The sequence below is a fragment of the Curtobacterium sp. BH-2-1-1 genome, assembly GCF_001806325.1.
Lineage (GTDB): Bacteria > Actinomycetota > Actinomycetes > Actinomycetales > Microbacteriaceae > Curtobacterium.
In genome coordinates, this window is sequence record NZ_CP017580.1 from 1478716 (window position 1) to 1534004 (window position 55289).

The following is a 55289-nucleotide window of genomic DNA, read 5'->3' on the forward strand; positions in this document are numbered from 1 at the left end:
GCACGCGTACGACATCGGCGCTCCGGCGAACCGGCGGAAGCTCGACGTCGCCGACCGCCTGGGGCACCTCGCGGACGAGTCCGGGCTCACCCTGCTCGAGCTCGCGGTGGGGTTCGCGCTGACCCACCCGGACGTGTCGAGCGTGGTGATCGGTCCGCGGACGGTCTCGCACGTGGACGCGTACGCGCAGGCGGCCGAGGTGGTGCTCGACGACGAGGTGCTCGACGCGATCGACCGGATCGTGCCGCCGGGGACGCACGTGCTGGAACGCGACACGGGGGTGGAGCTGCCAGGGCTCAGCCGGGAGCGGCTCCGCGGACGCGTCCTCACCCACTGACGCGAGGACCCCGTCAGCGGGACGCGATCAGCGGTACGCGACGACGCTGATTGCGGCGTGCGCGACCATGACCGGCAGCGCCAGTGCGTGCGGGAGCCGGGCGGCCGTGCGCTCGAGCCGGCCGAGCACGCCGTCGAGGGCGAGCGGGTGGCGGGTGGCGCCGGTCGCGTCGGCGGTGCCGGTGGTCCGTGCGGGAGCGATCGGACGGGCGGTCGTGGTGCGGGCGGTGCGGGGCTGCAGGATCGTGGTCATGGTCGGACCTCCGGGTCGGGAGCCGCCCCTCGCGGCTCGTGGTACACAACATATTGGACATCAGTTTGCATGTCAACTGTTATGTCAGGCGATCTCGACGAGCCCCGCGCCGTAGGATCTCGACCATGGTGGAGATCCCGCGTCCGAGCCCGACCGACCTCCTCACGATCGGCGAGGTCGTCGCCCGGACCGGGGTCGCGGCGTCGGCCCTGCACTTCTACGAGCGCAAGGGCCTCATCCACCCCGAGCGCACCGCCGGCGGCACCCGCCTCTACCCACGACACGTCGAGCGGCGCATCGCGATCATCCAGGTCGCCAAGCGCCTCGGGATCCCGCTGAGCGAGGTCGCCGAGCAGTTCGAGACGCTGCCCTCCGACCGCATGCCGTCGCTGCGGGACTGGAACCGCCTGAACGAGCGGTGGCGGGCACGACTCCGCGCCCGGCAGCTCGAACTGGAGCGCCTGCAGGAGGAGATGACGCAGTGCATCGGCTGCGGCTGCGTGTCGTTGAACGCCTGCCTCGTGATGAACCCGGGCGACGAGCTCGGTGCCGAGGGGCACGGAGCCCGGCGGTTGCTGCCGATCGCGGACGAGGTGCCGGACCGGACCGTCTGACGGCCTGGAGGGACGGTGCGGGCCCGACCCGCGCCTCCAGGCCGTCGACCGGTCGCGTCGCGGTCAGCGCGTCGCGTCGCGCAGGTGGTCGTCGATGCGCGTGAGCGTCGCGAACGTCGTCGCCACACCCTCGTCGTCGCCCGCGAGCGCCTGCCGGAGCATGCCGGCCCAGTGCGCGTGCAGCCGCTCGATGCTGCCCACGGCGAGCTCGGTCGAGTACAGCTGCACGGTCCGGGCGTCGTCCGGGTCGGGCCGACGCTCGACCATCCCCTTCGCCACGAGCGACCCGACCGCGACGCTGAGGTTGCTGCGCTTGAGGGCCGTCGCCTCGGCCACCGCGCTCGGCGTCGACCCGGGGTTCCGGTCGATCCAGCGCATCACGAGGGCCTCGGTGCCGGTGAGCGGCACGATGTCGAGCGACCTCGCACCGTGCGGGTCGATCTCGCGCGAGATCCGGAGCACGACGTCGGCGAGCTCGGCGAGGAGGTCGTCGGACGGCGCGGATCCCATGCCGTCACCCTACCGACGTCGCGCATCAGTTATGCTTTCATAATCATGACCACGGACACCGGCTCCATCCGCGCGCACGCCGCGACACCCACGACCCGGCAGCAGGGCATCACCACCGGCCTGCTGCTCGTGCTCGGCCTGCTGAGCGCCGTCGCGCCCTTCGCGACCGACCTCTACCTGCCGGCCTTCCCGCAGATGACCACCGAACTGCAGGCGTCGGCGACGACCGTGCAGCTCACCCTCACCGCGTTCCTCGTCGGCGTGACCGCGGGACAGCTCGTCTTCGGACCGCTGTCCGACCGGTTCGGCCGGGTGCCGCCGCTCCTCGCCGGCGCCGCACTGTGCGTGCTCGCGAGCGCCGCGGCCGTGCTCGCACCGAACGTCGGCGTGCTCGTCGTCGCCCGCCTGCTGCAGGGCCTCGGCGGCGCGGCCGGCATGGTGATCGGTCGCGCGGTGATCTCCGACCTCGCGACGGGCAAGCCGGCGGCGCGGGCGTTCTCGCTCATGATGATCGTCGGCGGGGTCGCCCCGGTGGTCGCGCCCCTGCTCGGTGGGCTCCTCACCGGGCCGATCGGCTGGCGCGGGCTCCTCACCATCGTGCTCGGCCTGTCGGTCCTCATGCTCGTGGCGGTGCTCGCCGTGGTCCGCGAGACGCACCTGCGTTCGCGCCGCGATGCCCTGCGTGCCGAGCGACGGGCGTCCGGCGCGACGGGCTCGCCGCTGCGGGCACTCCGCTCCCGGACGTTCGTCGGGTACACCGCGGTGTTCGGCTTCGCGTTCGCCGTGATGATGGCGTACATCTCCGCGTCACCGTTCCTGTACCAGGACATGCTCGGGCTCGGCACGGTGGGCTACGGTCTCGCGTTCGGCTGCAACGCCCTCGCACTGATGGGCGTGAGCATCCTCTCGGCGAAGCTCACGGCGACGCGCTCGGTCACCGGGGTGCTCGCGCTCGGCATCGTCCTCGTGCTGGCCTCGACCGTCGCGTTCGCGCTGCTCGTCGTCACGTCGGCACCGGTGTTCTGGCTCGCCGTCCCGCTGTTCACCGCCGTGGGGTCGCTCGGCCTCGTGCTCGGCAACGCGACCGCACTCGCACTCGGGGCGGTGCCGCAGGCTGCCGGGAGCGCCTCGGCGGTGCTGGGCGCCCTGCAGTTCGGGCTCGCGGCGCTCGTGTCGCCGCTCGTGAGCATCGGCGGCGAGGGCACGGCGGCGCCGCTCGCGGTCGTGATGCTCGCGGCCGCGGTGGTCGCCGTGGTGGCGCTGCTGGCCGCGCGCGGTCGGCGCGGCGTCAGCGCGTGACCTCGCGCTGCGCCGCACGGCCCCGGGGCCGCAGGAACGGGATCTTCGGCATGAGCCAGTCGACCCACACCACCCGCACGCCCGGCGCGACGGCGAGCGCCCACAGGATCGACGCGGCGGCGTCCGTCGGGTAGTGCACGGCGTCGATCGACACCGCGAAGAACACGACGACGATCGCCACGACCCCGAGCCCCAGCGCGAGGCGGTGCCACCGGGTGTCGCGGAGCAGCCAGATGAGCGCGATGACGAACGCGGTGATGTAGACCGTGTGCCCGCTCGGGTAGCCGGGGTCCGGCTGCACCGGGAACGGGTGCGGCAGCACGGCGACGTCCGGACGGGCCCGGTGCACGATCTCCTTGACGACGGCGGACGGCACCCACGTGATCGCGATCGTGCCCCCGAACGCCAGCGCCGGGCGGAGGTCGCGGGTCCGCCACCAGATCACCGCGACGACCACGACCGTGATCCCGATCGCCGGGGCGGGACTGATGACGTGGTAGACCGCCGTCGTGAACGCCCCGAGGGCGCCGGTGTGCAGCCCGTTGAGCGCCTTCGAGAGCCCGAGGTCGACCGTGCCGAGGGTGAACCCGACGATCGTGATGAGGACGACGGCGACGACGGCGATCGCCACCGACGCGAGCGGGTAGCGGCTCCGGTCGAGGATCCCGTACTCGTCGGACGCTCGTCGGCGGGGGCGGAGATCGTGGTCGGACATCCGCCCATCGTCGCAGGTGCGGCGTCCGGGCGGCCCCGAGTTCGGTGTCGGACGATCAGAGGTCGCTCAGTGAACGGCGGGGATCAGCCGCCAGGACTAGACACGAAGGCATGACAACCGTTGCCGAGAACATCGTCGCCACCCTCCGTCAGAACGACGTCGAACGGGTCTACGGTCTCCCCGGGGACTCCCTCAACGGCTTCACCGACGCGCTGCGCAAGGACGGCACGATCCGGTGGGAGCACGTCCGCCACGAGGAGGCGGCCGCGTTCGCCGCCTCCGCCGAGGCCGAGCTGACCGGGAACCTCGCCGTGTGTGCGGGCAGCTGCGGTCCCGGCAACCTGCACCTGATCAACGGCCTCTACGACGCGAACCGCTCCCGCGTGCCGGTCCTCGCGATCGCTGCGCACATCCCCACGGCGGAGATCGGTTCCGGCTACTTCCAGGAGACCCACCCGCAGGAGCTCTTCCGCGAGTGCTCGGTCTACGTCGAGTACGTCGCCGACCCGTCCCAGATGCCGCGCCTGCTCGAGATCGCGATGCGCGCCGCGGTCGAGAAGCGCGGCGTCGCCGTGCTCGTCATCCCGGGCGACGTGCTCCTCGCCGAGGCCGTCGCGCCCCGCGTCACGACCATCGAGCGCGCCGAGCCGCGGATCATCCCCGCACAGGCCGAGCTGGAGCGCACCGCGGAGCTGCTCAACGGCGCCGACAAGGTCACCATCCTCGCCGGCGCCGGCGTCGCGGGCGCCCACGACGAGGTCATCGCCCTCGCCGAACGCCTGCAGGCCCCGATCGTGCACGCCCTGCGCGGCAAGGAGCACATCGAGTGGGACAACCCCTACGACGTCGGCATGACCGGGCTCCTCGGCTTCGCCTCCGGGTACCGCGCGATGGAGGACGCCGACGTGGTCCTCATGCTCGGCACCGACTTCCCCTACCAGCAGTTCTTCCCCGCGAAGGCGAAGCACGTGCAGGTCGACATCCGCGGCGAACAGCTCGGCAAGCGGCACCCGGTGGACATCGGCCTGGTCGGCACCGTCAAGGACACGGCGCTCGCCCTCATCCCGCTGCTCACCGGGTCGCACCCCACGAAGCACCTCGAGGACGCACGCAAGCACTACGCGAAGACCCGCGCGAAGCTCGACGACCTGGCCGTGCCGGCCGGCAAGCACAAGCCGTTGCACCCGCAGTACGTCGCACGTGCGCTCGACCGGCTCGCCGACCAGGACGCCGTGTTCATCCCCGACGTCGGCTCCCCCGTCGTGTGGGCGTCGCGGTACCTCACCATGAACGGCGACCGGCGGCTGATCGGGTCGTTCGTGCACGGCACGATGGCGAACGCGGTGCCGCAGGCGATCGGTGCGCAGGCGGCGTTCCCCGACCGGCAGGTCATCGCCATGGCCGGCGACGGCGGCCTCGCGATGCTGCTCGGCGAGCTCATCACGATCGTGCAGAACAAGCTGCCCGTGAAGATCGTCGTGTTCGACAACTCGTCCCTGAACTTCGTCGAGCTCGAGATGAAGGCGGCCGGGTTCGTCACCTACGGCACCGAGTTGCAGAACCCCGACTTCGCGAAGGTCGCCGAGGCGATCGGCATCGCGGGCTTCCGCGTCGACGAGTCCGACCAGCTCGAGGACGCGCTCGCCGCCGCCCTCGCGCACGACGGCCCTGCGCTCGTGTCGGTCAAGGCCGACCGTCAGGAGCTCTCGATGCCGCCGGCGGTGACCCTCGAGCAGGCGAAGGGCTTCACGCTCTACGCGATCCGCACCGTGCTGTCCGGTCGCGGCGACGAGCTGCTCGACCTCGCGTCGACGAACTTCCGCCAGTTCATCTGACCGACGACGGCGGCGCGGGTCAGGACTCCGCGCCGCCCTCGGCGACGATGTCCGGCGCCGGGTCGAGCGAGGCGCGGACCACGACGTCGAGCGCGGTGACGATCCGGTCGAGGTCGAGCGAGGGGCCGTCCCCGGCGATGTCCGGGGTGGCCGGGACGTGCACGAAGCCGGCTCGGAAGCCCTCGCGATCGGCGAACGACATGAGCTCGTAGAACACCTGGTTGCAGGTGAACGTCCCCGCCGTGTTGGACACCGCAGCGGGGACACCGGCTGCCCGGACGTCCCGGACGATCCGCTTGATCGGCAGTCCGCTGAACGCTGCCGGGGCGCCGAACGGATCGATCGGCTCGTCCACCGGCTGCGCGCCCGCGTTGTCCGGGATCCGGGCGTCCATGACGTTGATCGCGACGCGCTCCGGTGTCACCGCGGCCCGTCCGGCAGCGAGCCCGGTCGCGATGGCGACGGCGGGACGGTGCTTCGCGATCGCCGCCGCGAGCCGCGACCGCTCCTCGGCGAAGACCACCGGCAGCTGCTCGACGACGAGCGTCGCCGGTCCGTCCCACGTGGCCGCGAGCCGCTGCGCGGCTTCCCACGAGGGGTTCACGGCGTCGCCGCCGAACGGTTCGAAGGCGGTCAGCAGGACGGTCGGTTCGGTCGCGTCAGCCACGTCCTCATCGTAGGGACCTGCGGGCCGGGAGGCGCGGTGCGGGCCCGACCCGCGCCTCCCGTTCGTCGGATGGTCACCATCCGAGCGGCGCGCCGTCCTCCAGGAGGACACCCGTCGGACCGTCGGGGCCCGCGGCGGCCGCCGCGGCGACCGTCGCCGCACTGACCTCGACCGGACGGCCGTGCGGGTTCGGCACACCCCCGAACTCGGTCGCGGTGTACCCGGGCTCGACCGCGACGAAGTGGACCTCCGGCACGGCACGGGCGTACTGCACGGTGAGCATCGACACCGCCGCCTTGCTCGCGCCGTAGACGATCGCCTGGTACTGCGACGCCGGCTTCTCCGGGTCGTGGTTGGCCGCGAACGAACCGAGCGCGCTCGAGATGTTCACGACGATCGGGGCGGCCGAGGACCGCAGCAGCGGCAGCGCGGCCTCGGTCGTGCGGACGACGCTCACGGCGTTCGTGTCGAACACCTCGAGCGCCTCCGGTCCGTCCAGCCCGAGCTTGCCGATGCCGGCGTTGTTCACCAGCACGTCGAGCCCGCCGGCGGCACCGATGGTCGCGAACGCCGCGGCGACCGAGGCGTCGTCCGTGACGTCGAGCTGCACGGCACGGACCGCGTTCGGTCCCGTGCTGATCTCGTGGGCCACCGCGTGGCCGGTGTCGAGGTCGCGGGCGCCGATCCACACGGTGTGGCCGGCGGCGGCGAGCTGGCGGGCGGTCTCCTTGCCGAGGCCGCGTGTGGCCCCGGTGACGAATGTCGTTGTCATGGCCCCAGCGTCGCTCCGGCGAGCGCCCTCGGGGAGCCGTCCCGCTGTCGTAGGACTGCTGGACCCAGGACAGCGGGCTCGACGGGTCGCAGACTGGAGCCGTGGAACACACCGAGTTCGGCCGCACCCTCCGTCGGCTGCGCGACCACGTCGCGCCGGACACGGTCGGTGTCGTCGCGGGGAGCCGTCGGCGCGCGGCCGGCCTCCGTCGCGAGGAGCTCGCCGCCCTCGCCGGGATCTCGGCCGACTACCTCACCCGGCTCGAGCAGGGGCGGGCGACCTCGCCGTCCGCGCAGGTGGTCGAGGCGCTGGCCCGCTCGCTCCGGGTCGCGGACGCGGAGCGCGAGCTGCTGTTCCGGCTCGCCGGGCACGCCGCCCCGGGCGCCGACGTCGTGCCCTCGCGCATCCCGCCGAGCGTGCAGCGGCTGCTCGACCGGCTGTCGGACACCCCGGTCGCGGTGCTCGACGCCGCTGGCACGATCCTCACCGCGAACGGGCCGTACGACGCGCTGATGGGGCCGGTCGGTGCGCTCCGTGGGCACGAGCGGAACACCGCGTGGCGCCACCTCGTCGGTCCGGGCAGCCGGGCGGTGCACTCGGACGCCGAGCAGCGGGCGTTCGAGGCCTCGGTCGTCGCCGAGCTCCGGCTCACGGTCGCCCGGTACCCGCTCGACCGCGGGCTGCGGCAGCTCGTGCGGGACCTCCGTGCCGCGAGCGAGCGGTTCGTCGAGCTGTGGGACGCCGGCGACACCGCACCGCCACGGAGCTCCGGCCGACGGAAGGTCGTGGAGCACCCGGCGGTGGGCCGGATCGCCCTCGACTGCGACACCCTGCGGATCGCGACCGATGACCTGACGGTGCTCGCGTACACCGCGGAGCCGGGCAGTGCCGATGCCGAGCGGCTGGCGCTGGCGGTCGTGCTCGGGACGCAGTCGCTCGTCGGGTGACCGACCCGTCCGGGAGTACCGGCGATCGGTAGGGTGGCGCCATGAAGACGACCGTCCTGGCTGCCGTCCGCCTCGCGCTCGCGGCCGCGTCCGTCGCCGGGGTCGTCACCCAGGTCGTGCTGAGCGTGCGGGTGGACTTCAGCCTCGTGAGCGTCTTCAGCTACTTCACGATCCTCGGCAACCTCTACGCCAGCACCGTGTTCGTGATCGGCGCCGTCCGGCTCCTGCGGGGTGTCCCGTCGTCGCGCGGGTGGGAGGTCGCGCGCGGCGCCGCGGTCGTCTACCTGGCGTTCGTCGGCATCGTGTTCAACACGCTGCTGGCCGGTGCCGACCTCGGCGAGCTCCTGCCGTGGGTGAACGTCGTGCACCACATGATCATCCCGGCCGCCGTCGTGGTCGACTGGTTCGTGGACCGTCCACGCCACCGGCAGCCGTTCACCATGGTCTGGGCGGCGGCGATCGTGCCCGCGGTCTACACCGCGTACACGCTCATCCGCGGCGTGCTCGTCGGGTTCTACCCCTACCCGTTCTTCAACCCGGCCCGCGTCGGCGGGTACGGCGGCGTCGCGCTGTACTGCGCGGCGCTGCTCGTCGGCTTCCTCGTGATCGCCGTGCTCGTGCGCGCATCGGGCAACGCCATGGTCCGGCGGACGGCGGTCGTCGGGTCGCGCTGATCGGCACGCCCGACGACCACCCCGACGTCAGTCCTCGACGTCGAAGACCACGACGCGTTCGCTCGCGCCCTGGATGTACGCGGCGACGGGCTGGTGCTCCTCGTGCGGCAGGTACCCGGCGAGCGCCGCGCGGTCCCGGAACCGGACGACGAGCATCCAGTCGAAACCGCCCTCGAGCCCCTCGGTGCTGATGCTCTCGCCTGACCGCACGGACTCGACGCCGTCGATCCGCGGCAGGTGCTCGCGCACGATGGCGTCGGCCTGCGCCGACCGGTCGGCTGCCTCGCCGTCCCAGGCGACGAGGACCACGTGTGTCGTTCCGCTCATCGTGTCCTCCTAGAAGGCCGGGGTGCCGCCGGCGACGGTGATCGTCGACCCCGACTGGTAGCTGGACTCGGGGCTGACGAGGTGCACGTACGCGGCAGCGAGTTCGGCGGGCTGACCGGGGCGGCCGAACGGCGACTGCTCACCGAAGTGCGCCACGGTCTCGGCGTCGTCGGACCCCGGCTGGAGGGGCGTCCACACCGGTCCCGGAGCGACCGAGTTCACGCGGATGCCCTTCGGCGCGAGCTGCTGGGCGACGGCCTCGGTGAAGAGCTTGATCGCGCCCTTGGACACCGCGTAGTCGATCTTGTCCGGCGACGGCGTGCTCGCCTGGATCGACCCGGTGGTGACGATCGTGGATCCCGGCTCGAGGTGCGGCACGGCGGCCTTCGTCAGCCAGAAGAGCGAGTAGATGTTCGTCTTGAAGGTCGAGTCGAAGTGCTCGGTCGTGAGCGTGAGGATGTCGTCGTTGCTGTCCATCCGCCCGGCGACCATGACGAGGGTGTCGAGGCCACCGAACTCGTCGACGGCCTTCTGGACGAGGTCGGTGCAGTACTGCTCGTCGGAGATGTCGCCGGGGAAGAGCACCGCACGACGCCCTTCGCCCTCGAGCAGGTCGCGCACCTGTTCGGCGTCCTCCTGCTCGTCGGGCAGGTAGGAGAGGACGAGGTCGGCGCCCTCGCGGGAGAGTGCGATGGCGGCGGCGCGGCCGATGCCCGAGTCGGCGCCGGTGACGATGCCCCGGAAGCCCTTCAGGCGACCGAGCCCGACGTAGCTCTCCTCGCCGTGGTCGGGCTTCGGGTCCATCTTCCACGCGGCCCCGGGGAGCGACTGCTCCTGCTCCGGGTACGGCGGGGCGGGGTAGAGGGTCTTCGGATCGCACTTGTCGTACTGGCTCATGCGCTCCAAGATGCCCGGCGTCCCCTCCGCGACGGCTCAGGCCCCAGGCACGGCCAGCGCGCGGATGTGTGGGTCGGGAAGTACCTGCAAACCGACCGGGCACATGCTCCGAATGCACTGTGGGCGTCATGAGCGCCCGGACCGGCGCACCGGCGCTCCGGCCCTCGTTGAGAGAGAGGTCGCATCATGACCAGCAACGCAGCAACGAACCGCATCGGGCGCGGATCCACCTGGACGCAGAAGGGCGCCCTGGTCTTCGGGGTCGTCTTCCTCATCGTCGGCATCGCCGGGTTCATCCCCGGTCTCACGATGGACATGGGCACGATGTCGGTGGCCGGCCACGGCTCGATGGCACTCCTGCTCGGCACGTTCCAGGTGTCCGTGCTCCACAACATCGTCCACCTGCTGTTCGGCGTCGTCGGGCTCCTCGCGGCCCGCAGCGCTCGCGGCGCCCGGCTCTACCTGCTCGTCGGCGGAATCGTCTACGCGGTCCTGTTCGTCTACGGCCTGTTCACCGCCGGCATGGCCGACCCGGCGAACTTCGTGCCGCTCAACAGCGCCGACAACGTGCTGCACCTGGTGCTCGCCGTCGCGATGATCGTGCTCGGGCTGCTGCTCCCCCGCGTCGGGGTCCGTCGGGTCTGACCCGACCGTCGGCGGTCCTCCCGCGGACAGCACCCACGACCGGAGCCGGTCTGGGCCACACGATCAGGTGGTCCAGGCCGGCTCCTCGTCGTTCCGGGAAGCGGTCGCCTCAGCGCGCGGGCGCACTCCCGAGCACCAGGTCCCGCACCTGCGCAGCGGCACCGAGCGCCACGGCGTCGGACCCCAGCGACGACAGGGCCAACCGGATCGGCGCCCCGCTCACCGGGGGCTCGAGGGCGATGGCAGCACTGATGGCCGGCTCGAGCAGGTCCCACGACCGCGCGATCCCCCCGCCGATGACGATGGTCGTCACGTCGAGGATCCCCGCCGTCAGCAGGGCAGCACGCGCCAGCCCCCAGCCGGCGGTCTCGAACACCGCGGCGGCGTCGGGGTCCCCTGCGCGTGCGGCGTCGGCGACCTCGCGGACGGTGACCCGGCGACCGGTCCGTTCGGCGTAGCGGTCGGCGATGCCGCGCGCCCCGGCGATGGTCTCGAGGTGGCCGACCTGCCCGCAGGTACACACCGCGTCACCGAAGCCCGGGACGTGGCCGATCTCGCCCGCCGCGCCGCGGGGCCCGGCGAACAGCGAGCCGCCGAGCACGAGCGCACCGCCGACCCCGGTCCCGAGCGTCATGCCGAGCACGTCCGGCTCCCCCGCCACGGCACCGGCGGCGACCTCGCCGAGCAGGAACGCGTTCACGTCGTTGTCGAGCGTCGCCGGAACGCCGAGGGCCGACGTGACCGCGTCCGTCACGCCGTAACCAGCCCAGCCGGTGAACGAGTTGCCCGTCACGAGCACCGTCCCCGTGCTCGCGTCGACGACGCCGGCAGCGCCCACCCCGACACCGGTCACGGAGGCGCGGTGCCGGTCGAGCAGGTCCGTCACGGCACCGAGGGCGGCCGTCACGATCGCGGCGCCACCCGCGTGGGCGGGCGTCGGCAGGTCGATGCGGTCGATCACCTCGAGCGCCGGGGTCGCGAGGACCACCTTCGTGTTCGTCCCGCCGACGTCGACGCCGGCGACGACCTCGCTCACGCGGTCACCGCCCCGAGGGTGGCGAGTCGCTCGACCCGGCGTTGCCGCTGCACCACCGGGTCGGGGACGGGCACGGCGGCGAGCAGCCGTCGGGTGTAGTCGGTGGTCGGGTGCATGAGGGTGGCACCCGTCGTGCCCTGCTCCTCGACGACGCCCTGGCGCATCACGACGACCCGCTCGGCGAACTGCTGCACGACAGCGAGGTCGTGCGAGACGAACAGGCACGCGAACCCGAGGTCGTCCTGCAGCTCGCGGAGGACCTCGAGCACCGTCTCCTGCACGCTGACGTCGAGCGCACTGGTCGGTTCGTCAGCGACGAGCAACCGCGGCGAGAGCACGAGCGCCCGGGCGAGGGACACGCGCTGCCGCTGCCCGCCCGAGAGCTCCCGGGGTGCACGCGACGCCAGGGTCCGGGGCAGCCGGACGGCGTCGAGGACCTCGTCGATGCGCTTCCGACGGTCGGCGGAGGACATGCCGCGACGGTGCACGGCGAGCGGTTCGGCGATGCACTCGGCGACGGACATCCGGGCGTCGAGCGACGCCACCGGGTCCTGCAGCACCACGCCGATGCCCGACCGGAGCGCTCGGCGGTCGCGACCACGCGCCGTGCGCAGGTCGGAGCCGAACAGGTGCACGCTGCCCGACGTCGGCTTGACGAGGCCGAGCGCGACCCGGGCCGCGGTGGACTTGCCGGAACCGGACTCCCCGACCAGGCCGACGGTCTCGCCGGCGTGCACGGCGATGTCGATGCCCTGCAGCGCGTGGACGGCGCGCGCCCCGCGCCCGAACGTCACCGAGACGTCCCGCAGGTCGACCACCGGGGCAGTGCCGCGCCTCCCGTCCGAACCGTCCGCGACGGACGCACCGGACGCGACGGCGACGCCGGACGCACCGGACGCACCCGACGCGACGGCCGCGCCGGACGTGACGGCCACGCCGGACGCACCGGACGCGACGGCCGCACCGGCCTCGGCCACGGCCAGCCGCGGCACCGCCGCGAGCAACCGCTTCGTGTACTCGTGCTGCGGCCGGAGCAGGACGTCCTCGACGGAGCCCGTCTCGACGATCGACCCCTGCAACATGACCGCGACCCGGTCCGCGAAGTCCGCGACGACGCCCATGTTGTGGGTGACGAGCAGGACTCCCGTGCCGGTGTCCGCCGCCAGGCGACGCAGCAGCTCGAGGATCTCCGCCTGCACGGTGACGTCGAGGGCCGTCGTCGGCTCGTCGGCGATGAGGAGCTTCGGCGAGTTCGCGATCGCCATCGCGATGACCACGCGCTGCCGCTGGCCGCCGGACAGCTGGAACGGGAACGCCCTGGCACGCTGCGCGGGCGAGGGGATGCCGACCCGGTCGAGCAGGTCGACGGCCCGTGCCGCGGCGTCCGCTGCCGAGACGTCGCCGTGGTTCCGGATGACCTCAGCGATCTGCGCCCCGACGCGGGTGAGGGGGTCGAGGGCGGTCGCGGGCTCCTGGAAGACCATCGAGACGGTGCTGCCGCGGAGCGACCGCAGGGCGGGCTCGGCGGCGCCGACGATCTCGTGGCCGTCGACGACCGCGCTGCCGGTGGCGGTGGCGTTGCCGGACAGCAGCCCCATCGCGGCGAGGGCGACGGTGGACTTGCCGGAACCGGACTCCCCGACGAGCGCGAGCGTCTCACCGGGTTCGACGTGCAGGGAGACCCCGCGGACGGCGTCGACCGTGCCGGACTCCGTGCTGAAGGAGACCCCGAGGTCGGTGGTGGTCAGGATGGACATCAACGGCCCCTCACGTCGAAGGCGTCCCGGAGCCCGTCGCCCACGGCGTTGAACGCGCAGACGACCAGGATCACGGCGAGACCCGGTGGCACGATGAGCCACCACCGCCCCGAGTAGGCGGCGGTGAGTCCTGCCGAGAGCATGCCACCCCAGTCCGTCGCGGGTGCCTGCACGCCCAGCCCGAGGTACGAGACGTAGGCGACGAGGAGGATCGCGTCGGCGACCTGGAACGTGGCGGCGACGACGATCGTGGACACCGAGTTCGGCAGCAGGTGGCGGCCGATCGCGCGGGCGTGCGACCCGCCGATCGCGCGGAGGGTCAGCACGTAGTCGCGGTTCTTCAGCGTCAGCGTCTCGGCGCGGATGAGCCGGGAGGGCACGAGCCACGACACGAAGCCGAGGATCACGATGAGTCCCCACACACCGGGCGTCGTGATCGCCGAGATGACGAGCAGGATGAAGAGCGCCGGGATCGCGATGCCGGCGTCGACCACGCGCATCATGACCGCGTCGACCCAGCCGCCGACGTACCCGGCGATCGAGCCCCAGAGGGTGCCGACGACGGTGGCGAGGACGCCGGCGGCGATGCCCACCATGAGCGACACCTTGCCGCCGAACATCAGCCGGCCGAGCACGTCGTGCCCGACGGCGTCGGTGCCGAGCAGGTGCGCGGCGCCGGGGGCGAGGTTCGCCTGGGAGAGCTGGGTGTGCGTCTGGTCCGTCGGGTACAGGAACGGGCCGACGAAGCAGAACAGCACGATGACGACGATGACGACGAGGCCGATCACCGCGAGGGTGTTGTGGCGGAATCGGCGGACGGCGAGGCGCCAGCCGGTGGCGGCGACGGGCCGCACGAGCGACGCCGCTCCGGGGGCTTCGGGTGCCAGCTGTGCGGTCATGCGCGGCCTGCCTTCACTCGGGGGTCGATCAAGGACTGCGCGACGTCGGCGAGCAGCGTGCCCACCACGGTCGCGATCGAGATGACGAGGACGCAGCCGAGCAGCGTGGGGTAGTCCGAGGTCTGCGCGGCGTTCCAGAAGAGGAGCCCCATGCCGGGGTAGTTGAACAGCTGCTCCGTGACGAGCGCCCCGCCGAACAGCACCGGCAGGTAGTACCCGAGCATCGCCACCACCGGGGTGAGCGAGTTCCGGAACACGTGCCGGCGCAGGATCACCGCGGTCGAGGCACCGCCGGCGCGGGCGGTGCGGACGTAGTCCTCCTGCAGGTTCTCGAGCGTCGAGGCCCGCATGTACCGGCTGAAGACGGCGATCATGGCGAGGGCACCGGTGACGACGGGGAGCACGAGCCCGGCCGGGTCCTGGAAGACCTCGGCGAGGGTGTTCCCGCTCGGTGCCTGGGACGGCAGCCAGGGCAGCTGCTGGCTGAAGACGATGATGAGGACGAGCCCGAGGAAGAACGCGGGCGTCGAGTAGAAGACGAACGCCAGGGCGGTGGCCGCGTAGTCGACCGCGCCGTTGCGACGGACCGCTTGCCACATGCCGACCGGGATCGCGAGCACGATGCCGAGCACCGCGGACATCCCGGTGAGGACGAGGGTCTTCGGCAGCCGCTCCGTGATGAGCTGCGAGACCGGCTCGTTGAGCGTGTACGACGTGCCGAGGTCGCCGGTGAGGAGGCGGCCGAGGAACCGGAGGTACTGCACGGGCAGCGGCTGGTCGAGCCCCTGCGCCGTGTTGAACGCGGCGATCTGCGCGGGCGTCGCCGAGACGCCGAGCACGCCGCGGGCGGGCCCGCCCGGCAGGGCGTGCAGCAGGCAGAACACGACGATCGTGACGATGAGGATCACCGCGAGCGCCTGCAGGACGCGCCTGGTGAGGTAGAGAGCTGTGGTCATGCGGCTTCCGTCGTCTGGGTTGGTGCGGTGGGCCCCGGGAGGCGCGGTGCGGGTCGGACCCGCACCGCGCCTCCAGGGGGTGTCAGGTGGTTACTTCGACCACTTCCACTGGGCCGGGTGGAAGTTGGCGAGCGAGTCCTGGTCGAACCCGGTCAGCCCCTGCTTGACGACCGAGATCTGGTAGTCCGGGCTCGGCAGCCAGATCACCGGAAGGTCCTTCGCGACCGCGGCGCTGTAGTCCTGCACGGCGGTGGCGTCGGGCGACGTGGTCGTCGCGTCGATGAGCTTGTCCACGTCGGCGTTGGAGTACGACCCGAAGTTCGCCGAACCGCCGGTCTGGAAGAGCGACTCACCGGTCGGGTAGGCCGGGAAGTACCAGCTGCCCGCGGTGCCGAAGAAGGAGAGGTCCCAGTCGCAGCTGGCCTCGTCGCTCGTGCAGGTCGGGGTCTGCGACAGGACGCTCGACACCGGCGCGGTCTTGATCGTGAAGCCGATGCCGGTCTTCGCGAGCGAGGACTGGATCGCGCTCATCATGTTGTCGGTGACGGTCGAGCCGGACTGCGAGAGCACGTTCATGGTGAACTTCGTGCCCTGCTTCACGCCCTCGCCGCACTGGCTGTCGGACGTACCGGGGTCGGTGCAGACCATCGTGCCGCCCTGCTCCGCCCACCCGTGGGACTCGAGCAGCGCCTTGGCCTTCTTCGTGCTGAACGGGTACGGGTTGTCCTTCTGCGTGCTCGACACGTAGTCGGATTCCTGCGCCTGCGGGATCGGCCCGTAGGTCGAGGTGGCGGTGCCGTTGAAGACGACCTTGGACAGCGAGGTCTGGTCGATCGACATCTGCACGGCCTGGCGGGCGTACAGCTGCTTGAAGACGGCGCCCATGTCCGGGTTGTTGAAGTTGTACGGCATGTACGTGATCGCCCAGCCGGTCCAGGGCTGCACGTCGTAGCCCTTCGACGTGAAGGACGACTTCTGGTCCATGTCGGTGGCGTTGATGTAGCCGTAGTCGACCTCGCCCGAGCGGACCGCGTTCACCTCGGCGTCCGTCGTGGTGAACGGCAGCAGGTTGACCGTCGTGATCGAGGGCTTCTCGCCGCCGTCGTACTTCGTGTTCGCCGTCAGGGTGACCTTGCCCGCCGTGGTGAACGTCTTCACGCCGTAGGGCCCGGAGATCGTCTTCCACAGGTCGTCGCTGGCGTAGTCGGAGATCTTGCCGGCGGTGGTGTTGAGGTACTTCCACACCTGCTTCGCACCGGACGCGGTCTCGTCGGCGTCGGAGACCTTCGCGCTCGCACTCGTCTTGTCCCAGGCGTGCTGCGGCAGCGGGATGATGTGGCTCAGCTGGTTGGCGAGCATCCAGTCCGGGTTGTACGCCTTGTCGAACGTGATCGTGAAGTGCGTGTCGTCGTCGGCCGTGAAGGAGGTCCAGTTGTCCGGCGCCTTGCCCTTCGAGTAGGAGCCCCACTCGTCCTTGTTCGCCTTGATCAGGTTGAACCAGAACTCGACGTCCCGGCTCGTGATCGGCTTGCCGTCGGACCAGTGCCGGTCGCCGAGGGTGACCGTGACGCTCTTCGAGTCGCTCGCGAACGTCGCGTCCGTCGCGACCGAACCGGCCTTGTTCCACGCGATCTTGCCGGTGGAGCCGTCGTAGGCGACGAGCGGCTCGTACAGCGACTGCGCGATCGAGCCGTTGTTCGTGTTGAGGTGCGCGGCGGTGCCGATCGGGAGGATCCAGTTCGGCGTGAAGTTGGCCGGCAGTGCGTAGTCGATCGTGTCGGAGCTGCTGCCGGACGAGGCGTTGCCGCCCCCGGAGCAGCCGGCGAGCAGCGCGCTCACGGCGATCGCGGCTCCGGTGAGGAGCGCCCAGCGACGGGGCTTGGTCATGTGTGTCTCCTGGTGCGTGGGAGGTTCGGGGTGTGGAGCACGCGTGCCGAGCGGCACGGGGACAGTCAATGTCCAAAGCCGTTGGAAAAACAAACATCTCCATGTAAATAGTTGGTTTCTGCCGTTCGGGCGAAAGGGTGGACCGGTCGATCTGCCGGTTAGGCTCGCGGCAGTCGGTGGTCACCCGCCGTGTTCCGCCCGGATTGGAGAAAGTCGTGCCGGACCTCAGCGCCCGCGTCCTGGAGCTCGTCGCGTCCGGGCAGGCCTCCAGTCGGACGGAGATCGCCGCGCTGCTCGGCGCCGCCCCCTCGACCGTGTCCCACGTGGTCGCGCAGCTCCTGTCGCACGGGCTGCTCGCCGAGGAGGGCACCGACGTCTCGACCGGCGGCCGTCCCCGCAAGGTGCTCCGCATCGGCGGCGTCGACGAGTACGCGGTCGCCGCGGACGTCGGCGGCGGGCACGCGCGCATCGGCATCGTCCTGCCAGGAGGCGCGCTCGAGTCCGTCGCGAACGTCCCGTTCGCGCTCTCCGACGGCCCGACCGCGGGACTCCAGCGGCTGGCGGCCCTGCTCGAGCGGCTCGCCGACGAGCGCGGTCGCGACGGGCTGCGGGGCGTCGGCCTCAGTCTGCCGGGGCCGGTCGACGTCGAGGCCGGCGTGGTCGACCTGCCGAGCCGGATGCCGGGGTGGAACGGGTTCCCGGTGGCGTCGTGGCTGACCGAGCGGTTCGGGTTGCCGGCGGTCGTCGACAACGACGCGAACTGCATGGCGGCGGGCGAGCAGACCGTGCAGGACCCGGGCCGGCGGCAGACCATCACGATCAAGGCCGGCTCGGCGATCGGGGCCGGGATCGTCATCGACGGACGGCTGTACCGCGGGGCGACGGGCTCGGCCGGGGACATCACCCACGTCCGGATCGACGCCGCCGGGGACACCCCGTGCTCGTGCGGGAACACCGGGTGCCTCGAGACCGTCGCGTCCGGAGCCGCTCTGGTGCGGATCCTGTCGGACGCCGGGGTCGACGTCTCCTCGACCGCCGACGTCGTCCGCCTGGCCTCGGACGCCCACCCCGAGGCGACCCGGGCCGTGCGGCTCGCGGGCCGGTACCTCGGCGAGGTGCTCGCCGCGAACGTCAACTTCTTCAACCCGGACGCCGTGTACCTCGGCGGCATCCTCTCCACCCTCGACCCGTTCATCGCCGCCGTGCGGAGCCAGCTGTACGAGAGCTGCCACCCGCTCATGACGCAGCACCTCGTCATCGAGCCGGTCTCGCTCGGCGCGGACGCGGGGCTCGTCGGGGCGGGTCAGTTCGCCCTGCAGCGAGGTCTCGCCGCGTCGCTCGAGGAACTGTCCGCGCCCATCCCCCAGTCCACCACCAGGAACAGGAACGTCCGTGTCTGAGCCCGTGTCCACCGCACCCGCCACCCACCGCCCGGTCATCGCGATCGCCGGTCTCGCCATCGAGACCTCGACGTTCACGCCAACGCGCACCCACGCACCGGCGTTCCACCCGGACCGCGGAGACGAGGTCGTGGCCCGCTACGACTTCCTCGGGCCGCTGTCGGCGCACGCCGACTTCCGCGGGGCGCTCATCGGGCACGCGCTGCCGGGCGGGATCGTGGACCGTGACTCGTACGAGTCGCTCGCGGCGGAGATCGTCTCGCGGCTGGCGGCGATCGTCGAGGCCGAGCACGTCGACGGGCTCTGGTACGACATCCACGGCGCGATGGTGGTCGAGGGCCTGGACGACGCCGAGGCCGACCTGCTCGGCCGCATCCGTACGGTGATCGGTCCCGATGTCATCGTGTCGGCGTCGATGGACCTGCACGGCAACGTCACGGCGGAGCTCGCGCACCAGGTGGACCTCGTCACCTGCTACCGGATGGCCCCGCACGAGGACGCCCTCGAGACGAAGGAGCGCGCCGTCCGGAACCTGGTCGACGTGCTCACCACCCGACCGGTCGGGCAGCAGCGCCCGGTGAAGGCCTGGGCGCCGATCCCCGTGCTCCTGCCCGGCGAGCAGACCTCGACGCGCATCGAGCCCGCGGCGTCGCTGTACGCGCAGGTGCCGCTCGTCGAACAGACCGAGGGCGTGCTCGACGCGGCGATCTGGGTCGGTTACGCCTGGGCGGACCAGCCCCGCGACCGCGCGGTCACCGTGGTCACGGGCTGGGACGCCGACGCCGTCGCCGCGGGTGCCGAACGACTCGCGCGGGCCTTCTGGGACGTGCGTGAGGACTTCGTGTTCGTCGCACCGACCGGCACGTTCGACGAGTGCCTCGCCGTTGCGCTCGCGCCGGGCGCCGCGAGGCCGTTCTTCGTGTCCGACTCTGGCGACAACCCGACCGCCGGTGGCTCGGGCGACATGACGTGGGGGCTCACGCAGGTGCTGGCGAACCCGGCCTTCGCGGAGCCCGACGGCCCGACGGTGATCTACGCGAGCGTTCCCGGCCCCGCGGCCGTCGCGGCGGCGGTGGAGGCCGGCGTCGGTGCGACGGTCACCGTGACGGCGGGGGCATCGGTCGACGCCGTCCACGCCGGGCCGATCACGATGACCGGCCGCGTGCACGCGATCAAGCACGGCGACCGCGACGCCGAGACCGAGGTGGTGCTGCAGGTCGGCGGTGTGTTCGCGATCCTGACGAAGCTCCGCAAGCCGTACCACCACGAGCACGACTTCACCGACCTCGACCTCGCCCCGCGGGACGCCGACGTGGTGATCGTGAAGATCGGGTACCTCGAGCCGGAGCTCTTCGACATGGCTGCCGACTGGATGCTCGCGCTGACGCCGGGCGGGGTCGACCAGGACCTCGAGCGGCTCGGACACCACAGGATCGTCCGGCCGATGTTCCCCTACGATCGAGTGTTCCCGTCGGCGCCGGACCTCGGCGCCCGGATCATCCCGCCGTCGAACGAACCGCTCGGAGCCATCGCGTGACCACCGCCGCCCCCGTCGCCCTCGAGATCGCCGTCACCTCACCCGCCGGCGCGATCGTCGCACGGGACGGCGGCGCCGACCGTGTCGAGCTCTGTGTCGGGCTCGAGCTCGGTGGTCTCACGCCGTCCCAGGCGCTCGTCGAGACGACCCACGAGACCGGCATCCCCGCGCACGCCCTCGTCCGCTGCCGTCCCGGCGGCTTCGTGCACACCCCCGACGAGGTCGAGCTCATGGTGCGCGAGGTCCGCACGGTCCTGCGCTCCGGGGCAGCGGGCGTCGTGGTCGGTGCCCTGCGTCCGGACGGCACGCTCGACGAGGACGCCCTCCGGCGCTTCGTCGACGCCGCACGCTCGGTCAGTGCCACCGCCGAGGTCACCCTGCACCGGGCCATCGACCACGCGGCCGACCCCGTCGCCGCCGCGGCCACCCTCGCCGACCTCGGGTTCACCCGGGTGCTGACCTCGGGTGCCGCGCCCACCGCGGTGGCCGGTGCCGCGACCATCACGCGCATGGTCGACGCCGCCGGGCCCGTGCAGGTCATGGCGGGCGCCGGTGTCACCCCGGCCGACGTCCCCGCCCTGGTCGCGACGGGGGCCGCCGCCGTGCACCTCTCGGCGAAGCGACCCGCCGCCGACAGCGCCCACGCTGGTGTGCCGATGGGCGGCGCGGACGACGGTTCGGCGCACTTCGTCACCGACGCCGAGGTGGTCGCCGCCGCGCGCCGGGCCCTCGACGCCTGACCCGACCCGTCACGCGGGAATGGACCGCGCGGGCGCGTGCTTGACGCCCGCATGACCTCGTCAGCAACGCGCCGTGGGTGGCTCAGCGTCGCATCCGTCGCACTCGGATCGTTCGTCCTCGTCCTGTCCGAGTTCCTCCCGATCGGCCTGCTGCCGGCCATCGCCGCCGACCTCGACGTCGGTGTCGGCACCGCGGGGCTCATGGTCGTCGCGACCGGCCTCGTCGGAGCGGTCGCCGCGCCGGTCGTCACCGTGTGGACGTCCGCGCTCGACCGCCGGGTCGTCCTGGTCGGCCTGACGGTACTGCTCGTCGTCGCGGACGCACTCGCTGCGGTGGCACCCTCGTTCTGGGTGCTGCTCGTGGCCCGGATGCTCCTCGGCGTCGGCATCGGCGGCTTCTGGGCGATCGGCGCCGGGATCGCCGGACGCCTCGTGCGCCCCGAGTCCGTGATCCGCGCCACGTCCCTCATCACCGCCGGCGTCTCGGTCGCGACCGTCGTCAGCCTGCCCCTCGGCGCACTCGTGTCGTCCCTCGCCACGTGGCGGCTGGCGTTCGTGATCGGCGGCGTGCTCGGGCTCGTCGCGCTCGGCCTGCAGCTCGCGATGCTCCCGCGGATCCCCGCCCAGCAGCGCGTCCGGTTCGGCACGCTCGGGTCGCTGCTCGGTGTGCGCAGGGCCCGGGTCGGCCTGATCGGTGCCGCGTTCCTCTTCACCGCGCAGTTCGCCGCCTACACCTACATCGCGCCGTACCTGCAGGACCTCGTCGGGGTCGGCGCGGACACCGTGACGATCGCGCTGCTGGTCTTCGGCATCGCGGGCATCGTGGGGAACTTCGTCGCCGGGTTCACGCTCGGCCGGAGCGTCCTCGGCACGATCGGCTCCGCGAAGTTCGTCCTCGCCGGCGCGGTCGTCCTGCTCCCGCTGCTCGCACACTCGGTCGTCGGGGTGTTCGTCCTGCTGGTCGTGTGGGGCCTCGTGTGGGGAGCACTGCCGCTCGGCATGCAGACCTGGATGTCCACGTCGTCTCCCGCGGGGTCGGAGACCGGGCTCGCGTTGTTCGTGACGACGATCCAGCTGGCGATCGCGGCCGGGTCGGTGCTCGGCGGGGCCGCGGTGTCGTCGTTCGGGTTGGCCGTCGACTTCTGGCTCGCCGGCGGGGTCGCGGTCGTCGGGGCGATCGTGCTCGTGACGCTGGGTGCGCGCCGCTCGAGTGCCGCCCCGGCGCAGGTCACCGCTCCCGCGGTCCCCGATCCGGCAGGTGCGTCCGCTCCGGCGGAGACGACCGCGACCGGGTCCGTCGCCGTCGCCTGCCCCTGACGGTCCTGAGGGACGGCGCCGCCACGGTCAGCCGAGCCGGACGACCCGGTCCGCTCCGGCGATGACCGTCGGGTCGTGCGTGGCGTGCACGACCACGACCCCGGACGCTGCCTCGTCGGCGAGCGCGCGGACCACGAGCCGACCCGACTCGGCGTCCACCCCGGCCGTGGGTTCGTCGACGAGGAGCACCCCCGCCCGCTGCGCGAGTCCGAGCGCGACGAGGGTCCGCTGACGCTGCCCACCGGACAGCTCGTCGAGCGGCCGGTCCGACAGGGACGCGATCCCCATCCGGTCGAGCTGCTCGTCGACCACGTCGCGGTCGGCACGCACGAGCGGTCGCCACCACGGACGGCCGGACCACCGGCCCATGCGGACCGTGGCACGGACGGTGAGCGGGAGCGCGCTCGGCGGGACCGACTGGGTCACGTAGGCGACGCCGACGGAGGTGCGGCGCGTCACCGCCCCGGCATCCGGCGTCACGGCCCCGGCGAGCGCGTCGAGCAGCGTCGACTTGCCGGAGCCGTTCGGCCCCGTCAGCGCGGTGACCGCACCGGCGGGGAAGGTCGCATCGACCCCGTCGAGGACGGTCCGGTCGCCGCGTCGGACGACGAGTCCGGCGACGTCAAGGGTGGCAGCGTCGGTCGTCGTGGGCACCTGAGGACACTATCAGTATCGATAGTCATTTTCATGTAGCGTCTCCGACCGTGACCTGGCTGACCGATCCCCTCTCCGTCGACTTCATGGTCCGTGCCCTCGTGGGCGGCGGACTGGCGGCGGTGCTCTGCGCGGTCGTCGGCACGTGGGTCCTCGTCCGCGGCATGGCCTTCCTCGGCGAAGCGCTGTCGCACGGCATGCTCCCCGGCGTCGCGATCGCCTCGCTGACCGGGTTCCCCGTCGCGCTGGGCGCCGCCGCCAGCGCCGCGGTGATGGTGCTCGGGGTCGGCGCACTCCGCCGTCGGGCCCGGCTCTCGTACGACACGTCGATCGGGCTCCTGTTCGTCGGCATGCTCGCTCTCGGGGTGATCATCGTCTCCTCCTCGAGGTCCTTCGCGACCGACGTCACCGCGATCCTGTTCGGTGACGTCCTCGCCGTCACCCGTGCGGACCTCACCGGCCTGGCGATCGCCGTCGCGGTGGCGCTCGGGACCGCGGTGTTCTTCCACCGTCCGTTCACGGCAGCGGCGTTCGACGTCCGGAAGGCCGCGACCCTCGGCCTCCGCCCACGGGCCGCCGAGATCGTGCTGGTCGGGCTCGTCACGCTCGCGGTCATCGCCTCGTACCGGGCGGTGGGCACGCTGCTCGTCGTGGGACTGCTCCTCGCCCCGGCAGCCGCCGCCCGTGCGTGGACCCGGCACGTCGGCTCGACGATGGTGCTCGCCGCCGGGATCGGCATCGCGGCCGTCCTCGTCGGGCTGCTCGTCTCGTGGCACCTCGGCACCGCCGCGGGAGCGAGCATCGCCGCCGTCGCCGTCGCCGGGGTCGGCCTCTCGCGCACGGCAGCGTCGCTCAGCACCCGGGTCCGCGACCGGACCCCCGGGACAGAACCACCGACAGCAGTACCAGCACCTCGAGAGGCAGCATGACCCACTCCACCCGGCGCGCTCCCACGCGCACCCTGCTCACCACGAGCCTCGTCGTCGGACTCACCGTCGCGACGGCGGGCTGCTCGTCGGGCACGGCCCCCGGCGACGCCGGCGCGACCGCCCGGCCACACGGCTTCGTCGAGGGGGCGAGCGAATCCCGGGAACCGCAGCTGCGCCTCCTGGCCGTCTCCGGGACGGGCGAGACCGCGCTGCACGACCTGCTCAGCAGCGAGTCGACCGCGCTCGACGACGTCGACGTGCCCACGCACTCCGCCACCGACGGCCGGTTCCTCGTGACGAGCTCCGACAGCCGCACCACGATCGTGGACGGTGGTGCCTGGACGGTCGACCACGGCGACCACACCCACTACTACGCGGCGGAGCCACGGGTCGTCGGCACGATGGCGGGGGGCGGTCCGGTCGAGGTGCACTCCTCTGAGACGACCACGACGATCACCTGGCCGGAGCGGGACGAGGCGGTCGTGCTCGACCGGGCCGCGCTCGGCCAGGGGACCGTCGAGGAACGGACCCGTATCGACGCACGGGTCCTGCTCCCCGACGGAGACCGCCTCGTCGCCGCGACCGACGACGTCGTCCGGGTGCTCGACGCCGACGGCTCGCCGACCGGCACCGAGGCGGCGTGCACCGACCCGGCCGGAGGCATCGTCACCCGGGCCGGCTCGGTCGTCGGCTGTTCCGACGGCGCGGTGGTCGTGGACGACGACGGCGCGACGGCGGTGCCGTTGCCCGACGGCGCCGAACGGCCGACCTCGTTCGCCGCCCGCGCCGGACGACCGACGGTCGCGGGCCTGGCCGGTGACGCCGGCTTCTGGCTGCTCGACAGCCGCGAACACTCGTGGCGCCTGGTGCCGACCGAGCGCCCGCTCCGCGCCGTCGCCGCGGTCGACGACGCCGACGAGCACGTGGTCGGCGTCGACGACACCGGGCGGGTGGTGGTGCACACGCTCGCCACCGGAGCGATCGTCGCGACCGATCCGCTCGTCGCCGACGACGCCCCGCCCCTGCTGCAGCTCGACGCGAACCGCGCCTACCTGGCCGACCGCGGGACGGGGACCGTGCACGAGATCGACTTCGCCGACGGCGCGCGGGTCGCCCGGACCATCGACCTCGGCGTGGCCCCGGCCGCGTTCGCGGAGGTCGGACTGTGACGCGGGCACGCACACGGGCCGTCGTCGTCACGGTCCTCGCCGTCGTGGGTGTCGCGTTCGGCGCGAGCGGGTGCACCGCTGCTCCCGGGCAGGACCGGCCACTCGTCGCCGTCACCACGAACATCCTCGGCGACGTCGTCTCGGAGGTCGTCGGCGACGCGGCCGAGGTGATGGTGCTCATGCCCGCCGGAGCGGACCCGCACTCGTTCGAGGCCTCCGCGCAGGAGGCCGCGCGACTCCGCACCGCCGACCTCGTGGTGGAGAACGGGCTGGGCCTCGAGGAGGGCGTGTCCCGGCACGTCCGGGCCGCGGCCGACGACGGCGTCCCGGTCTTCACCGCCGGCGACGCGGTCGACGCACTGGAGTGGACGACCGAGGACGACAGCGGCCCGGACCCGCACATCTGGACCGACCCCGCACGGATGGTCGACGTCGTCGAGGCGCTCGACGACGACCTCCGCGACGTTGGCGTCCGGGCGACGGGCACCGCGGACTACCTCGACGCCCTGCACGCGCTCGACGGGGAGATGGAGCAGGCCTTCGGCGCGCTCAGCCCCGGGCAGCGGGCCCTCGTGACGAACCACCACGTCTTCGGGTACCTCGCCGACCGGTACGGGTTCCGGGTCGTCGGAGCCGTCATCCCGAGCGGGACGACGCTCGCCTCCCCGAGCGCGGCGGACCTGCGGGACCTCGCCGACGCGATCGCGGACGCCGGCGTGCCGACCGTGTTCGCCGATGCGTCCCAGCCCGCACGCCTGGCGCAGGTGCTGGCCGACGAGGTCGGCGTCCACGTCGAGATCCGCTCCCTCGCCACCGAGTCGCTCACGGCCGACGGACCCGCGTCCACCTACCTCGGGATGATGCGGTCGAACACCGAGGCGATCGTCGACGGACTGTCGGTTCGTAATTGAGAATGAGAATCAGTACAGTAACGATCATGACGACCAGATCACTCCGCAGCGCGGCCCTTCCCGTCGCCCTGCTCAGCGCGGCCGCCCTTGCCCTCACCGGCTGCGCCGCCGACCCCTCCCCCTCCGAGCCGACGAGCACCGCGACCGAGCGCGCCGACGGCACCCGGATCACGCTCACGTACGACGGCGGCCTCCTCGTGCTCGACCACGACCTGCGCGTCCTGACCGACGACGCGGTCGACGGGTTCACCCGCGTCAACCCGGCAGGTGACGGACGGCACGTGCTCGTCACGGTGCCGAGCGGCTTCCGGGTGCTCGACACCGCGGCTGATCCGGCCCTCACCGACGCGGTCTTCCCCGCCGACACCGGGGGCCACGCGGTCGTCCACGGCGACCGGACGGCGCTCTTCGCCGACGGCACCGGCCAGGTGACGACGTTCGACAACACCGAACTCGACGGCGCCGAACTGCCCGACACCGAGACGACCGAGTCCGAGGCCGCGCACCACGGCGTCGCGATCGTGTTGGAGGACGGCACGCTGCTCACCACCATCGGCGACGAGGAGTCCCGCAGCGGGGTCCGTGCGCTGGACGCGGACGGGAAGGAGACCGCCCGCTCCGAGGAGTGCCCGAACGTGCACGGCGAGGGCGCGGTCCAGGGCGACGTCGCGGTCTTCGGGTGCACCGACGGGGCACTCGTGTACGACGACGGCGCGTTCACGAAGCTCGACGCCCCCACCGAGTACGGCCGGACCGGCAACCTGTTCACGACCGACACGTCCTCGATCGCGCTCGGCGACTACAACGACGACCCGGACAGCGAGGGGTACCTCCTCCACCAGATCGCCCTGATCGACGCGGCATCCGGTTCCTACCGGGTCGCCGACGTGCCGGACGGCGTCGGCTACACGTTCCGGGACCTCGCCCGAGGTCCCGAGGAGGAGGCCGTCGTGCTCGGGGACGACGGCGCGCTGCACACCTTCGACACGACGTCCGGCGAGCTGCTCGACTCCTTCCCGGTGATCGACCCGTGGGAGGGACCGGCCGAGTGGCAGGACGCCCACCCGGCACTGAAGGTCGCCGGCGACGTCGCCTACGTCACCGACCCTGCCGAGCGGCGGGTCCACGCGGTCGACCTCACGACCGGCGAGACCATCGCCTCGAGCGACGTGCTGCCCGGCGTGCCCAACGAGATGGCGATCGCGTAACGACGCGGACCCGACGGACGGACAGGCGGACGGGAGGGACGGTGCCAGCTGGCACCGCGCCTCCCGTCCGTCGTCGTCTCAGCGACCGGCCGCCGCGTGGTTCGCGACCTGGGTCGCGGACAGGACGGAGCCGTAGACCGCCGCGTACCGCATCGACCCCGTGAAGGCGAAGTTCGACGGCTGCCCGGGCCACCCGGACACGGTGTCGTACCCGACCCGGAAGTACCCGGTGAAGTTCTCCGGCGTCGTGAAGGCCGCGTTCGACGCGACGAGCGCACCGTCCGCGTAGAGGCGCATCCCGGTGCTCGCGGACATCGTCGCCACCACGTGGTGCCACGCGCCGTCCGTGTACGCCTTCGGTGACGTCACCACCTGGGTCGTCCCGTTGTAGGTGCCGAAGACGAGCTGCCCCGCGGTGTTGAGGTAGACCTGGCGGTCGTGCTGCCCGGAGGCGGCGACCTGGTTGCTGCCGAACCCGACGAGCATGCCGCCGGCGACCGTCGTGCGGAACCAGACCTCCTCGCTGAAGGTGGTCGGGTTGGCGTACGACCGGGGCGTCGAGACGAAGCTCGTCGAACCGTTCAGCGCGTACGAGCTCCCGGCGTCGCGCGGGCAGGCGTTCAGGCTCGGGGTGGTCGCCGTCATCGAGCCCTGGTAGGTGCCGTTCAGGCCCTTGCCCGACCAGTCCGTGGCGGTCGTCGAACCGGAGGCCTCGCCGAGGCGGTAGGCGAAGAGGGCGGTCGAGGTGTCGGCACCGACCGCTGCGGCGCAGGTGAAGTAGGGCGCGGTCGCGGCGCTGTTGCCGGTGTTCGCGACGACGGCGCTGAAGGCGGACCGCGTCGGCGCGAACGCGTTGGCGAGGCCGACGACGGCGACGGCGAGGACCAGGACGAGGGCGACGACGCGACCGTCACGGAGGCGGCGGAGTCTCACGAGGGACGCACCGCCTCGACCCGACCGACGGCCAGGCAGAGCACGAGCGGGACGAGGCAGGCGACGACGAGGAGTGCCCACCCGACCGGCCCGAGGTCGATGTTCGAGGTGAGCTGGTAGTGGCCGTTCCTCGTGAGCTCGCGGATGACCATGTGCCCGACCTGCCCGTCGACGAGGTGGACGCTCTCGGCACCACGGGCCTCGACCCGGACCGGGAACATGCCGGAGGACACGATGGTGGCCTCGACGCCGCGGTGGGTGGCCGAGTTCGTGATGGTCGTGACGTTGACGAACGGCTTGAGGATGAAGGCCGCGTACGACAGCGTGAGTGCACCGCCGGCGATGCGGAGGCAGGTGCGGGTGACCCGGTCGGTGAACACGCTCGTGAGCGTCCAGATCACCAGCGTGCCGATGAGCAGGAGCGGCGCCGCCCGGAACAGCCACCCGAGGTTCGGGACGAGGAGCACCGGGGAACCGATGACGTTCTCCTGCGTGAGCGTCCACGGGTCGGTCGCGCCGTTGATGTCACCGCGGGTGTGCAGTCCGGCGGCGTCGACGTCGATGATGCGGTGGGTGTAGACGACGCCCGGGTTCGCCGCGGTCTCGAAGGAGACGACGTCGCCGACGCGCAGGGCGGCGACGTCCACGGGCAGGTCGAGGACGAGCGTGCCGACCGGGGCGGCCTCGCCCATCGACGGCGTCTCGACGACGAACCACCGCCCGCCGGCGGACAGGAACAGCACGGCGGCGGTGAGGAGGACGGCGGCGACCGCGGCGACCGTCCAGGCGAGGACCGTCTCGAAGCGGGTGGCGGTGTGGCCGCCGAGGAGCGGACGGTCGAGCGTACCGCTGAGCGGGATGGCGGCGGTCTGGCTCATCTGCTGCTCCGGTCGTGTGCGGCTGGTGGGGGGGCGGAGGGGGGGGACGGGGTGGGGTGATGGGTGGCGACGCTCGACCGGAGGGGGGTCGGTCGAGCGTCGCCGGTCGGGGTGACTAGGCCGTGAAGGTCCAGGTCATCGGCACGGAGGCGGCGAGGCCCTGGTAGGTGTTGCCGGCCGAGGAGTCGAGCGTGACGGCGAAGGTGAACGGCACGGAGGCGCCGGCGGCCGGTGCGGCGGGCATCGTGAACGCCGAGGCGGCCGCGCCCTTGAAGCTGGCGAGCGTGCCGCTGAACACCGTCGTCGAGCCGGAGGAGATGGCGAGGTTCATCTTCGCGCAGAGGTCGGTCGCGGTGCCGTTCACCGAACCGTTCGCCGACTGGGTGCACGTGGCGCCCGGGGTGAGCGTGAACGTCGAGGCGTTCGCGGTGCCGGTGTTCTTGATCGAGATCGCGGTCGTGACGGTGTTGCCGGGCGTCATCGTGGTGCTGCCGCCGAACTTGTTGATCGTCGAGCACGTGGCGGAGTTCGTCGAGACCGAGCCGCCGTCGGTGCTCGTGCAGGTGACGGTGCCGCCGGCGTTCTGCTCCTGCATCGTGAGCGTGCCGCTGGCTGCGGTGTTGCTGCTGTTGGTGATGCTCGCGGCGAACCCGGAGAGGGTGCCGGTGAGCGAGAGGGAGAGCAGCACGGCGGCGAAGATGCCCGCGAGGAGTGCGACGGGGGCGAATCGGATCCGCTTCAGGGCGGAGGTGCGGAGCTTGTCGGACACGGGAACCTCTTCGGTCGGGCGTTCAGGGAAGTGGAGGAGCAATCGGCTCGGGCTCGTTTGCTTCGATCATCAAGATAGTCAGTCATTCATCAAATTGACCACTCGTATACTGACCCCAGTGCGAGGGACGCCACCGCACCCGACCCGAAGCGAGGAACCCGTGACCCCTGCGCCGCCGACCGACCCGACCGACGCGGCCGACCTCATCGCGGCGTTCGACGCGGTCGTGCGCGCGAACGCGAGCCTCGTCGGACAGCTCAGCGCGCGGGCCGGCGTGCACGAGAACGCCCTACGCGCGCTGGTACTCGTGAGCGACACCGGCTACTCCACCCCCACCGAGGTGGCCGGGTACCTCGGGCTGACCTCGGGTGCCGTGACGAACATGATCGACCGCATGACGGCCGCCGACCTGCTCGAGCGCGCGCCGAACCCGAACGACCGCCGCGGTTCGCTCCTGCGGCTCCTGCCCGAGGGCGAGCGGGTCGTCCGCGAACACCGGGAGCGGTACGCGCAGGTGCTCGCCGAGGTCGACCGGACGCACGCCGGCGGCCTGCTCGCGGTGCTCACCGACCTCGCGACGGGCCTGTACGGGTCGGCCGGCGAGGCGATGCGCTGACACCGCACCCACCACACGACGGGAGGCACGGTGCCAGCTGGCACCGTGCCTCCCGTCCGTCGTGGGCGCGCGTCAGGACCCGCGCGTCATCCCTTCACCGGGATCGACTGCGCCTTCAGCGCCGCCACGGTCTTCGACTGCCCCGACTCGAGCGCGTCGAGGAGCGTGCCCTGCCCGGACGCCGCCTGCCCGAAGCCGTCCGACACGTCGGAGTAGGTCTGCGTCATCGTCGGACCCCAGGTGAAGGGCTGGATGTCCTTCGCCGCGGTCGCGAACTCCTCGTAGATCTTCTGGTTCCCGTAGAACGGCAGCCCCTCGGTCAGCGCCGGCAGCTCGGCGCCGGTCGACGAGGCGGGGTAGAGGTTGGCCTCCTTGTTCAGCGCCGCGAGTGCTTCCTTCGAGGTGTTCAGCCAGACCAGGAACTCCGACGCCTCGGCCGGGTGCTTGCTCCCCGCGAAGACGACGTTCGACGAACCGCCCCAGGCAGCGGACTTCGACTCACCCGCGGTCCACTGCGGCATCGGCGCGACGGCCCACTTGCCGGAGGTCGAGGGCGCACCGCTCGAGATGGTGTTCGCGCCCCAGACGGCCGAGACCCAGGTCCAGTCCTGCCCCTTGTCGTAGGCGCTGTTCCACTGGTCGGTGAAGCTCGGCAGGGTGTTCACGAGCTTCTTGTCGATGAGGTCCTGCCAGTAATCGGCGACCTTCTTCGACGCGCTGTCGGTCAGGTCCACCGTCCAGTCCGAACCGGAGTTCGAGAACCACTGGCCACCGGCCTGCGACACGAGCCCGGCGAACTGGTTGACGTCGCCCTTGGCGAAGTTGGTGATGTTGCCGCCGAGCGCCTTGATCTTCACGGCGTCCTGGGCGTACTCCTCCCACGTCTTCGGGACGTCGAGGCCGGCCTTCTCGAACAGGTCCTTGCGGTAGTACAGGGCCATCGGACCGGAGTCCTGCGGCACGGCGTAGACCGACTTCGACTCGCCGAACGTGACCTGGTTCCAGAGGCCGTCGGAGAAGTCCTTCTTCGCGGCGCTGATGCCGGAGCACGCGCCGATGTCCTCGAGGCCGCCCTGCACGCGGAAGGCCGGCAGGGTGTCGTACTCGACCTGACCGATGTCCGGCGCCTGCTTCGCCTTGAGCTGGTTGAAGAAGTTCTGGTACGTGCCGCTGTTGCCGTTCGCGACGATGGAGACCTTGACCTGGATGTCCGGGTGCTCCTCGTTCCAGATGTCCACGACCTTGTCCATGTTGGGCACCCAGGTCGTGAAGTCGAGGGTGACCTTGCCGCTGGACGGCTTGCAGCTCGCGGCGGCCGTGTCGGATCCGGAGCCTGCGCCGCTGCCGCCGGTGCTGCAGCCGGCGAGGGCGACGGTCGCGGCGACCGCGACGGCGGCGACGCTGAGGAACTTCGTTGTCTTCATGCTGTTTCCGTTCGGGATGTGAGTGGGGTCGGTGGTGCTGGTCAGGCGTTACTTCAGGCCGCCGGCGCCGAGGCCGGACCGCCAGAAGCGCTGCAGGGAGAGAAACGCGACGAGGAGCGGGATGATCGAGACGAACGACCCGATGAGCACCAGGGTGCGGAGGTCCGGGTACTGGTTCACGCTCGAGTTCCACGTGTAGAGGCCGAGGGTGACGGGGAACAGCGACGAGTCGCGGAGCATCACGAGCGGCAGGAAGAAGTTGTTCCAGATGGCGACGAACTGGAACAGGAAGATCGTCACGAGCGCCGGCGACATGAGCCGGACGGCCACGGTGAAGAACGTGCGGACCTCGCCGGAGCCGTCGATGCGTGCGGCCTCGATGATCTCGTCCGGCACGCTCGACGCCGCGAACAGCCGCGACAGGTACACGCCGAACGGGCTGACGATGCTCGGCAGGAAGACCGACCAGAACGTGTCCGTCAGGTCGACCTGGCTGAAGATGAGGAACAGCGGCAGGGCCAGCGCGGTCGCCGGCACGAGGACGCCGCCGAGGAACACGTTGAAGAGGGCCTCGCGTCCGCGGAACCGGTACTTCGCCAGCGCGTAGCCGCACATCGCCGACAGGACGGTGCCGATGAGTCCGGCGACACCGGCGTAGGCGATGCTGTTGAGCATCCAGCGCACGTACACGCCGTCCTGCCGGGTGAACAGCTCGCCCAGGTTCGCGACGAAGTCCTGCACCGACGAGGCACTGAACCACAGCGAGAACGTCGTGTTGAAGTTCGCGGTCGTCTTGGTCGACGAGACGAACAGCCAGAAGATCGGCAGCAGGAAGTAGATCGTGAAGACGCCCATCACGAGCATCGCGGCGCTGCGCGAGATGACGCTCTCGCGCGGTCCGCGCGCACCGTGCTGCAGGGGCCTGGAGGCGCGGTTCGGCTCGAGCGGTCGGCCGGCGGTCCGCACGGCGTCGCGTCGGCTCGGTGCGTTGACGGTCACTGGTCAGCCTTCCGCTGGGTCAGTCGGAGGAACCCGATCGACAGGACGAAGGTCGCGACCGCGAGGACGACGGAGAACGCGGCGGCGAGGTTGAAGTTGGGCACCGACGAGGTCGAGTAGACGAGCATGTTCGGCGTGAAGGTCGACGAGATCGTCGAGGTGAACTGGCGGAACACGGTCGGTTCGGTGAGCAGCTGCAGGGTGCCGATGACCGAGAAGACCGCGGTGAGCACGATCGCCGGCACCACCATCGGGATCTTGATCGACCAGGCGATCCGGAACTGCGACGCCCCGTCGAGCTTCGCCGCCTCGTAGATCTCGGTCGGGATCGCCAGGAGCGACGAGTAGATGATGAGCATGTTGTAGCCGACGTAGACCCAGGTCACGACGTTCGCGACGGCCCAGAGGACGGTGCCGGAGCCGAGCAGGTCGACCTTCGAGGTGACGGCGGAGAACGGCGAGAGGTTCGGCGCGTAGAGGTAGCCCCACATGATCGCGGCGATGACGCCGGGCACCGCGTACGGCGCGAAGAACGCCAGGCGGAAGAACCGCTTGCCGCGCAGCAGGGGCGAGTCGAGCAGGAGCGCGAACACCAGTGCGAGGGCGAGCATCACCGGCACCTGCACGACACCGAAGAGCAGCACGCGGAGGATCGAGCCCCAGAACTCGCTGTTCTGGAACACGAGCACGTACTGGCTCAGTCCACCGAACACCTGCGTCGGCGCACCGAAGGTCCCCTGGCGCTCGATCTTCTGCAGCGACTGCCACACGGCGTAGAGGATCGGGACGAGGTAGAACGCGGTGAAGAGCACGGCGAACGGCGTGACGAAGACGGCGATCGCGCGGCGGTACCGGAAGCCCCCGCCGCGTCGACGTCGGGCGACCCGGGGTCGCTGGGCTGTGGTGGTCATGGGCGCTTCCTGTCCGTGCGGATGATCTGGGTGCCACCGGGGGCGATGGTCGTGGTGCCGGTCCGGGGTCGGTCGGCGACGAGGTCGTGGCCCGTCACGTGGTGCTCGACGGGCTGGTCGGTGTGGTTGAGCAGGAACACCCACTCGTGCTGGTCGTCGCGGCGTCGGACGACCTCGAGGCCGGGCTGCGCGGTGGGGTCCGGTGCGACGCCGGCCTCGGCGAGGACGTCACCGAGCAGGCCGCGGAGCGTGTCGGCGGCGAGGACGGTGGAGACGTACCAGGCGGCTCCGGCACCGTGCGCGTTGCGGGTGACCGCGGGCGAGCCGGCGAGCTGGCCGGCGGCGTAGTCGAGCACGCTCGTCGCGCCGCGGAGCTCGACGGGTTCGCTCCAGACGGTGCCGTTGGAGCCGTCGGACAGGGCGATGCGCGCGTCGGCGGCGAGCGGCAGGAACTCGTCGACCCGCACGCCGAGCAGGTCACGGAAGGCACCGGGGTACCCGCCGGTCCGCACGCGGTCACGCTCGTCGACGATCCCGCTGAAGAACGTGACGACCGCCCGACCCCCGGCGGCGACGTGGTCGGCGACGACCGCGGCGTGCTCGTCGCGCACCAGGTAGAGCTCCGGGACGAGCACGACGGCGTAGCCGTCGAGCGGCGCACCCGGTGCCACCACGTCCACCGTCACGCCGAGGTCCCACAGCGCGCCGTGGAACGCGTGGACCTGTTCCAGGTAGCGGAGCGCGGTGGTGGGGTGCGCCTCCAGGTCGGCCGCCCACTGGTTCTCCCAGCTGAAGACGAGCGCGACGTCCGCGACGACGCGGGAACCGCGCAGTTCGCCGAGCCGCTCGACCAGGTCGCCGAGCTCGACGACGTCACGCCAGCCGCGGGAGTCGGTCCCGGCGTGCGGGAGCAGCGCGGAGTGGAACTTCTCGCTGCCCTGGACGGACGCGCGCCACTGGAAGAAGCAGACCCCGTCGGCACCGCGGGCGATGTGCGCCACGGTGTTCCGGAGCATCTCCCCCGGCGCCTTGGCGACGTTGTGCGGCTGCCAGTTCACCGCTCCCGTCGAGTGCTCCATGAGCAGCCAGGGCGCCCCGCCCGCGAGCCCGCGCGTGGTGTCGGCGGCGAAGGCGAGCTCGACGTGCGGTCGGGGCAGACGATGGTCGAGGTAGTGGTCGTTCGCGATGACGTCCATGTCCGCCGTCCACGACCAGTAGTCAAGCGCTGTGATGTGCGCCGCGACCATGAAGTTCGTCGTCACCGGCTTGTCGCTCAGACTGCGGAGCACCTCGGCCTCGGCGCGGTGGTGCGCGAGCAGCTCGTCGGACGAGAACCGGTCGAAGTCGAGCGTCTGGCCGGGGTTCGTGAAGGACAGGGTCGCCCGGGGCGGCAGGACCTGCTCCCACGCGGAGTAGCGCTGGCTCCAGAACGCGGTGCCCCACGCGGCGTTGAGCTCGTCGACGGTGCCGTACCGGGCGCGGAGCCACGTGCGGAACGCCTCGGCGGAGACGTCGCAGTAGCAGTGCGCGTTGTGGCAGCCGAGCTCGTTCGAGACGTGCCAGAGCTTGACCGCGGGGTGGTCGCCGTAGCGCTCGGCGGTGGCGCGGACCAGGGCGAGGGCGTGCTCGCGGTACACCGGCGAGCTCGGGCAGAACGCCTGGCGTCCACCGGGCCAGCGCGTGGTGCCGTCGGCGACGACCGGCAGGACCTCGGGGTGGGCGGTGGTGAGCCACGGCGGGGTGGAGGCCGTCCCGGTGCCGAGGTCGACCCCGATGCCGGCGCCGTGCAGGAGCTCGATGACCCGGTCGAGCGCGGCGAAGTCGTACTCGCCCCGGCGCGGCTCGACGTGCGACCAGCCGAAGACGTTGATCGCGACGAGGTTCACGCCGGCCTCGCGCATGAGCCGGACGTCCTCGACCCAGACCTCGGGGTCCCACTGCTCGGGGTTGTAGTCGCACCCGAACGCCAAACCGGTCGAGCCGAGCCCGAGCGCGCCGGTGGCGGCCGTCGGCAGGGTGGTGGTGGTCACGTCGGGTCCTCGCTGATCGGGGCGGCGCTGCACCGTCCGGTCGCGAACGACCCCTTCGACGGCGAAGGTCACCCAAGTTCTGGGAGCGCTCCCAGTCCGCACCGACCGAACGGGGTCGGAGGGTTCTGGGAGCGCTCCCAGAGTAAACGACACAATTCCTGCCGTGTCAACACGACCGTGCCGAACCAGGTTTCCGACGTCGAACCAGCACCGACGCCCGGCTCGACGTCGCGATCGTGGTTCGACGCCGTCCGACCGCCGATCCGCGGGTGGCCAGCCGCTATCGTTGCCGCATGTCCGCCCGTTCCCGCGCCACGATCCAGGACGTCGCCGACGAGGCCGGACTCTCCCGCGGGACCGTCTCCCGGGTGCTCAACGACGAACCGTACGTGTCATCCAGGGCCCGCGAAGCCGTGCAGGACGCCGTCCGCCGCGTCGGCTACGTGCGGAGCGCCGCCGCACGCAGTCTCGTCACCCGGCGGTCCGGCGCCGTGGCGCTCATCGTGCACGAGCCGAGCGTCCAGGTGCTCGACGACCCGAACATCGGCAACATCCTCATCGGCACGAACGCCGTCCTGTCCGAGGCGGACCAGCAGCTCGTCACGATCATGGTCGACTCCGCCCGCGACAACGAGCGCGTCGTGGAGTACCTGCGCGGCGGCTTCGTCGACGGCGCGATCGTGCTCTCCGCCCGCGACGGCGACCCCGTCACCCGGGCGATCGAGCAGATCGGGCTGCCGGCGTGCTTCGTCGGCCACCCGTCCGACGCGCCGAACACGTCGTGGATCGGCATCGACAACCGCGCCGCGGCCGAGCAGATCACCCGCCGACTCGTGGACACCGGCCGCCGACGCATCGGCATGCTCGCGTCCGGTCTCGACCGCGACTCCGGCCAAGATCGCTTGGCAGGGTTCACCGCGGCGCTCGGCGACCGCTTCGACCCCGGGCTCGTCGCGCGGAACCCGCTCTTCAGCTACACCGCCGGGGTCGAGGGCATGCGCGAGCTGCTCGACCGGGCGCCGGACGTCGACGGGGTCTTCGCGGCGTCGGACGCCGTGGCCGCCGGCGCGATGGACGTCCTGCAGCGTGCCGGTCGGTCGGTCCCGGGGGACGTCGGCGTGGTGGGCTTCGACGACAGCGCGTGGGCACTCCGGTGCGATCCGCCGCTCTCGACCGTCCGGCAGCCCGCCCGGACCCTTGGTGAGCACGCGGCGCGGCAGGTGCTCGAGCAGATCGCGGGGACGGACGACACCCCGCGCGGGTTCGTCCTGCCCACCGAGGTGGTCTGGCGCGGCAGCGCCTGACACCCCCGCGCGGATCGCGCAGCGCCGGTCAGCGCCACGTCCGGGCGACGACCCACCCGGTGCCGTCCGGCGCGACGTCGACGACCACCACGTCGTCCTCACCGTCGTCCGCACTCACCTGGAACCGCCAGCCCACCGTGTGCTCCGGCGCGTGCGTCACCGCCGACGGCAGGTACTCCGCCGTCGCCGTCAGCCGCGTCGGGGCGTCGGAGACCCGCCACCGCCGTTCGCGCCAGACCATCCGGACCGGCACACCGCGGTCCCACCACAGCGTGGCGACCTCCTGCGTGAGCATCATCTCGCCCTCCTCGTTCGAACGTGTGTTCGAATGGTAGACGACCCGACCGACGTCCGCGCGGCGTATTGTCCGGTGCATGCCCGCTCTCATCGACACGTTCACCATGTCCAACGGCCTGCACATCCCGAAGATCGGGTTCGGCACCTGGCAGATCCCGTCCGGTGCCGACGCCTACGACGCCACCAAGGCCGCGCTCGACGCCGGCTACCGCCACATCGACACCGCTCTGGCGTACGGCAACGAGGCAAGCGTCGGCGAGGCGGTCCGCGACAGCGGCATCCCGCGCGACGAGCTCTTCATCACCACGAAGCTCCCGGCCGAGGTCAAGACCGCGTCCGGTGCGCGCGAGGCCTTCGACGAGTCCAGCCGCAACCTCGACCTCGGTCACGTGGACCTGTACCTCGTGCACGCGCCGTGGCCCTGGAGCGACATGGGGTCGGACCACCGGGACGGCAACGTCGAGGTGTGGAAGGTCCTCGAGGAGGTCTACGACGCCGGCCGGACGAAGAGCATCGGTGTCTCGAACTTCGCCGTCGCCGACCTCGAGGACCTGCTCGGCCGCACCGACGTCGTCCCGCACGCCAACCAGATCCGCTGGTTCATCGGCAACACGCAGGACGAGACGACGGCCTTCGACCGCGAGCACGACATCCTCACCGAGGGGTACTCCCCGCTCGCCACCGGTGGACTCCTCGACAACGAGCAGATCGCCGAGATCGCGGCGAAGTACGACAAGAGCGTCGCCCAGGTCGCGATCCGCTACCTGCTCGAGAAGGACGTCCTGCCGCTGCCGAAGTCGACCACGCCGTCGCGCATCGCCGCGAACGCCGACGTGGACTTCGTGCTGTCGGCCGAGGACGTCGCCACGCTCGACGCGCTCGAGGACACCACCGCCTGACGCAGCGCGGGAACACACGACCGGCCCCGCCGGTTGCACCACGCGGTGCCGTAGCCAGCGGCACTCCCGAACCCAGGAGGCCACCATGACCACCACCGAAACCGCCATCCTCGCCGGCGGGTGTTTCTGGGGAGCGCAGCAGCTCCTCCGTCGCCGTCCCGGTGTGATCAGCACGCGCGTCGGGTACTCCGGCGGCGACACCCCGAACGCCACCTACCGGAACCACGGCGACCACGCCGAGTCGGTCGAGATCGTCTTCGACCCGTCGCAGATCTCCTACCGTGACCTGCTCGAGTTCTTCTTCCAGATCCACGACCCGTCGACGAAGGACCGCCAGGGCAACGACGTCGGCCGCAGCTACCGCTCCGCGGTGTTCTACACGACCGACGAGCAGCGCGAGGTCGCCCTCGACACGATCGCCGACGTCGACGCGTCCGGCATCTGGCCGGGCAAGGTCGTCACCGAGGTCGAGCCCGCCGGTGACTTCTGGGAAGCCGAGGAGGAGCACCAGGACTACCTCGAGAAGCACCCGCACGGTTACACGTGCCACTTCGTGCGCCCGGGCTGGACGCTCCCGCGTCGCGACGAGGCCGTCAGCGCGAGCTAGCACGTCCTGATCGGACCCGGTGGGTCAGCGCGACCCGCCGAGCAGTTCCAACCAGTCCCCGGGCAGGCGATCCGCCGGCCCGGGGACTGCCTGTTCCACGGGGTGGCTCGTCGGCGCCGCGAGCTCGACGCCCTCGAACGTCGAGCGGTCGCGGTAGTCGTACGACCACGTCTCGCCGGGCTCGTAGCTCTGGATGACCGCGTGCCCGGTCTCCTCCCAGTGCCGGGTGGCGTGGGTGTCCAGCGAGTCGTCGCAGCAGCCGACGTGGCCGCACGCGGCGCACCGGCGCAGGTGCACCCACCAGGACCCGGTGGCGTCACACTCGACGCACCCGGGTCCGCTCGGTGCGACGTCGGGGTGGATCATCTCGGCGTGGTCCGTCATGGGACCATCCTGGCCCGGACGCCGCCCCGCGGCCAGCGCGCCGCCCGGACTCAGCCGCGCGGCACCAGCGCGTCGATGGCCGCGAGCTCCTCGCCGGTCAGCGGCGCACCCTCGAGGGCGTCGAGCGTCCCGTCGAGCTGCCGGACGCTCGACGCCCCGACGAGCGCGGACGTGACCGCCGGCTGCCGGAGCACCCACGTGATGGCGAGCTGCGCGAGCGTCTGCCCACGGGACACGGCGATGTCGTTCAGGGCGCGCGCGGTCGTCAGGTACTCGTCGTCGATCCGGTCCGCGCCGAACCAGCGCCCCTCCGCCGCCCGCGACCCGACCGGCACCGAGCCGTCGAGGTAGCGGTCCGTCAGGAGCCCACCGGCCAGCGGGGAGAACACGATCGCGCCGGTCCCCAGACGGAGCAGCTCGTCGAAGAGCCCGTCCTCGGGGACCCGGTCGAACATGTTGTAGCGCGGCTGGTGGATGAGCAGGTGGATGTTCTCGGCGGCGAGCGCCTCGGCCGCGGCGGCCGTCTGCGCCGGGTCGTAGTTCGAGATGCCGGCGTAGAGCGCCTTGCCCGAGCGGACCGCGGTCACGAGGGCGCTGACGGTCTCCTCGATCGGGGTCTCGGGGTCCGGCCGGTGCGAGTAGAAGACGTCGACGTACTCGAGCCCGAGGCGTCCGAGCGACTGGTCGAGCGAGGCGAGCATGGACTTGCGCGAGCCCCAGTTGCCGTACGGACCGGGCCACATGTCGTAGCCGGCCTTCGTCGACACCACGATCTCGTCGCGGAACGGTCGGAGGTCCGACTCGAGGATGCGACCGAACTGCTCCTCGGCGGCTCCGGGCGGCGGGCCGTAGTTGTTCGCCAGGTCGAAGTGGGTGATCCCGCGGTCGAACGCGTGCAGCACGATGTCGCGCTGCGTCGTGAGCGCTCGGTCGGCGCCGAAGTTGTTCCAGAGCCCGAGGGAGACGCGGGGCAGGAGCAGGCCGCTCCTCCCGACGCGCTGGTACGGGAGTCGCTCGTAGCGGTCGTGGGCGGGGCGGTGGACGTCAGGCATCGTTGCTCGATCCGGTTCGTGAGGGGGTGGCGGGGTCCGGTGTCGACGCTAGCGGACCCCACCAGCCGGTTCCGGCGCACCGCGCCAGCGGGGTGACGGCCGTGCCTGGAGGGACGGTGCGGGCCCGACCCGCGCCTCCAGTCCGTCTCGTGGTGCGTCCACCGCCGGACACGCGCGACGGGCGCGGTGCAGGACCGCTACGCCGTCCCGGCGTCGCGGCAGACCTCGTCGTGCGACTCGTCCTCGCGGCGCATCCGCAGCAGGCTCGCCCCGGTCGCCACACCCATCGCCACGACGATGACCAGCAACGACACCCCGGTGCCGATCTCCGGCGCCCACTCGACGTGCTCCCCACCGTTGATGAACGGCAGCTCGTTGCCGTGCAGTGCGTGCAGCACGAGCTTCACGCCGATGAACGCGAGGATCGCCGCGATCCCGTACTTGAGGTAGACCAGCCGCTCGAGCAACCCGCCGAGCAGGAAGTACAGCTGCCGCAGGCCCATCAGGGCGAAGACGTTCGCGGTGAACACGATGAACGCGCTCTCGGTGATGCCGAAGATCGCCGGGATCGAGTCGAGCGCGAACAGCAGGTCGGTCGTCCCGATCGCGATGAGGACCACCAGCAGCGGCGTGAAGTGCCGTGCGCCGTCCTGCACGATGCGGAACTTCATGCCGTCGTAGGTGTCGGTGATGCGGATCCGACGCCGGAGCAGCCGCACGATGAGGCTGTCCTTGTCATCGTCGTCGTCCTCGCCACGGAGCTGCTGGATCGCCGTCCACACCAGCCACGCCCCGAAGAGGTAGAAGATCCACGAGAAGTCCTCGATCAGGCGGGCGCCGAGCAGGATGAACACGCCGCGCAGGACCAGCGCGATGATGATGCCGAGCATGAGCACCTCCTGCTGGATCGCCTTCGGCACGGAGAACCGCGCCATGAGGATCACGAACACGAAGAGGTTGTCGATGCTCAGGCTGTACTCCGTCAGCCAGCCCGCGAGGAACTGCCCGGCCGGCTCTCCACCGGCGAAGACGAACATCGCGACGGCGAAGAGCAGGGCGAGGCCGACGTAGAGGCCCACCCACAGGCCGGACTCCTTGAGCGTCGGCACGTGCGGACGCCGCGCGACGACGAGGAGGTCGGCCAGCAGGATCGCGACGATGGCGATCAGGGAGCCGACTTCGAACACGGCCGGGAGCTCGAGCATCCGGGGCCTTCCTGGTTGGGGGCGTCGGGGACGTCCAAGCTTGCCACGCGCGCGGGCCGGCCCCGCACTCGACGGCGCGGTTCGTGACCGCCTCGACCCGGCGGGGTCAGCCCACGGGGTCCGTCTGCACGACCGGCACCCCGTCGACGAACGTCAGTTCCGTCGCCGCGATGCACCACGTGTGTCCGTCGTCCGGGTTGCCCTGGAAGAACAGGTACTCGCGGCCGTCCTCGTCGCGGAAGAAGCCCGGGTGGCCGGACTCGGAGTGGTTCCACGCCCCCTCCGGCCCCGCCGGCACGAGCGGCTCGTCGGAGCCGCGCGTCCACGTCCGGCCGTCCGGGCTCGTCGCCCACCCGATCTGCTGCGGCTGGTTGTTGTAGGCGCCCGCGTAGAACACCGTGAACGTCTCGCCGTCCCACCGCAGCGCCGGCGCCTCGATGCAGTCCTGCTCCCACGGCAGCTCCGGGGCCAGCGCCGGGCCGTCGACGGACAGCTGCTCCCAGTCGGCGCGGCCGTACGCGCTCCCCAGCGGCGCTCGTGCCGTCCCGAGCAGCTGCGTCGTCATCGTCGGGTCGCGCGTCACCCACCCGAGCAGCAGCCAATCACCCGCGACGACCAGGTCCGCGTCGATCGCTCGGCCGCAGGTCCACTCCCCCATCGGGCGGAACACCGGGTTCTCCGGGTTCGGCGTGAAGGTCACGCCGTCGTCGCTGACCGCGTGGCAGATCGAGTCCTCGCGGCCCCGGCCGTATGTCTGGAAGAACAGGTGGACGCGTCCGTCGATGACCACCGCGCCGGGCGCTGCCGCACCGCTGCGGTCGTACTCCCCGAAGGACGGCAGCATGGCCACGGTCCGCCACGTGACGAGGTCGTCGCTCTCGGCGATGCCGACCGACCACCCCTCGGGCTCGTCGTCGCTCGCCGACGGGAGGGAGCAGTACAGCAGGTACCGGCCGCCGAACCGGATGACGGAGGGGTCCTTCGCGTAGGGGCGGCCGCGGCGGGAGGTGTCGCCCCAGGGTTCGCCGAGGAGGCGCACGGTCTGCGACGGTGCGGCGGGGTCGGGTGCGGTTGTCGGCATCGCTCCACTCTGCGCCCCGTCGGCGCGCGCGGACCAGCGTGACCGCTTGTCGGACTGGAGGCGCGGCTGGCGTCCGGTGCGCGCCTCCAGTCCGGTGGTCCGATCGTCGCGTCTTGTCGTTCGCGCGCCTCGCACTGGGGCTCGCAGACGGGGCTCGTCGTCTGCGTGGATGGGTCCATGGGGACCGAGCACACGACCGGCGCCGGCGCGTCCGCGCAGCGCGAGTACGACCGCCGCAGGGCGCGCGACGAGGCGACGATCCGCTCGACGTGGGGCGAGGGGCGGATCGGTACGATCGCCGTCGCACTCTCGAGCGAGCGGCAGAGCACCGCGGCGTGGAGGTCCGGCGCCGTCGGTGAGGCTGAGGTCGGACGGAGACTCGACGCCATCGCGTCCGATCAGGTCGTGGTGCTCCACGACCGACGCATCCCCGGCTCCCGCGCGAACATCGACCACATCGTCGTCACTCGGGCTGGCGTCTGGGTCGTCGACGCCAAGCACTACCGAGGCAAGCGGCCGCGGCTGGTGGTCGAGGGTGGCCTGTTCCGTCCGCGCGTTGAGAAGCTCGTCGTCGGTGGCGACCGGACGAAGCTCGTGGACGGTGTCCTCCGCCAGGTGGCTCTCGTGCGGGAGCTCGTCGACCCGGTGCCCGTGCACGGCGCGCTCTGCTTCGTCGGGGCGGACTGGCCGCTCGTCGGCGGGTCGTTCACCGCGCGCGGTGTCGAGGTCTGCTGGCCGGGGAAGCTCGCGAAGCGGCTCGCTGCACGCGACGGGGAGGTCGACGTGGCTGCGCTCGCGGCGGCGGTGGGGCGGCGGTTCCGGCCGGCGTGAGGCCCGACGGCCGCGGGTCAGTGCTCGCGCAGGAACGGGTCGAGGACGCGCCACGTCGACGAGGTGTTGGGAAGTCGATGGCAACGCGTTTGCTCTAGGGCGACGTGAAGCCGTACGCCATACCCTCGCCCGTCGACGACCACCACGCCCCTGAGCACGGCGTGCTCGGGCTACCGCAGGAGAGGAATCAGTTTGTCCCGAACTCTTCAAGTTGCGTGAGAACGGTCTTGACATCATCGCAGACTTCATCGATAAGAAATTCCTTGGCAACTTTGACAGCAGAAACACCGAACCGACTGAGAATGTCCTTTGCATGGATGTCGCAGAGCGTGGCGGGCACGTCGGCGTCGGTGAAGTTGGCGCCAATCGCAAGTGCGAAGTCGTTCTGGAGAACCTCCCGGACCTGCTCTTCCGACATGCCGGAGGCGCGCGCCAGAGGACCCGGATGCACTAGATAGGACTCGATGTAGCGACGACGCCACTTACGAGTTACGAACCCTTGGACAGCTGGCACTCGTTTGTCTTCAAGATCCCCGCCAACTGTCGTGATTGGATCTTCGTCACGATCCCGAAGGCTGAATGCCTCGATAGAGCCGAACTCATCGTCAAGTGCCCGCCAAAGAACCTTCCGCTCCTTATGCTGGTCACTGGTCCGCCAGAGCGCAACCGAAGTTGGAAGAGGGGAGCCGATGGTCTCTCCAATCGCCCTCAGCACCGATGCATCACTAGTACCCTCATAGAAAAATATCTTTTTGCTATCCCTCACTTTTTCGATACGAGGCGCGTACGTTGACCCGATTCCAACTAGTAGGCCAACCTGCTGTTCCTCGCTTTTTAAGTAGCGAAACTTTCCCCCCGTCCGAACCTCAAGAATATCCGTCGGATCAGTGGTTTTCAAGATTTCGCTCGAATGGGTTGCAAGGAGCACCTGCTTATCAAAACGGCGAGCAAGGTATCGAAGACGATCTACGAGCTGAGCTTGCAGCGACGCATGTAGGTGGGCGTCTGGCTCGTCGAAAAGGAGAATGTCCACGCTGCTTGACGTTGCAAGCGTGTAGACGCTGAGCCATTGCAGAAAACCACTCCCTTCCACCATGAGGTCCCGGGAGTTGTACCCGGCATGGCGGGTTAGCAGGTGCCCGTCGACCTTACCCTTCACCACGTTGGCCTGAATATAGGTGTGGTACTCATCGTCGAAATCTGCGATTGATATCTCGGCAGAAAAGACCTCACGGAGCGTCTGCTGGAGGAGTTCCCAGGGATCGGACGCTCGTAAAGCCCGCAGATCCGGGTCTGAGATTTTTTGCTTTTCCCCGCGAAGTCGCTTTCGTTCGGCAGTGTTCGCGTCTCGCATGTCGAGCAGCAGATTCCGCAGAATAGCGCCGGCCAAACCTTCCCCAATGCGCCTGCGGCGTAACGCCCCATAGGTTCTCTCTTCGCGAGCCGATATCCCGGCAAACGGAGGTAAGTACGCGAGCACCGGCGGCCGATCTCCGTCATGCATCGTAGTCTCGGCAACCTTAATAAACAAACGATCGTTCGCTAGCGCTAACGAGAAAGCAAGCTTGTGCTCGGTCTCGCCGTCTTTCCACTCGCATGCGATGAGGAGGGTGTAGCCGTCAGGGTCTTCGTCCGTTTTTTGTGTTTTGAGATTGCTCCACAGGTGCTTCAGCGACGGTACGTTGATCGGAGAGAACTCGTCATCTCCAAGTCCGAAGCCCTGGCTGCTTGTCATGCCATTCAGCAACGCTCTGCTGCCCTTTTGAGCAACTGTCGCAACCTTGCAAAACTCCCATACGGCAAGGGCTTGAAGGAGACTCGATTTGCCGGCATTGTTCCCACCCGCAACGATCGAGAGGCCTGGCATGAGTGCCACGTCGCTCTTGCCGAACTGCTTGAAACGCCGAAGCTCCACACTCGTGAGATGCACGTCCGCCGTCCTCCCCGGTCTCATGGAAATGAATACTTGTCATAGCTCACCATGGATCCGGCATGTGGCCCGTTTCCCGCGCCGCGACCTTGAGCAAGCTCCCCGAAGGCATCTCGTCTTTAACCCCACAGCTGTGAGCCGTTTCGCAGCTGTGGCCACTCTCCCGCGGCTTGTCCACACGCGCGCGTCTCTCAACTACGTGCCGCGAGTTGTCAAAGGATCCTGTTCAGCGGTCGCAGACCGCGAGAAGGCGTTTGGCGCCGCTAAGACTGAAGCGTTCCCACCTCGATGTCGAACGGGGGTACACCCCAGTGCCACGGGCGCCGGTGGCTGCGAGCCTGTCGTTCTGAGATGCTCGCCGAGCCGTCACCACAAATCTGCCCGCTGATCTAGACCTTAGGCAGCGCGAAGCAGTGGTCAACTCGATTCGGCCCATCACGGGCATACAGGCGCGAAGCCCTGCACTGGGCTGCACTCTTGATCAGCGCAGGGATCTGACTCCGACTGTGGGTTCAGACGAAGTTCATCCGTGCATGCGCCCGAGCAAGCGGCACCGCAGCGCGGGACGCCCTGAGCAAGATCTGCACTAAAGACGCACAACGGGCACTCCCAGCAACAAGAAAACCCCCGCGTGAACGGGGGTTTTCAGTGGCGGTACCGGTGGGATTTGAACCCACGGTGGAGTTGCCCCCACACATGTTTTCGAGACATGATCCTTCGGCCGCTCGGACACGGTACCGGGAAAGAGTTTACACGATCCAGGAGGCGCCACGCACCACCGCGCGTCGGCTCCCCCTCCACAGGTGGCCTGTCCCGGACGCCCGTCCACGGCCCGGTCGAGACGGATCGCGTCCCGAAGAAGTCCGCGTAACGTCCACCGCATGAGATCTCGCACGCTCATCGCACTGCTGTCGTCGGTCGTCGGTGGCCTCACCGTCCTGGGGGGCGCTGCCTTCGGCGCCCGGGCCGGCGTCCGTGGCCAGCGCGCCGCCGCCCGTCGCGTCGGCGAACTGCTGCCCGTGCACGCCGACTGGTGGCGCGAGCGTTTGCAGCACGAAGGGCAGATCACGTACCTCGCGATCGGTGACTCGGCGGCGCAGGGCGTCGGTGCGAGCGAGCCCCACCGCGGGTACGTGGGGCTGCTCGCCCGCCGGATCCGACACCGCTCCCGGTCGTCGGTCCGCGTCGTGAACCTCAGCGTGTCCGGCTCGACGACGTGGGGGGCGCGGAAGGACCAACTGCCGAAGCTCCGCAACTACACACCCGACATCTGCACGGTGTCGATCGGCGCGAACGACATCGCCGACTTCCACCCCGACAAGTTCGAGCGGAACATCCGCGACATCTACGGCGCGGTGCCGTCGCACGCGATCGTCGCCGAGCTGCCGTGCATGTTCGTCCCCGACCGTGAGCGCAAGGTCGCCGTGGCGAACGAGATCGTGCACCGCGTGGCCGAGGAGTTCGGGCTCACGGTCGCGCCGCTGCACACCATCACCAAGCGGGTCGGTCTGCGCCGGACGTTCTTCAACAGCTACGGCGACCTGTTCCACCCGAACGACCGCGGGTACGAGATCTGGGCGAGCGCGTTCGAACCCGCGGTCGATGCTCGGGTCGACGTCGTCGCCGCGATCCGGCACTACCTGTCCGCCCGCGAAGCCGAGGACCTCGGTGCCGGAGCCGGAGCAGTGGCGACCGCCCGGGCCGAGCAGGACACCGAGGGGGCCGAGGCACTCGACCACGCCGAGCGTCCCGGTCGCATCGACCGCCTGCGGCAGCGCATGACCGGATCGGTCACACTGCCCGACGCCGGACCCGACACGCACCCCGACGGTCCGGACGACCGCGCGGGTGATGTCGGCGGCACCGCCTAGCCTGGCGATCATGGCGCGCGCTCAGTCCCTCTACCGCTGCACCGAGTGCGGCTGGACCAGCATCAAGTGGGTCGGCCGCTGCGGTGAGTGCCAGTCCTGGGGCACGGTCGAGGACTCCACCGCGGCCACCGCCAGCGTCCGGGGCACCACCTCGGTGGCGGTCACGGGCAACCGCGTGGCCCGCCCCATCACCGAATCCCGCGGAACCACCGTCCAGCGCTGGCAGACCGGCATCGGCGAGTTCGACCGCGTCCTCGGCGGCGGAGTCGTTCCGGGTGCGGCGGTCCTGCTGTCCGGCGAGCCCGGCGTCGGCAAGTCCACGCTCCTGCTCGAGGTCGCTTCACGAGCGGCAGCGACCGGAAAGCGCGTGCTCTACGTCAGCGCCGAGGAATCCGTCGACCAGGTCCGGCTCCGCGCCGAACGCACCGGGGCGATGCACGACGACCTCTACCTGGCGAGCGAGGTCGACCTCGGCGTCATCCTCGGCCAGATCGACCAGGTCAAGCCCGACCTCCTCATCGCCGACTCGGTGCAGACCATCTCGTCGAGCTCGATCGACGGCATCGCCGGTGGTACGTCGCAGGTGCGCGAAGTCGCCTCCACGCTGATCCGCGTCGCGAAGGACCGCGCGCTCCCGGTCCTCATCGTCGGCCACGTGACGAAGGACGGCACGATCGCCGGACCCCGACTGCTCGAACACCTCGTCGACGTCGTGTGCCACTTCGAGGGCGACCGGCAGACCGCGCTCCGGTTCGTCCGCGCGCTCAAGAATCGCTTCGGCCCCACGGACGAGGTCGGCTGCTTCGACATGGCCGGCGACGGCATCCACGAGGTCCCCGACCCCAGCGGCCTGTTCATGTCGAAGAACGGCGCGCCGGTGTCCGGTACGTGCGTGACCGTCGCGCTCGAGGGTCGCCGAGCGCTCCCGGTCGAGGTGCAGGCGCTCGTCGTCCCGAGCTCGGCACCCCAGCCGCGTCGGGTGGTGAACGGCGTCGACTCCTCCCGCGTGGCGATGCTGCTCGCGGTGCTCGAACGTCGCGCCGGCCTGAAGCTGTCGGATGCCGACGTCTACGTCTCCACGGTGGGCGGCATGAAGCTCACCGAGCCCGGCGCCGACCTCGCCATCGCGCTGGCCCTGGCGAGTGCCGCCCGCGACCGCCCGTACCCGCACACGTTGGCGGCCGTCGGCGAGATCAGCCTCGCGGGCGAGATCCGTCCGACCACGGGAACAAAGCAGCGCGCGAGCGAAGCCGCACGCCTCGGGTTCACGACCGTGCTCGGCGCGGACGCCCAGCACCTCCGCGAAGCACTGCGGGTCGCGTTCTCCCTGGCCGCGAACGAGCGGGAGCGCGAACTCGATCGAGCGTTCTGACCGATCACGGCAGCACTGATCACCGCAGAGCCGGCGGTGCGACACGCCGCCGAACGACGCACACGCAAGTGCGAGTCAGGCTCGGAGCGCCGCCAGCAGGTCCTCGGCCGTCGCCTGCATCGTGTGCGGGCCCGCGATGTCGAAGAAGACGCCCTCGAGCGAGTCCAGATGCGCCGCGATGAACTCCTCGAGCCGCGGCCCGTCGTAGACCATCACCTGCCGAACCTTCTCGTCCGGCACCATCGCCGTGTACGCGTCCGCCGACGAGAACAGCAGCAGGATGCGCTTGTCCGAGCCCTCGCGCCCGAACACCCGCACCTGCATGTCCTTCTTGCCGGTGACGAGCCGGGGGACGATCACGATGTCGTTGCGGAGCGCGAACGCCACCGCCGCGACGTCCTGCTTCTCGAGCGCCGCCTCGAGCTGTTCGCTCCGGAAACGCTGTTCCTTGTCTGCCATCGGGACCCAGTCCACCAGATTCATGGACGTTCGGCGACTTCGGCTCTTCCCTTGTGGCCACAAGACTGTAGATTGGTACCAACCGCTTCGGCGGGAGTCCATCGTTCTTCCGGTGCACAGCACCTCGAGCGCCATCGGTCACTGGCCTTCCCCGGCCGCCTGGCCCCGAACCCGTTCTACCGGCCCCATGCCCGCAGGACGCATCGATCTGACGACATCCGTCGGTGGATCGGCGGTAGCGAATACCGCATCGCAAGGCAGTCGACTGCAGATGTCGACTGGCAAGAAAGTAAGGAACGCCATCATGGCATCGACCGGCACCGTCAAGTGGTTCAACAACGAAAAGGGCTTCGGCTTCATCGCCCCGGACGACGGCTCCGCTGACGTCTTCGCTCACTTCTCCGCGATCGCTGGCAACGGCTACAAGTCGCTCGAGGAGAACCAGAAGGTGGAGTTCGACATCACCGAGGGCCGCAAGGGCCCGCAGGCGGAGAACATCTCCGTCATCGGCTGATCTCCTCCAGCCCGAACGGGCCCGTCGTCCTCGTGACGACGGGCCCGTTCCCGTTTCACGACTTCTGCGCCGCCCGCATCCGTCGTATCACCGCTGATATGCTGACTCCCCGTGCGGAGCGGATACGTCGTCTACGTCGACGAAAGCGGAGATCACAGTCTCACGAGCATCGACCCGGACTACCCGATGTTCGTCCTGGCGTTCTGCATCTTCCCGGTCGACCTGTACGTCGAGCGCATCGTCCCGCTCGTACAGCGGATCAAGTTCGACTTCTTCAACCACGACATGGTCGTCCTGCACGAGCGCGAGATGCGACAGTCTGCACCGCCGTTCGACATCCTCCTGAACGCCAAGGTTCGGACGGCGTTCATGCAGCGGGTCGACTCGGTGTTCGACGAGCGGTTTGGCATCGTCGCGAGCGCGATCCGGAAACACGAGTTCCGTGCTCGTGTCGGCGTTGACACGAGTCCGTACCACGTCGCCCTCGAGTTCGGGCTCGAGCGGGTGTTCCTGCAGCGGCAGAGCAAAGGAGTCGCGCGGAGCGAGACGGTCGTCGTCTTCGAGAGCCGCGGTCGAACCGAGGACCGTGACCTCGAGCGGGAGTTCGGTCGGATCCTGTCCACGACGAAGATGCGTGGGATGGCCCAGACGTTCCGCTTCGCGATCGCGAGCAAGCAGGCGAACAGCACGGGCCTGCAGATCGCCGACCTCGTCGCACGGCCGATCGGAACCCACTTGCTCCACCCGGAGCAGCGGAACCGGGCCTGGGACCGGATCCTCAACCGGATGCCGAAGTCGCCGGCGGGCTCAGAACTCGGATGGGGGCTCAAGGTCTACCCCTTACAAGCGAAAACCCCCGGAGATCCGGGGGTGTGACGCCGACCGGGCATTCCCAATCCACTTGCCTTCATCGTAGCAGGGTGAGCACCACCGGACTACCCGAGGATGAACTGCACCGACGCCTTCGACTCGATGTTCCCCACCGCCACCTCCAGGTGGTAGCTCGCACCCCCACCGGTGACCGACGGCCGAGACGAGTCACACGTCGACGTCGACGACCGCGTCCGGTCCCAGGCGATCGCCGGCGTGGTCAGGGTCTGCCCGGCCTTGATCGTGACGTCCTGGTTGGTCCCGCCGGTCTGGCAGTCCTTCGACGACCAGTACTGCTCCTCGCCGGACGAGATCGTGAGGACCTGCTGGGACGACCCGAGGTCCATGTGGCACGAGTTCGACCCGGTGTTCTTGATCGACATCGCGATCTTCGGGTCCTCGGTGGGGCCGTACGAGGTCTTGTCGACGACGGGCGTGAGCTCGATCTGTTCCTTGGCACACGTCGACCCGTCCTTGGCCGAGGCCGAAGACGAGGCTGAGGCCGAGGCCGACCCCGAGGGCGAAGCGGCTGCAGAGGGGGTGGCACGCGGCGACGACGACGGCCCGGCAGACGATGCGGAGGCGGAAGCGGGAGAAGAACCCGGGTCAGCAGACGCCCCACCCCGCCCGACCACGATCAGCACGACGACGACCACGATCAGCAGCAGCACCCCGATGACCATCGCACGACGGCGCCAGTAGACGCCCGGCTTCTCGGGCCCGACGGGGTGACGGAACGACGACATGCGCACAGGGTAGACAACGGCGCGAGCCCGACGAGGGAACCCCGCCGGAGGGCAGGCGAAAGCGTCAGAGGATCTTCAGCATGCGGGTGTTGCCGAGCGTGTTCGGCTTCACCCGTGCGAGGTCGAGGAACTCCGCGACCCCTTCGTCCGACGACCGGACGAGTTCGGCGTACACCTCGGGCGAGACGACGCTCTCACCGATCTCGAGGTACCCGTGCTTCGTGAAGAAGTCGACCTCGAACGTCAGGCAGAAGATGCGGGCGACGCCGAGTTCGCGGGCGTCGTGCTCGAGTGCCTCGAGCATGCGGTGGCCGACGCGCTTGTGGATCCAGTCGGCGTCGAGGGCGAGCGTGCGTACCTCGGCGATGTCGTCCCAGAACACGGCGAGCGCACCGCACCCGATCGGGACGCCGTCGGGGCCCTCGGCGATCCGGAACTGCTGGATCGAACCGTAGAGCGCGACGTTCTCCTTGCCGAGCAGGATCCGCCGGTCGACGTAGGGCGAGATGAGCCGCTGGATGTGCGGGACGTCCGACGCCAGGGCCGGGCGCACCAGGATGCCGTGCTCGTCCCGTTCGTGGAACGCGTGCTTCCCGTGCTCAGTCATCTCCCTCACACTAGTGCGCCCCGGGGGACACGCCCCTGTACGGCGCCCAGCCGTGGCCGCCTACCGTCCGGGTCATGCCTCAGATCATCGAAACCGTCGACGTGAACGTCCCCGTCGCAGCTGCCTACGGCCAGTGGACCCGCTTCGAGGAGTTCCCCGAGTTCCTCGACGAGGTCGAGAAGATCGTCCAGGTCGACGACAAGACCACCGACTGGACCGTGAAGGTCGCCGGCCAGGAGCGCGAGTTCCGTGCCCTCATCACCGAGCAGCACCCCGACGAGCGGGTCGCGTGGACGGTCAAGGACGGCGAGACCGACCACGCCGGCGTCGTCACCTTCCACAAGCTGTCCGACGACGAGACCCGCGTCACCGCGCAGATCGACTGGGAGCCCTCCGGCTTCCTCGAGAAGCTCGGCGCAGCGGTCGGCGTCGGCGGTCACGCCATCAAGAAGGACCTGCAGAACTACAAGGAGCGCGTCGAGTCGGCACCCACCGACACCGGGTGGCGGGGCGACGTGCAGGCCTGATCAGGCCGACGCACGAGAACGCGACCACGGTCGGGACGGGAGGGGGCCCCACCCGCCGGTTCCGGCGTGACGCGCCAGCGGCACGACGGCCGTGACGGGAGGGACGGTGCCAGCTGGCACCGCGCCTCCCGTCCGTCGTCGGCTCGCGACCACCGCACGGCGCAACCCGCCTGTTCGGCATCCCCCCACGAAATGCCGACCTGACGAACGGGCACGCGCCTGGCAGAGTGGGTGTCGCTGGCCGACGCGCTGGTTCAGTTTTACCATGTCTGAGACAGATGTACAGGGCGGGGAGACATGATCGAGTACACCGACGACGACGCACACCGACGCGAGCTCTCACGCAAGCTGCAGCTCCTGATGGACGTCGTCGAGGCCAATTCCGGGCAGCGCCCCTCCTACAAGGAGATCGTGGCGGAGATCGAGGCGCAGGGCGCCTCGATGAGCCGACCGCGGTGGGGCTACATGCTCGGGGGCAACGGGCCGGCCGTCCGTGACCAGCGCCTGCTCGTCGCGCTTGCCGGCTACTTCGGTGTGCCGTCCGAGTACCTCACCGACGCCGCGGGCAACACGGACGTCCCGGAGCGGGTGCAGGCGCAGCTCGAACTCGTCCTCGAACTCCGCAAGCGCGAGGTCGTGGCGTTCGCCACCCGGCGACTCGGGGAGTTCGCCTCCGCGGCCGAGATCCGCGACTTCACCGAGCACGTCCGGCGGCTCGACGACTCCGGGTCGACGCCGTGAGCGCGTTCGCCGACCGGATCGGTGCCCGCCGCCAGCAGGCCGAGGCCCGGCGCAGCGTGCAGCGACTCGGACTCCCCCGGCGACTGACGCTGCCGGAGCTGCTCGTCCGTGCCGAGTCCGCCCTCGGCAAGCCGATCCGGCTCCGCACGACCGCACTGCCCGGTGACCTCTCCGCCCGGCTCATCCAGCGCGCCGACCACGCCCTGCTCGAGACGCGTCCCGACCTGTCCGAGCGCTCCCGGGTGGCCTGCGTGCTGCACGAGCTCGCGCACGTGTTCCTCGCCGACCCCGGCTGCGACCACGAGGCGTACACGGGGCTGCTCACCGGACGGACGGCGTTCACCCGGTCGCTCGACACCCCGCACGAGCAGGCGGTCGAGCTCGTCGCCGACCAGCTCGCCCTGCGGATCGGGCTGCTCGACCCCGACACCGCGCCGCGCGGGATCTTCCGGTGACGCTGCACGTCTGGGGATCCCTCCCGGTCTGGCTGATCCTGGCCGTCCTCGTCGCCCGGCTCTGGCTCGTCCGGACCCAGTCGGCGAGCGTCACCTGGCTCATGGTCTGCTGCGCGTTCGTGGCCGTCGGGCTGAGCATCAACCAGCCCGACGTCGTGACGTTCCTGGGCGGGCTGACCCGCACGCCGAACGTCGCCGACCTGCTCGGCCGCTGCCTGATGGTGTGCGGCCTGTTCGCCCTCGCGCAGTCGGTCGAGGCGGCCGCCCGGTCCGCGCGACTGCTCCGACCGGGTCGGCTCGTCGGCGTCGCACTGGTCCTCGTCGTGCTCGTCGTGCTGTTCGTGCTGATCGACGCCCCCGAGCCCACCTCGCAGTTCATGGTCGAGTACGGCGACCAGCTGCCGACCGCGCTCTACTCCGCGGTCGAGATGACGTACATCGCCGTCGTGATCACCCGGTCCGCACTGGCGGTCCTCCGCGGCTTCCGCGAGGGCGACGGCCTCGGGCGCATGTACTGGCTGTTCGTCGTCGGCGCCGCGGCGATGGTCCTGCTCGCGGCCATCGCGGTCGCGCTCGACGCCGTGCACGTGCTCGGGCTGGACGCTGCGGTCCGGGTGCTCGGCACCGTCTACGCACCGGTCTTCCTCACCTCGATGGTCCTGCTCGCCGTCGGTGCCGCCGGCGGGGTGCTGCCCGACGCCGCCCGCGAGTTCCGCGACTGGCGGGCCGCCCGGGTCCGCTTCCGGACGCTGGAGCCCGAGCTGCGGCGACTCGAGGGCGCGTCCGGCAACCGGGGGCTGTACTTCACGATCGCCTGGCAGCGTCGCCAGTGGCGGAGCCGACTGCACCGGCTGTCCGTCGAGATCGAGGACCGCGCGCGCGAGGCCGGGCAGGACGTCCCGGCCGCCGCGACGCTCACCACCGCACGACTGGAGGAGACCACATGACCGGTGGACGCATCGCCGCACTCGGGACCGCAGCGGGTGCCGTCGGGACGCTCGGGCTGGGCGCGTTCGTCGCACGCCGGCTGCTCTTCCCCACGCCGTACTCGGCGACCGCCACCGTGCGGAGCGCCACCCCGACCGAGGCCGAGTTCGTGGCCACCCGCGACACCCGCCTGCCCGGGACGTACCGGATCACCCACGACGGCCAGGACGTCCGCGTGCGGGACGTGCTCGACATCGACGGGGACACGGTCCGGCGGCGCACGGACGGCCCGGCAGCCGTCGGCGAGTGGGGCTGGGACGCGCTGCTCTACGACGACCTCACGGACGTCCCCGGCGACGAGCCGACCGACGTCCCCGGCGACGGGCCCACCCACGTCGTCCACGTGCACGGGCAGTCGCTCGGGCCGCGGCAGGTCCTCCGGGGCATCCCGGTCTGGCGTGCCCTCGGCGCGACGTCCGAGGTCGTCGACACGACCGACCTCCCGCTCCGCTCGCTCGACCCCGGCGCGGTCGACCTCATCGTGACGGCGGTCCGGGCAGCCCGGGGCCGAGGGGCCACCCGGGTCGTGCTGCAGGGCTGGTCGGCGGGGGCGCTCGCGTGCTCGGTCGCCGCCTCCCGGGTCGAGGTCGACGGCCTGGTCGGGATCTCGCCGCTGCTCAGCGTGTCCTCGGCGCTCCGCGGTGCGGTGTCGGGCGCGCACCTCCCCGCGTTCGTCGGCACGGTCGCGGCACGGATCGCGACCACCGGCGTGCTGTCACGGCTGGCGGGTGCCGCTGCTCCCGTCCAGACGACCGCGTGGCAGGCGTCGGCGACCCCGACCCTGCTCGTGCACTCGGCGGCCGACGCCCTCGTCGCCGAGGCCGACGTCGCCGCGCAGACCGCGCGTCCGGGGACCCGGGCGGTCGCGTTCCGGACCGCGCCGCACACGCTCGAGTGGAACGAGGACCCGGAGCGCTGGGAGCGAGCCGTCCGGGACTTCGCGGCCACCCTCTGACGCGAGACGCGCGACGCGCGACGCGCGACGCGGGACGCGAGACGCGCGCCGAGCGCCGAGCGCCCCGGCGACGTGCAACGGCCCCGGTCTGCGAACAGACCGGGGCCGGCGCGTCTCGACCTGTTGGGGGGAACTGGTCGAGCG

The 55289-nt window shown here is 70.8% G+C and carries 58 protein-coding genes and 1 tRNA gene (1 of these 59 running past the window's edge); 29 read left to right on the forward strand and 30 right to left on the reverse strand.

Annotated elements, in window-relative coordinates:
- Positions 1-337: the 3' portion of an aldo/keto reductase gene (locus tag BJK06_RS06875; RefSeq protein WP_070417263.1), read on the forward strand. 692 nt of this gene lie to the left of the window's left edge; 337 of the gene's 1029 nt are visible here — the last part of the coding sequence; its start codon lies off the left edge, out of view; it ends in the stop codon at positions 335-337.
- A 27-nt stretch (positions 338-364) separates the two neighbouring features.
- Here the strand turns inward: BJK06_RS06875 and BJK06_RS06880 are convergent, their stop codons facing one another.
- Positions 365-589 carry a hypothetical protein gene (locus BJK06_RS06880; protein WP_070417264.1) on the reverse strand — a complete coding sequence of 75 codons (225 nt, stop codon included), beginning with the start codon at positions 587-589 and terminating at the stop codon, positions 365-367.
- Positions 590-714: 125 nt separating this feature from the next.
- Here BJK06_RS06880 and soxR point away from each other — a divergent pair, with 125 nt between their 5' ends.
- Positions 715-1203 (forward strand): redox-sensitive transcriptional activator SoxR, encoded by a 489-nt coding sequence (soxR, locus tag BJK06_RS06885; protein ID WP_070417265.1) that lies wholly within the window; start codon positions 715-717, stop codon positions 1201-1203.
- 63 nt (positions 1204-1266) lie between these two features.
- On the opposite strand, the gene BJK06_RS06890 is transcribed toward soxR, so the two are convergent.
- Positions 1267-1713 (reverse strand): MarR family winged helix-turn-helix transcriptional regulator, encoded by a 447-nt coding sequence (locus tag BJK06_RS06890; protein WP_070417266.1) that lies wholly within the window; start codon positions 1711-1713, stop codon positions 1267-1269.
- 45 nt (positions 1714-1758) lie between these two features.
- On the opposite strand from BJK06_RS06890, the gene BJK06_RS06895 reads away from it, so the two are divergent.
- Entirely contained in the window at positions 1759-3012 is a 1254-nt protein-coding gene (locus BJK06_RS06895; RefSeq protein ID WP_070417267.1) for a multidrug effflux MFS transporter, read from the forward strand.
- Here the strand turns inward: BJK06_RS06895 and BJK06_RS06900 are convergent.
- Positions 3002-3727: a phosphatase PAP2 family protein gene (locus BJK06_RS06900; RefSeq protein WP_070417268.1), complete on the reverse strand. Its 726-nt coding sequence runs from the start codon at positions 3725-3727 to the stop codon at positions 3002-3004. The genes BJK06_RS06895 and BJK06_RS06900 overlap by 11 nt on opposite strands.
- Positions 3728-3837: 110 nt before the next feature.
- Between BJK06_RS06900 and poxB the strand changes: the two genes are divergently transcribed.
- Positions 3838-5562: a ubiquinone-dependent pyruvate dehydrogenase gene (gene poxB, locus BJK06_RS06905; protein WP_070417269.1), complete on the forward strand. Its 1725-nt coding sequence runs from the start codon at positions 3838-3840 to the stop codon at positions 5560-5562.
- A gap of 19 nt (positions 5563-5581) precedes the next feature.
- On the opposite strand, the gene pcp is transcribed toward poxB, so the two are convergent.
- Positions 5582-6229 (reverse strand): pyroglutamyl-peptidase I, encoded by a 648-nt coding sequence (pcp, locus tag BJK06_RS06910; RefSeq protein WP_070417270.1) that lies wholly within the window; start codon positions 6227-6229, stop codon positions 5582-5584.
- A gap of 73 nt (positions 6230-6302) precedes the next feature.
- On the reverse strand, positions 6303-7001 hold the full coding sequence (locus BJK06_RS06915) for an SDR family NAD(P)-dependent oxidoreductase (RefSeq protein ID WP_070417271.1): 699 nt from the start codon (positions 6999-7001) through the stop codon (positions 6303-6305).
- Between the two features lie 101 nt (positions 7002-7102).
- Between BJK06_RS06915 and BJK06_RS06920 the strand changes: the two genes are divergently transcribed.
- On the forward strand, positions 7103-7948 hold the full coding sequence (locus tag BJK06_RS06920) for a helix-turn-helix transcriptional regulator (protein WP_070417272.1): 846 nt from the start codon (positions 7103-7105) through the stop codon (positions 7946-7948).
- Positions 7949-7989: 41 nt separating this feature from the next.
- Positions 7990-8622: a Pr6Pr family membrane protein gene (locus BJK06_RS06925; RefSeq protein ID WP_070417273.1), complete on the forward strand. Its 633-nt coding sequence runs from the start codon at positions 7990-7992 to the stop codon at positions 8620-8622.
- A 27-nt stretch (positions 8623-8649) separates the two neighbouring features.
- Here the strand turns inward: BJK06_RS06925 and BJK06_RS06930 are convergent, their stop codons facing one another.
- Positions 8650-8949: a Dabb family protein gene (locus tag BJK06_RS06930; RefSeq protein WP_083295118.1), complete on the reverse strand. Its 300-nt coding sequence runs from the start codon at positions 8947-8949 to the stop codon at positions 8650-8652.
- Between the two features lie 9 nt (positions 8950-8958).
- Positions 8959-9846, reverse strand: a complete 888-nt coding sequence (locus tag BJK06_RS06935; RefSeq protein ID WP_070417275.1) for an SDR family oxidoreductase — start codon at positions 9844-9846, stop codon at positions 8959-8961.
- A gap of 186 nt (positions 9847-10032) precedes the next feature.
- On the opposite strand from BJK06_RS06935, the gene BJK06_RS06940 reads away from it, so the two are divergent.
- Positions 10033-10491, forward strand: a complete 459-nt coding sequence (locus tag BJK06_RS06940) for a DUF4383 domain-containing protein (RefSeq protein ID WP_070417276.1) — start codon at positions 10033-10035, stop codon at positions 10489-10491.
- A gap of 109 nt (positions 10492-10600) precedes the next feature.
- Here BJK06_RS06940 and BJK06_RS06945 read toward each other — a convergent pair whose 3' ends face one another.
- From BJK06_RS06945 to BJK06_RS06965, 5 genes are all read right to left on the reverse strand, one after another.
- Positions 10601-11527 (reverse strand): ROK family protein, encoded by a 927-nt coding sequence (locus BJK06_RS06945; protein WP_070417277.1) that lies wholly within the window; start codon positions 11525-11527, stop codon positions 10601-10603.
- Positions 11524-13284, reverse strand: a complete 1761-nt coding sequence (locus tag BJK06_RS06950; protein ID WP_070417278.1) for an ABC transporter ATP-binding protein — start codon at positions 13282-13284, stop codon at positions 11524-11526. Before BJK06_RS06950 ends, BJK06_RS06945 begins: the two co-directional genes overlap by 4 nt.
- Complete coding sequence (locus BJK06_RS06955; RefSeq protein WP_070417279.1) at positions 13284-14183, reverse strand: ABC transporter permease; 900 nt, start codon at positions 14181-14183, stop codon at positions 13284-13286. Before BJK06_RS06955 ends, BJK06_RS06950 begins: the two co-directional genes overlap by 1 nt.
- Positions 14180-15139, reverse strand: a complete 960-nt coding sequence (locus BJK06_RS06960) for an ABC transporter permease (RefSeq protein ID WP_070417280.1) — start codon at positions 15137-15139, stop codon at positions 14180-14182. The genes BJK06_RS06955 and BJK06_RS06960 overlap by 4 nt, the downstream gene beginning before the upstream one ends.
- A gap of 90 nt (positions 15140-15229) precedes the next feature.
- Positions 15230-17026 (reverse strand): peptide ABC transporter substrate-binding protein, encoded by a 1797-nt coding sequence (locus tag BJK06_RS06965; protein WP_070417281.1) that lies wholly within the window; start codon positions 17024-17026, stop codon positions 15230-15232.
- A 215-nt stretch (positions 17027-17241) separates the two neighbouring features.
- On the opposite strand from BJK06_RS06965, the gene BJK06_RS06970 reads away from it, so the two are divergent.
- The 4 genes from BJK06_RS06970 to BJK06_RS06985 are packed head-to-tail and all read left to right on the forward strand — an operon-like array spanning position 17242 to position 22020.
- The gene (locus BJK06_RS06970) at positions 17242-18426 is read left to right on the forward strand and encodes an ROK family protein (RefSeq protein WP_083295119.1); all 1185 of its coding nucleotides are present in this window, start codon (positions 17242-17244) and stop codon (positions 18424-18426) included.
- A complete protein-coding gene (locus BJK06_RS06975) occupies positions 18419-19963 on the forward strand; it encodes a M81 family metallopeptidase (protein WP_070417283.1) in 1545 nt (514 codons plus the stop codon). Before BJK06_RS06970 ends, BJK06_RS06975 begins: the two co-directional genes overlap by 8 nt.
- Positions 19960-20703: a copper homeostasis protein CutC gene (locus tag BJK06_RS06980; protein WP_070417284.1), complete on the forward strand. Its 744-nt coding sequence runs from the start codon at positions 19960-19962 to the stop codon at positions 20701-20703. The genes BJK06_RS06975 and BJK06_RS06980 overlap by 4 nt, the downstream gene beginning before the upstream one ends.
- Positions 20704-20754: 51 nt before the next feature.
- Positions 20755-22020 (forward strand): MFS transporter, encoded by a 1266-nt coding sequence (locus tag BJK06_RS06985; protein WP_070417285.1) that lies wholly within the window; start codon positions 20755-20757, stop codon positions 22018-22020.
- A 27-nt stretch (positions 22021-22047) separates the two neighbouring features.
- Here the strand turns inward: BJK06_RS06985 and aztA are convergent, their stop codons facing one another.
- Positions 22048-22674 carry a zinc ABC transporter ATP-binding protein AztA gene (gene aztA / locus BJK06_RS06990; protein ID WP_070417286.1) on the reverse strand — a complete coding sequence of 209 codons (627 nt, stop codon included), beginning with the start codon at positions 22672-22674 and terminating at the stop codon, positions 22048-22050.
- A 50-nt stretch (positions 22675-22724) separates the two neighbouring features.
- Here aztA and aztB point away from each other — a divergent pair, with 50 nt between their 5' ends.
- The 4 genes from aztB to aztD are packed head-to-tail and all read left to right on the forward strand — an operon-like array spanning position 22725 to position 26891.
- The gene (aztB, locus tag BJK06_RS06995; RefSeq protein ID WP_070417287.1) at positions 22725-23603 is read left to right on the forward strand and encodes a zinc ABC transporter permease AztB; all 879 of its coding nucleotides are present in this window, start codon (positions 22725-22727) and stop codon (positions 23601-23603) included.
- The gene (locus tag BJK06_RS07000) at positions 23600-24772 is read left to right on the forward strand and encodes a hypothetical protein (RefSeq protein WP_070417288.1); all 1173 of its coding nucleotides are present in this window, start codon (positions 23600-23602) and stop codon (positions 24770-24772) included. The genes aztB and BJK06_RS07000 overlap by 4 nt, the downstream gene beginning before the upstream one ends.
- Entirely contained in the window at positions 24769-25683 is a 915-nt protein-coding gene (locus BJK06_RS07005) for a metal ABC transporter substrate-binding protein (RefSeq protein WP_083295120.1), read from the forward strand. The genes BJK06_RS07000 and BJK06_RS07005 overlap by 4 nt, the downstream gene beginning before the upstream one ends.
- 26 nt (positions 25684-25709) lie before the next feature.
- A complete protein-coding gene (gene aztD / locus BJK06_RS07010) occupies positions 25710-26891 on the forward strand; it encodes a zinc metallochaperone AztD (protein ID WP_070417289.1) in 1182 nt (393 codons plus the stop codon).
- A gap of 78 nt (positions 26892-26969) precedes the next feature.
- Here the strand turns inward: aztD and BJK06_RS07015 are convergent, their stop codons facing one another.
- The 3 genes from BJK06_RS07015 to BJK06_RS07025 form a co-directional block, all read right to left on the reverse strand.
- Complete coding sequence (locus BJK06_RS07015) at positions 26970-27824, reverse strand: LamG domain-containing protein (RefSeq protein ID WP_070417290.1); 855 nt, start codon at positions 27822-27824, stop codon at positions 26970-26972.
- Positions 27821-28702, reverse strand: coding sequence for a S26 family signal peptidase (locus BJK06_RS07020; protein WP_070417291.1), 882 nt, complete (start codon positions 28700-28702; stop codon positions 27821-27823). Before BJK06_RS07020 ends, BJK06_RS07015 begins: the two co-directional genes overlap by 4 nt.
- Before the next feature lie 115 nt (positions 28703-28817).
- A complete protein-coding gene (locus BJK06_RS07025) occupies positions 28818-29471 on the reverse strand; it encodes a hypothetical protein (protein ID WP_070417292.1) in 654 nt (217 codons plus the stop codon).
- A 160-nt stretch (positions 29472-29631) separates the two neighbouring features.
- On the opposite strand from BJK06_RS07025, the gene BJK06_RS07030 reads away from it, so the two are divergent.
- Positions 29632-30087: a MarR family winged helix-turn-helix transcriptional regulator gene (locus BJK06_RS07030; protein WP_070417293.1), complete on the forward strand. Its 456-nt coding sequence runs from the start codon at positions 29632-29634 to the stop codon at positions 30085-30087.
- Between the two features lie 86 nt (positions 30088-30173).
- Here the strand turns inward: BJK06_RS07030 and BJK06_RS07035 are convergent, their stop codons facing one another.
- The 4 genes from BJK06_RS07035 to BJK06_RS07050 are packed head-to-tail and all read right to left on the reverse strand — an operon-like array spanning position 30174 to position 35451.
- Positions 30174-31511 carry an ABC transporter substrate-binding protein gene (locus BJK06_RS07035; RefSeq protein ID WP_070417294.1) on the reverse strand — a complete coding sequence of 446 codons (1338 nt, stop codon included), beginning with the start codon at positions 31509-31511 and terminating at the stop codon, positions 30174-30176.
- A 48-nt stretch (positions 31512-31559) separates the two neighbouring features.
- Positions 31560-32510 carry a carbohydrate ABC transporter permease gene (locus BJK06_RS07040; RefSeq protein ID WP_229085845.1) on the reverse strand — a complete coding sequence of 317 codons (951 nt, stop codon included), beginning with the start codon at positions 32508-32510 and terminating at the stop codon, positions 31560-31562.
- Entirely contained in the window at positions 32507-33421 is a 915-nt protein-coding gene (locus BJK06_RS07045; RefSeq protein ID WP_070417295.1) for a carbohydrate ABC transporter permease, read from the reverse strand. The genes BJK06_RS07040 and BJK06_RS07045 overlap by 4 nt, the downstream gene beginning before the upstream one ends.
- On the reverse strand, positions 33418-35451 hold the full coding sequence (locus BJK06_RS07050; protein ID WP_083295416.1) for a beta-galactosidase: 2034 nt from the start codon (positions 35449-35451) through the stop codon (positions 33418-33420). The genes BJK06_RS07045 and BJK06_RS07050 overlap by 4 nt, the downstream gene beginning before the upstream one ends.
- Before the next feature lie 293 nt (positions 35452-35744).
- On the opposite strand from BJK06_RS07050, the gene BJK06_RS07055 reads away from it, so the two are divergent.
- Positions 35745-36755, forward strand: a complete 1011-nt coding sequence (locus BJK06_RS07055) for a LacI family DNA-binding transcriptional regulator (RefSeq protein ID WP_070417296.1) — start codon at positions 35745-35747, stop codon at positions 36753-36755.
- A 28-nt stretch (positions 36756-36783) separates the two neighbouring features.
- On the opposite strand, the gene BJK06_RS07060 is transcribed toward BJK06_RS07055, so the two are convergent.
- Entirely contained in the window at positions 36784-37053 is a 270-nt protein-coding gene (locus BJK06_RS07060; protein ID WP_070417297.1) for a hypothetical protein, read from the reverse strand.
- Positions 37054-37129: 76 nt separating this feature from the next.
- On the opposite strand from BJK06_RS07060, the gene BJK06_RS07065 reads away from it, so the two are divergent.
- Both BJK06_RS07065 and msrA read left to right on the forward strand, forming a co-directional pair.
- Entirely contained in the window at positions 37130-37951 is an 822-nt protein-coding gene (locus BJK06_RS07065; protein WP_070417298.1) for an aldo/keto reductase, read from the forward strand.
- 85 nt (positions 37952-38036) lie between these two features.
- Positions 38037-38558: a peptide-methionine (S)-S-oxide reductase MsrA gene (gene msrA, locus BJK06_RS07070; protein ID WP_070417299.1), complete on the forward strand. Its 522-nt coding sequence runs from the start codon at positions 38037-38039 to the stop codon at positions 38556-38558.
- A gap of 24 nt (positions 38559-38582) precedes the next feature.
- Here msrA and BJK06_RS07075 read toward each other — a convergent pair whose 3' ends face one another.
- The 4 genes from BJK06_RS07075 to BJK06_RS07090 all read right to left on the reverse strand — a co-directional run bounded on the left by BJK06_RS07075 (position 38583) and on the right by BJK06_RS07090 (position 42280).
- Positions 38583-38942: a UBP-type zinc finger domain-containing protein gene (locus BJK06_RS07075; protein ID WP_070417300.1), complete on the reverse strand. Its 360-nt coding sequence runs from the start codon at positions 38940-38942 to the stop codon at positions 38583-38585.
- A gap of 50 nt (positions 38943-38992) precedes the next feature.
- The gene (locus tag BJK06_RS07080) at positions 38993-39994 is read right to left on the reverse strand and encodes an aldo/keto reductase (protein WP_070417301.1); all 1002 of its coding nucleotides are present in this window, start codon (positions 39992-39994) and stop codon (positions 38993-38995) included.
- Between the two features lie 197 nt (positions 39995-40191).
- Positions 40192-41199 carry a TerC/Alx family metal homeostasis membrane protein gene (locus tag BJK06_RS07085; protein WP_070417302.1) on the reverse strand — a complete coding sequence of 336 codons (1008 nt, stop codon included), beginning with the start codon at positions 41197-41199 and terminating at the stop codon, positions 40192-40194.
- 106 nt (positions 41200-41305) lie between these two features.
- Complete coding sequence (locus tag BJK06_RS07090) at positions 41306-42280, reverse strand: family 43 glycosylhydrolase (protein ID WP_070417303.1); 975 nt, start codon at positions 42278-42280, stop codon at positions 41306-41308.
- Positions 42281-42457: 177 nt separating this feature from the next.
- On the opposite strand from BJK06_RS07090, the gene BJK06_RS07095 reads away from it, so the two are divergent.
- Complete coding sequence (locus BJK06_RS07095) at positions 42458-43111, forward strand: nuclease-related domain-containing protein (protein ID WP_070417304.1); 654 nt, start codon at positions 42458-42460, stop codon at positions 43109-43111.
- Positions 43112-43298: 187 nt separating this feature from the next.
- Here BJK06_RS07095 and BJK06_RS18170 read toward each other — a convergent pair whose 3' ends face one another.
- Both BJK06_RS18170 and BJK06_RS07105 read right to left on the reverse strand, forming a co-directional pair.
- Entirely contained in the window at positions 43299-45041 is a 1743-nt protein-coding gene (locus tag BJK06_RS18170; protein WP_181015158.1) for an ATP-dependent endonuclease, read from the reverse strand.
- Positions 45042-45690: 649 nt separating this feature from the next.
- A tRNA-Ser gene (locus BJK06_RS07105) sits at positions 45691-45780 on the reverse strand.
- Between the two features lie 142 nt (positions 45781-45922).
- On the opposite strand from BJK06_RS07105, the gene BJK06_RS07110 reads away from it, so the two are divergent.
- Both BJK06_RS07110 and radA read left to right on the forward strand, forming a co-directional pair.
- The gene (locus BJK06_RS07110) at positions 45923-46912 is read left to right on the forward strand and encodes an SGNH/GDSL hydrolase family protein (protein WP_070417306.1); all 990 of its coding nucleotides are present in this window, start codon (positions 45923-45925) and stop codon (positions 46910-46912) included.
- A 10-nt stretch (positions 46913-46922) separates the two neighbouring features.
- Positions 46923-48284 carry a DNA repair protein RadA gene (gene radA / locus BJK06_RS07115; RefSeq protein WP_070419292.1) on the forward strand — a complete coding sequence of 454 codons (1362 nt, stop codon included), beginning with the start codon at positions 46923-46925 and terminating at the stop codon, positions 48282-48284.
- Positions 48285-48359: 75 nt separating this feature from the next.
- On the opposite strand, the gene BJK06_RS07120 is transcribed toward radA, so the two are convergent.
- On the reverse strand, positions 48360-48743 hold the full coding sequence (locus BJK06_RS07120) for an SseB family protein (protein ID WP_070419293.1): 384 nt from the start codon (positions 48741-48743) through the stop codon (positions 48360-48362).
- 304 nt (positions 48744-49047) lie between these two features.
- On the opposite strand from BJK06_RS07120, the gene BJK06_RS07125 reads away from it, so the two are divergent.
- Together BJK06_RS07125 and BJK06_RS07130 are read left to right on the forward strand one after the other, a co-directional pair.
- Complete coding sequence (locus tag BJK06_RS07125; protein WP_022907629.1) at positions 49048-49257, forward strand: cold-shock protein; 210 nt, start codon at positions 49048-49050, stop codon at positions 49255-49257.
- Between the two features lie 111 nt (positions 49258-49368).
- Positions 49369-50133, forward strand: coding sequence for a DUF3800 domain-containing protein (locus BJK06_RS07130; protein WP_070417307.1), 765 nt, complete (start codon positions 49369-49371; stop codon positions 50131-50133).
- Positions 50134-50192: 59 nt separating this feature from the next.
- On the opposite strand, the gene BJK06_RS07135 is transcribed toward BJK06_RS07130, so the two are convergent.
- Both BJK06_RS07135 and BJK06_RS07140 read right to left on the reverse strand, forming a co-directional pair.
- Positions 50193-50873 (reverse strand): hypothetical protein, encoded by a 681-nt coding sequence (locus BJK06_RS07135; protein ID WP_070417308.1) that lies wholly within the window; start codon positions 50871-50873, stop codon positions 50193-50195.
- A gap of 64 nt (positions 50874-50937) precedes the next feature.
- On the reverse strand, positions 50938-51480 hold the full coding sequence (locus BJK06_RS07140) for an amino-acid N-acetyltransferase (protein WP_070417309.1): 543 nt from the start codon (positions 51478-51480) through the stop codon (positions 50938-50940).
- Positions 51481-51554: 74 nt separating this feature from the next.
- Between BJK06_RS07140 and BJK06_RS07145 the strand changes: the two genes are divergently transcribed.
- The 5 genes from BJK06_RS07145 to BJK06_RS07165 all read left to right on the forward strand — a co-directional run bounded on the left by BJK06_RS07145 (position 51555) and on the right by BJK06_RS07165 (position 55145).
- On the forward strand, positions 51555-52007 hold the full coding sequence (locus tag BJK06_RS07145; RefSeq protein ID WP_070417310.1) for an SRPBCC family protein: 453 nt from the start codon (positions 51555-51557) through the stop codon (positions 52005-52007).
- A 297-nt stretch (positions 52008-52304) separates the two neighbouring features.
- Positions 52305-52748 (forward strand): hypothetical protein, encoded by a 444-nt coding sequence (locus BJK06_RS07150; protein WP_070417311.1) that lies wholly within the window; start codon positions 52305-52307, stop codon positions 52746-52748.
- Positions 52745-53203, forward strand: coding sequence for a hypothetical protein (locus BJK06_RS07155; RefSeq protein ID WP_070417312.1), 459 nt, complete (start codon positions 52745-52747; stop codon positions 53201-53203). The genes BJK06_RS07150 and BJK06_RS07155 overlap by 4 nt, the downstream gene beginning before the upstream one ends.
- Entirely contained in the window at positions 53200-54150 is a 951-nt protein-coding gene (locus tag BJK06_RS07160; RefSeq protein WP_070417313.1) for a hypothetical protein, read from the forward strand. Before BJK06_RS07155 ends, BJK06_RS07160 begins: the two co-directional genes overlap by 4 nt.
- On the forward strand, positions 54147-55145 hold the full coding sequence (locus tag BJK06_RS07165; protein WP_070417314.1) for a hypothetical protein: 999 nt from the start codon (positions 54147-54149) through the stop codon (positions 55143-55145). Before BJK06_RS07160 ends, BJK06_RS07165 begins: the two co-directional genes overlap by 4 nt.
- The last annotated feature ends 144 nt before the right edge of the window (positions 55146-55289 follow it).

Coding starts and splice junctions, on each gene's coding strand:
- poxB (WP_070417269.1), top strand. CDS start 3,838: ATGACAACCGTTGCCGAGAACATCGTCGCCACCCTCCGTCAGAACGAC.
- BJK06_RS07080 (WP_070417301.1), bottom strand. CDS start 39,994: ATGCCTGACGTCCACCGCCCCGCCCACGACCGCTACGAGCGACTCCCG.
- BJK06_RS07000 (WP_070417288.1), top strand. CDS start 23,600: ATGACCCACTCCACCCGGCGCGCTCCCACGCGCACCCTGCTCACCACG.
- BJK06_RS07145 (WP_070417310.1), top strand. CDS start 51,555: ATGCCTCAGATCATCGAAACCGTCGACGTGAACGTCCCCGTCGCAGCT.
- msrA (WP_070417299.1), top strand. CDS start 38,037: ATGACCACCACCGAAACCGCCATCCTCGCCGGCGGGTGTTTCTGGGGA.
- BJK06_RS07095 (WP_070417304.1), top strand. CDS start 42,458: ATGGGGACCGAGCACACGACCGGCGCCGGCGCGTCCGCGCAGCGCGAG.
- BJK06_RS07125 (WP_022907629.1), top strand. CDS start 49,048: ATGGCATCGACCGGCACCGTCAAGTGGTTCAACAACGAAAAGGGCTTC.
- BJK06_RS06960 (WP_070417280.1), bottom strand. CDS start 15,139: ATGACCACAGCTCTCTACCTCACCAGGCGCGTCCTGCAGGCGCTCGCG.
- BJK06_RS07035 (WP_070417294.1), bottom strand. CDS start 31,511: ATGAAGACAACGAAGTTCCTCAGCGTCGCCGCCGTCGCGGTCGCCGCG.
- BJK06_RS07120 (WP_070419293.1), bottom strand. CDS start 48,743: ATGGCAGACAAGGAACAGCGTTTCCGGAGCGAACAGCTCGAGGCGGCG.
- BJK06_RS07045 (WP_070417295.1), bottom strand. CDS start 33,421: ATGACCACCACAGCCCAGCGACCCCGGGTCGCCCGACGTCGACGCGGC.
- aztD (WP_070417289.1), top strand. CDS start 25,710: ATGACGACCAGATCACTCCGCAGCGCGGCCCTTCCCGTCGCCCTGCTC.
- BJK06_RS06940 (WP_070417276.1), top strand. CDS start 10,033: ATGACCAGCAACGCAGCAACGAACCGCATCGGGCGCGGATCCACCTGG.
- BJK06_RS06985 (WP_070417285.1), top strand. CDS start 20,755: ATGACCTCGTCAGCAACGCGCCGTGGGTGGCTCAGCGTCGCATCCGTC.
- BJK06_RS07165 (WP_070417314.1), top strand. CDS start 54,147: ATGACCGGTGGACGCATCGCCGCACTCGGGACCGCAGCGGGTGCCGTC.
- BJK06_RS06965 (WP_070417281.1), bottom strand. CDS start 17,026: ATGACCAAGCCCCGTCGCTGGGCGCTCCTCACCGGAGCCGCGATCGCC.
- BJK06_RS06880 (WP_070417264.1), bottom strand. CDS start 589: ATGACCACGATCCTGCAGCCCCGCACCGCCCGCACCACGACCGCCCGT.
- BJK06_RS07075 (WP_070417300.1), bottom strand. CDS start 38,942: ATGACGGACCACGCCGAGATGATCCACCCCGACGTCGCACCGAGCGGA.
- soxR (WP_070417265.1), top strand. CDS start 715: ATGGTGGAGATCCCGCGTCCGAGCCCGACCGACCTCCTCACGATCGGC.
- BJK06_RS06930 (WP_083295118.1), bottom strand. CDS start 8,949: ATGAGCGGAACGACACACGTGGTCCTCGTCGCCTGGGACGGCGAGGCA.
- BJK06_RS07055 (WP_070417296.1), top strand. CDS start 35,745: ATGTCCGCCCGTTCCCGCGCCACGATCCAGGACGTCGCCGACGAGGCC.
- BJK06_RS07085 (WP_070417302.1), bottom strand. CDS start 41,199: ATGCTCGAGCTCCCGGCCGTGTTCGAAGTCGGCTCCCTGATCGCCATC.
- BJK06_RS07150 (WP_070417311.1), top strand. CDS start 52,305: ATGATCGAGTACACCGACGACGACGCACACCGACGCGAGCTCTCACGC.
- radA (WP_070419292.1), top strand. CDS start 46,923: ATGGCGCGCGCTCAGTCCCTCTACCGCTGCACCGAGTGCGGCTGGACC.
- BJK06_RS06925 (WP_070417273.1), top strand. CDS start 7,990: ATGAAGACGACCGTCCTGGCTGCCGTCCGCCTCGCGCTCGCGGCCGCG.
- BJK06_RS06950 (WP_070417278.1), bottom strand. CDS start 13,284: ATGTCCATCCTGACCACCACCGACCTCGGGGTCTCCTTCAGCACGGAG.
- BJK06_RS06890 (WP_070417266.1), bottom strand. CDS start 1,713: ATGGGATCCGCGCCGTCCGACGACCTCCTCGCCGAGCTCGCCGACGTC.
- BJK06_RS07065 (WP_070417298.1), top strand. CDS start 37,130: ATGCCCGCTCTCATCGACACGTTCACCATGTCCAACGGCCTGCACATC.
- BJK06_RS06955 (WP_070417279.1), bottom strand. CDS start 14,183: ATGACCGCACAGCTGGCACCCGAAGCCCCCGGAGCGGCGTCGCTCGTG.
- BJK06_RS07090 (WP_070417303.1), bottom strand. CDS start 42,280: ATGCCGACAACCGCACCCGACCCCGCCGCACCGTCGCAGACCGTGCGC.
- BJK06_RS07140 (WP_070417309.1), bottom strand. CDS start 51,480: ATGACTGAGCACGGGAAGCACGCGTTCCACGAACGGGACGAGCACGGC.
- BJK06_RS06935 (WP_070417275.1), bottom strand. CDS start 9,846: ATGAGCCAGTACGACAAGTGCGATCCGAAGACCCTCTACCCCGCCCCG.
- BJK06_RS06915 (WP_070417271.1), bottom strand. CDS start 7,001: ATGACAACGACATTCGTCACCGGGGCCACACGCGGCCTCGGCAAGGAG.
- BJK06_RS07135 (WP_070417308.1), bottom strand. CDS start 50,873: ATGTCGTCGTTCCGTCACCCCGTCGGGCCCGAGAAGCCGGGCGTCTAC.
- BJK06_RS06895 (WP_070417267.1), top strand. CDS start 1,759: ATGACCACGGACACCGGCTCCATCCGCGCGCACGCCGCGACACCCACG.
- BJK06_RS07060 (WP_070417297.1), bottom strand. CDS start 37,053: ATGATGCTCACGCAGGAGGTCGCCACGCTGTGGTGGGACCGCGGTGTG.
- BJK06_RS06900 (WP_070417268.1), bottom strand. CDS start 3,727: ATGTCCGACCACGATCTCCGCCCCCGCCGACGAGCGTCCGACGAGTAC.
- BJK06_RS07020 (WP_070417291.1), bottom strand. CDS start 28,702: ATGAGCCAGACCGCCGCCATCCCGCTCAGCGGTACGCTCGACCGTCCG.
- BJK06_RS07110 (WP_070417306.1), top strand. CDS start 45,923: ATGAGATCTCGCACGCTCATCGCACTGCTGTCGTCGGTCGTCGGTGGC.